The 57,671-nt window shown below is 46.9% G+C and carries 52 protein-coding genes and 5 pseudogenes (1 of these 57 cut by a window edge); 34 read left to right on the top strand and 23 right to left on the bottom strand.

Annotated features, from left to right (window positions below; all coding sequences use genetic code 11):
* The 3 genes from ACMZ6R_RS03815 to ACMZ6R_RS03805 form a co-directional block, all read right to left on the bottom strand.
* On the bottom strand, positions 1-223 hold the beginning of the coding sequence (locus ACMZ6R_RS03815; protein ID WP_416109557.1) for a DUF4238 domain-containing protein. 959 nt of this gene lie to the left of the window's left edge; only the first 223 of its 1,182 coding nucleotides appear in the window; the start codon lies at positions 221-223; the stop codon falls past the left edge of the window.
* A 262-nt stretch (positions 224-485) separates the two neighbouring features.
* Positions 486-1,766 (bottom strand): hypothetical protein, encoded by a 1,281-nt coding sequence (locus ACMZ6R_RS03810; RefSeq protein ID WP_416109556.1) that lies wholly within the window; start codon positions 1,764-1,766, stop codon positions 486-488.
* A gap of 200 nt (positions 1,767-1,966) precedes the next feature.
* Positions 1,967-2,290: an ArsR family transcriptional regulator gene (locus ACMZ6R_RS03805; protein ID WP_416109555.1), complete on the bottom strand. Its 324-nt coding sequence runs from the start codon at positions 2,288-2,290 to the stop codon at positions 1,967-1,969.
* A 1,084-nt stretch (positions 2,291-3,374) separates the two neighbouring features.
* Here ACMZ6R_RS03805 and ACMZ6R_RS03800 point away from each other — a divergent pair.
* The 3 genes from ACMZ6R_RS03800 to ACMZ6R_RS03790 are packed head-to-tail and all read left to right on the top strand — an operon-like array spanning position 3,375 to position 7,386.
* Positions 3,375-4,769 (top strand): protein kinase domain-containing protein, encoded by a 1,395-nt coding sequence (locus tag ACMZ6R_RS03800; RefSeq protein ID WP_416109554.1) that lies wholly within the window; start codon positions 3,375-3,377, stop codon positions 4,767-4,769.
* Between the two features lie 18 nt (positions 4,770-4,787).
* A complete protein-coding gene (locus ACMZ6R_RS03795; RefSeq protein ID WP_416109553.1) occupies positions 4,788-5,945 on the top strand; it encodes an ATP-binding domain-containing protein in 1,158 nt (385 codons plus the stop codon).
* Between the two features lies 1 nt (position 5,946).
* Positions 5,947-7,386 carry a hypothetical protein gene (locus tag ACMZ6R_RS03790; protein ID WP_416109552.1) on the top strand — a complete coding sequence of 480 codons (1,440 nt, stop codon included), beginning with the start codon at positions 5,947-5,949 and terminating at the stop codon, positions 7,384-7,386.
* A gap of 159 nt (positions 7,387-7,545) precedes the next feature.
* On the opposite strand, the gene ACMZ6R_RS03785 is transcribed toward ACMZ6R_RS03790, so the two are convergent.
* From ACMZ6R_RS03785 to istA, 4 genes are all read right to left on the bottom strand, one after another.
* Positions 7,546-7,866 (bottom strand): ArsR family transcriptional regulator, encoded by a 321-nt coding sequence (locus tag ACMZ6R_RS03785; protein ID WP_416109551.1) that lies wholly within the window; start codon positions 7,864-7,866, stop codon positions 7,546-7,548.
* Positions 7,867-8,024: 158 nt separating this feature from the next.
* Positions 8,025-8,444 (bottom strand): hypothetical protein, encoded by a 420-nt coding sequence (locus ACMZ6R_RS03780; protein ID WP_416109550.1) that lies wholly within the window; start codon positions 8,442-8,444, stop codon positions 8,025-8,027.
* A 201-nt stretch (positions 8,445-8,645) separates the two neighbouring features.
* Positions 8,646-9,485, bottom strand: a complete 840-nt coding sequence (gene istB / locus ACMZ6R_RS03775) for an IS21-like element helper ATPase IstB (RefSeq protein ID WP_416109549.1) — start codon at positions 9,483-9,485, stop codon at positions 8,646-8,648.
* Entirely contained in the window at positions 9,482-10,948 is a 1,467-nt protein-coding gene (gene istA / locus ACMZ6R_RS03770) for an IS21 family transposase (protein ID WP_416109548.1), read from the bottom strand. The genes istB (ACMZ6R_RS03775) and istA overlap by 4 nt, the downstream gene beginning before the upstream one ends.
* 477 nt (positions 10,949-11,425) lie before the next feature.
* Between istA and ACMZ6R_RS03765 the strand changes: the two genes are divergently transcribed.
* A complete protein-coding gene (locus tag ACMZ6R_RS03765) occupies positions 11,426-11,653 on the top strand; it encodes a hypothetical protein (RefSeq protein WP_416109547.1) in 228 nt (75 codons plus the stop codon).
* Complete coding sequence (locus ACMZ6R_RS03760; RefSeq protein ID WP_416109546.1) at positions 11,640-12,029, top strand: DUF6573 family protein; 390 nt, start codon at positions 11,640-11,642, stop codon at positions 12,027-12,029. Before ACMZ6R_RS03765 ends, ACMZ6R_RS03760 begins: the two co-directional genes overlap by 14 nt.
* A 23-nt stretch (positions 12,030-12,052) precedes the next feature.
* Here ACMZ6R_RS03760 and ACMZ6R_RS03755 read toward each other — a convergent pair whose 3' ends face one another.
* A complete protein-coding gene (locus tag ACMZ6R_RS03755; protein ID WP_043638945.1) occupies positions 12,053-12,379 on the bottom strand; it encodes a helix-turn-helix domain-containing protein in 327 nt (108 codons plus the stop codon).
* Between the two features lie 214 nt (positions 12,380-12,593).
* Here ACMZ6R_RS03755 and ACMZ6R_RS03750 point away from each other — a divergent pair.
* The 13 genes and pseudogenes from ACMZ6R_RS03750 to ACMZ6R_RS03690 all read left to right on the top strand — a co-directional run.
* Positions 12,594-13,122 (top strand): annotated as a pseudogene (locus tag ACMZ6R_RS03750) (flagellin); the annotation flags it as partial.
* A 1,229-nt stretch (positions 13,123-14,351) separates the two neighbouring features.
* Positions 14,352-14,651: pseudogene (locus ACMZ6R_RS03745) on the top strand (flagellin); the annotation flags it as partial.
* Between the two features lie 51 nt (positions 14,652-14,702).
* Positions 14,703-14,942, top strand: a complete 240-nt coding sequence (locus tag ACMZ6R_RS03740; protein WP_416109545.1) for a hypothetical protein — start codon at positions 14,703-14,705, stop codon at positions 14,940-14,942.
* A gap of 684 nt (positions 14,943-15,626) precedes the next feature.
* Entirely contained in the window at positions 15,627-16,580 is a 954-nt protein-coding gene (locus ACMZ6R_RS03735; protein ID WP_416109544.1) for a hypothetical protein, read from the top strand.
* A 161-nt stretch (positions 16,581-16,741) separates the two neighbouring features.
* Entirely contained in the window at positions 16,742-17,932 is a 1,191-nt protein-coding gene (locus tag ACMZ6R_RS03730) for a hypothetical protein (protein ID WP_416109543.1), read from the top strand.
* A 63-nt stretch (positions 17,933-17,995) separates the two neighbouring features.
* A complete protein-coding gene (locus ACMZ6R_RS03725; RefSeq protein ID WP_416109542.1) occupies positions 17,996-18,910 on the top strand; it encodes a hypothetical protein in 915 nt (304 codons plus the stop codon).
* A 563-nt stretch (positions 18,911-19,473) separates the two neighbouring features.
* Entirely contained in the window at positions 19,474-19,764 is a 291-nt protein-coding gene (locus ACMZ6R_RS03720; protein WP_416109541.1) for a hypothetical protein, read from the top strand.
* 46 nt (positions 19,765-19,810) lie between these two features.
* Positions 19,811-21,706, top strand: a complete 1,896-nt coding sequence (locus ACMZ6R_RS03715) for a DUF927 domain-containing protein (RefSeq protein WP_416109540.1) — start codon at positions 19,811-19,813, stop codon at positions 21,704-21,706.
* Between the two features lie 276 nt (positions 21,707-21,982).
* On the top strand, positions 21,983-22,408 hold the full coding sequence (locus ACMZ6R_RS03710; RefSeq protein WP_416109539.1) for a hypothetical protein: 426 nt from the start codon (positions 21,983-21,985) through the stop codon (positions 22,406-22,408).
* 1,013 nt (positions 22,409-23,421) lie between these two features.
* Positions 23,422-23,670 carry a hypothetical protein gene (locus ACMZ6R_RS03705; RefSeq protein ID WP_416109538.1) on the top strand — a complete coding sequence of 83 codons (249 nt, stop codon included), beginning with the start codon at positions 23,422-23,424 and terminating at the stop codon, positions 23,668-23,670.
* 333 nt (positions 23,671-24,003) lie between these two features.
* Complete coding sequence (locus tag ACMZ6R_RS03700; protein WP_416109537.1) at positions 24,004-24,558, top strand: tyrosine-type recombinase/integrase; 555 nt, start codon at positions 24,004-24,006, stop codon at positions 24,556-24,558.
* 115 nt (positions 24,559-24,673) lie between these two features.
* Complete coding sequence (locus ACMZ6R_RS03695; RefSeq protein ID WP_416109536.1) at positions 24,674-25,798, top strand: tyrosine-type recombinase/integrase; 1,125 nt, start codon at positions 24,674-24,676, stop codon at positions 25,796-25,798.
* Positions 25,799-26,209: 411 nt separating this feature from the next.
* Positions 26,210-26,449: a hypothetical protein gene (locus tag ACMZ6R_RS03690; RefSeq protein WP_416109535.1), complete on the top strand. Its 240-nt coding sequence runs from the start codon at positions 26,210-26,212 to the stop codon at positions 26,447-26,449.
* A 140-nt stretch (positions 26,450-26,589) separates the two neighbouring features.
* Here the strand turns inward: ACMZ6R_RS03690 and ACMZ6R_RS03685 are convergent, their stop codons facing one another.
* Positions 26,590-27,621, bottom strand: a complete 1,032-nt coding sequence (locus tag ACMZ6R_RS03685) for an IS5 family transposase (protein ID WP_416109534.1) — start codon at positions 27,619-27,621, stop codon at positions 26,590-26,592.
* Between the two features lie 888 nt (positions 27,622-28,509).
* Here ACMZ6R_RS03685 and ACMZ6R_RS03680 point away from each other — a divergent pair.
* On the top strand, positions 28,510-28,959 hold the full coding sequence (locus tag ACMZ6R_RS03680; protein WP_416109533.1) for a hypothetical protein: 450 nt from the start codon (positions 28,510-28,512) through the stop codon (positions 28,957-28,959).
* An 84-nt stretch (positions 28,960-29,043) separates the two neighbouring features.
* Here ACMZ6R_RS03680 and ACMZ6R_RS03675 read toward each other — a convergent pair whose 3' ends face one another.
* Entirely contained in the window at positions 29,044-30,360 is a 1,317-nt protein-coding gene (locus ACMZ6R_RS03675; RefSeq protein WP_416109532.1) for a hemolysin family protein, read from the bottom strand.
* A 476-nt stretch (positions 30,361-30,836) separates the two neighbouring features.
* Here ACMZ6R_RS03675 and ACMZ6R_RS03670 point away from each other — a divergent pair, with 476 nt between their 5' ends.
* The 8 genes from ACMZ6R_RS03670 to ACMZ6R_RS03635 all read left to right on the top strand — a co-directional run bounded on the left by ACMZ6R_RS03670 (position 30,837) and on the right by ACMZ6R_RS03635 (position 39,458).
* Positions 30,837-31,865 carry a Tim44 domain-containing protein gene (locus ACMZ6R_RS03670; RefSeq protein ID WP_416109531.1) on the top strand — a complete coding sequence of 343 codons (1,029 nt, stop codon included), beginning with the start codon at positions 30,837-30,839 and terminating at the stop codon, positions 31,863-31,865.
* A 74-nt stretch (positions 31,866-31,939) separates the two neighbouring features.
* Positions 31,940-32,806 (top strand): zinc metalloprotease HtpX, encoded by an 867-nt coding sequence (locus tag ACMZ6R_RS03665; protein WP_416109530.1) that lies wholly within the window; start codon positions 31,940-31,942, stop codon positions 32,804-32,806.
* 109 nt (positions 32,807-32,915) lie between these two features.
* Complete coding sequence (locus ACMZ6R_RS03660) at positions 32,916-33,944, top strand: TerC family protein (protein ID WP_416109529.1); 1,029 nt, start codon at positions 32,916-32,918, stop codon at positions 33,942-33,944.
* A gap of 71 nt (positions 33,945-34,015) precedes the next feature.
* Entirely contained in the window at positions 34,016-35,224 is a 1,209-nt protein-coding gene (locus ACMZ6R_RS03655) for an AI-2E family transporter (RefSeq protein ID WP_416109528.1), read from the top strand.
* A 1,051-nt stretch (positions 35,225-36,275) separates the two neighbouring features.
* Positions 36,276-36,608 carry a His-Xaa-Ser system protein HxsD gene (gene hxsD, locus ACMZ6R_RS03650; RefSeq protein WP_416109527.1) on the top strand — a complete coding sequence of 111 codons (333 nt, stop codon included), beginning with the start codon at positions 36,276-36,278 and terminating at the stop codon, positions 36,606-36,608.
* 1 nt (position 36,609) lies between these two features.
* The gene (hxsB, locus tag ACMZ6R_RS03645; RefSeq protein ID WP_416109526.1) at positions 36,610-38,052 is read left to right on the top strand and encodes a His-Xaa-Ser system radical SAM maturase HxsB; all 1,443 of its coding nucleotides are present in this window, start codon (positions 36,610-36,612) and stop codon (positions 38,050-38,052) included.
* Positions 38,045-39,166, top strand: a complete 1,122-nt coding sequence (gene hxsC, locus ACMZ6R_RS03640; protein ID WP_416109525.1) for a His-Xaa-Ser system radical SAM maturase HxsC — start codon at positions 38,045-38,047, stop codon at positions 39,164-39,166. Before hxsB ends, hxsC begins: the two co-directional genes overlap by 8 nt.
* A 19-nt stretch (positions 39,167-39,185) precedes the next feature.
* Positions 39,186-39,458, top strand: a complete 273-nt coding sequence (locus tag ACMZ6R_RS03635; RefSeq protein ID WP_416109524.1) for a hypothetical protein — start codon at positions 39,186-39,188, stop codon at positions 39,456-39,458.
* 128 nt (positions 39,459-39,586) lie between these two features.
* Here the strand turns inward: ACMZ6R_RS03635 and ACMZ6R_RS03630 are convergent.
* The 3 genes and pseudogenes from ACMZ6R_RS03630 to ACMZ6R_RS03620 form a co-directional block, all read right to left on the bottom strand.
* Positions 39,587-39,664 (bottom strand): annotated as a pseudogene (locus ACMZ6R_RS03630) (ArsR family transcriptional regulator); the annotation flags it as partial.
* 41 nt (positions 39,665-39,705) lie between these two features.
* A complete protein-coding gene (locus ACMZ6R_RS03625; protein ID WP_416109523.1) occupies positions 39,706-40,488 on the bottom strand; it encodes a hypothetical protein in 783 nt (260 codons plus the stop codon).
* 282 nt (positions 40,489-40,770) lie between these two features.
* Positions 40,771-41,028, bottom strand: coding sequence for a hypothetical protein (locus ACMZ6R_RS03620; RefSeq protein ID WP_416109522.1), 258 nt, complete (start codon positions 41,026-41,028; stop codon positions 40,771-40,773).
* Positions 41,029-41,371: 343 nt separating this feature from the next.
* Between ACMZ6R_RS03620 and istB (ACMZ6R_RS03615) the strand changes: the two genes are divergently transcribed.
* Positions 41,372-42,154: an IS21-like element helper ATPase IstB gene (gene istB, locus ACMZ6R_RS03615; RefSeq protein WP_416109521.1), complete on the top strand. Its 783-nt coding sequence runs from the start codon at positions 41,372-41,374 to the stop codon at positions 42,152-42,154.
* Positions 42,155-42,228: 74 nt separating this feature from the next.
* Here the strand turns inward: istB (ACMZ6R_RS03615) and ACMZ6R_RS03610 are convergent, their stop codons facing one another.
* Both ACMZ6R_RS03610 and ACMZ6R_RS03605 read right to left on the bottom strand, forming a co-directional pair.
* Positions 42,229-42,366 (bottom strand): hypothetical protein, encoded by a 138-nt coding sequence (locus tag ACMZ6R_RS03610; RefSeq protein ID WP_416109520.1) that lies wholly within the window; start codon positions 42,364-42,366, stop codon positions 42,229-42,231.
* Positions 42,367-42,504: 138 nt separating this feature from the next.
* Positions 42,505-43,704, bottom strand: a complete 1,200-nt coding sequence (locus ACMZ6R_RS03605) for a putative sensor domain DACNV-containing protein (RefSeq protein ID WP_416109519.1) — start codon at positions 43,702-43,704, stop codon at positions 42,505-42,507.
* A 606-nt stretch (positions 43,705-44,310) separates the two neighbouring features.
* On the opposite strand from ACMZ6R_RS03605, the gene ACMZ6R_RS03600 reads away from it, so the two are divergent.
* Positions 44,311-44,529, top strand: coding sequence for a hypothetical protein (locus tag ACMZ6R_RS03600; RefSeq protein ID WP_416109518.1), 219 nt, complete (start codon positions 44,311-44,313; stop codon positions 44,527-44,529).
* Positions 44,516-44,806 carry a transposase gene (locus ACMZ6R_RS03595; RefSeq protein ID WP_416109517.1) on the top strand — a complete coding sequence of 97 codons (291 nt, stop codon included), beginning with the start codon at positions 44,516-44,518 and terminating at the stop codon, positions 44,804-44,806. The genes ACMZ6R_RS03600 and ACMZ6R_RS03595 overlap by 14 nt, the downstream gene beginning before the upstream one ends.
* Before the next feature lie 28 nt (positions 44,807-44,834).
* On the opposite strand, the gene ACMZ6R_RS03590 is transcribed toward ACMZ6R_RS03595, so the two are convergent.
* The 8 genes and pseudogenes from ACMZ6R_RS03590 to ACMZ6R_RS03555 form a co-directional block, all read right to left on the bottom strand.
* On the bottom strand, positions 44,835-45,320 hold the full coding sequence (locus tag ACMZ6R_RS03590; RefSeq protein ID WP_416109516.1) for a MarR family winged helix-turn-helix transcriptional regulator: 486 nt from the start codon (positions 45,318-45,320) through the stop codon (positions 44,835-44,837).
* Positions 45,320-48,388 (bottom strand): efflux RND transporter permease subunit, encoded by a 3,069-nt coding sequence (locus ACMZ6R_RS03585; protein ID WP_416109515.1) that lies wholly within the window; start codon positions 48,386-48,388, stop codon positions 45,320-45,322. Before ACMZ6R_RS03585 ends, ACMZ6R_RS03590 begins: the two co-directional genes overlap by 1 nt.
* Positions 48,385-49,512: an efflux RND transporter periplasmic adaptor subunit gene (locus ACMZ6R_RS03580; RefSeq protein ID WP_416109514.1), complete on the bottom strand. Its 1,128-nt coding sequence runs from the start codon at positions 49,510-49,512 to the stop codon at positions 48,385-48,387. Before ACMZ6R_RS03580 ends, ACMZ6R_RS03585 begins: the two co-directional genes overlap by 4 nt.
* A 35-nt stretch (positions 49,513-49,547) precedes the next feature.
* Positions 49,548-50,024: a CerR family C-terminal domain-containing protein gene (locus ACMZ6R_RS03575; protein WP_416109513.1), complete on the bottom strand. Its 477-nt coding sequence runs from the start codon at positions 50,022-50,024 to the stop codon at positions 49,548-49,550.
* The gene (locus ACMZ6R_RS03570; RefSeq protein ID WP_416109512.1) at positions 49,912-50,181 is read right to left on the bottom strand and encodes a TetR/AcrR family transcriptional regulator; all 270 of its coding nucleotides are present in this window, start codon (positions 50,179-50,181) and stop codon (positions 49,912-49,914) included. Before ACMZ6R_RS03570 ends, ACMZ6R_RS03575 begins: the two co-directional genes overlap by 113 nt.
* Positions 50,182-50,772: 591 nt before the next feature.
* Positions 50,773-51,206 (bottom strand): annotated as a pseudogene (gene tnpA / locus ACMZ6R_RS03565) (IS200/IS605 family transposase).
* Positions 51,207-51,322: 116 nt separating this feature from the next.
* The gene (locus ACMZ6R_RS03560; protein ID WP_416109511.1) at positions 51,323-51,952 is read right to left on the bottom strand and encodes a TetR/AcrR family transcriptional regulator; all 630 of its coding nucleotides are present in this window, start codon (positions 51,950-51,952) and stop codon (positions 51,323-51,325) included.
* 567 nt (positions 51,953-52,519) lie between these two features.
* Positions 52,520-52,621 (bottom strand): annotated as a pseudogene (locus ACMZ6R_RS03555) (transposase); the annotation flags it as partial.
* Positions 52,622-53,260: 639 nt separating this feature from the next.
* Here ACMZ6R_RS03555 and ACMZ6R_RS03550 point away from each other — a divergent pair.
* From ACMZ6R_RS03550 to ACMZ6R_RS03535, 4 genes are read left to right on the top strand one after another with little or no spacing between them, the layout of a single operon-like run.
* A complete protein-coding gene (locus tag ACMZ6R_RS03550; RefSeq protein ID WP_416109510.1) occupies positions 53,261-53,968 on the top strand; it encodes a recombinase family protein in 708 nt (235 codons plus the stop codon).
* Positions 53,965-55,515 carry a recombinase family protein gene (locus tag ACMZ6R_RS03545; RefSeq protein ID WP_416109509.1) on the top strand — a complete coding sequence of 517 codons (1,551 nt, stop codon included), beginning with the start codon at positions 53,965-53,967 and terminating at the stop codon, positions 55,513-55,515. Before ACMZ6R_RS03550 ends, ACMZ6R_RS03545 begins: the two co-directional genes overlap by 4 nt.
* Complete coding sequence (locus tag ACMZ6R_RS03540; RefSeq protein WP_416109508.1) at positions 55,512-56,402, top strand: ParB/RepB/Spo0J family partition protein; 891 nt, start codon at positions 55,512-55,514, stop codon at positions 56,400-56,402. The genes ACMZ6R_RS03545 and ACMZ6R_RS03540 overlap by 4 nt, the downstream gene beginning before the upstream one ends.
* Positions 56,399-57,280 carry a plasmid partitioning protein RepB C-terminal domain-containing protein gene (locus tag ACMZ6R_RS03535; protein ID WP_416109507.1) on the top strand — a complete coding sequence of 294 codons (882 nt, stop codon included), beginning with the start codon at positions 56,399-56,401 and terminating at the stop codon, positions 57,278-57,280. The genes ACMZ6R_RS03540 and ACMZ6R_RS03535 overlap by 4 nt, the downstream gene beginning before the upstream one ends.
* Positions 57,281-57,671: the final 391 nt, after the last annotated feature.

The following is a 57,671-nucleotide window of genomic DNA, read 5'->3' as shown; positions in this document are numbered from 1 at the left end:
AATCTTCGTTCTTAATATTATCTTTTAAATTTTCAACTGTTTTATACACAATAAGACCAACGCTGGCAATGACTTCGCCAAATTCTGCATACATATTTTCGTGTAAATTCGGCATTGATGGCCACGCGAGTTCCATCGCTGAAGTAAGAATATCCATCACCGTAGATTCAATTAACATATCTATTTCGGCTGGGAAAATATTCTCACTATTCGATGAGACCATAGGCGTTCCTGTTCAATACACCTTAACTATTTACAATTATTAATAAAAACAAAAAATACTCACATCACCTTCTTCACAGGACGACGTGGGTCATGATGCGCAACTATTCCCAAATAATCCAGTTAGCTACTTTTCTCCAAACACAATCTTCCCCTCTTCCAAGCAGGAGACCTTGAACTCAAAACGCCTTGGTTGAAGCTGAAGATTTTCTATAACTATTACATCTATCAAACATTGTTAACAGACTAGCTCCCCAAAAAAGTCAAGGTTTAATCACAGAAATTTCCAATTTCCCCGTACGCCAGTCATCAAATTCCGAACAAAAAATATCTATGCCCAAAGAATGTACACCTTCAACCGCCGAAGGCTTTGCCATTAAATAAAAGACATCCTTATCAATCACAACATCGTGTTTATGCAATATTTTATCAGCCCAAAAAACTATTTTTGGAGATTTGTCCGACAAAAAGCATGCTGATGTTCTATTATATGCCGAGTGAATATCAATGAGGTCAGCAATAGGTTGCGGTGAAAGCATTGCATTAAATGCCCCACTGTATAGCGCTGCACCTTGAATAAGACTAGCTGGCTGCGGTGGTTCAGGAACAGGCATCTGTGGTTTATTTAGCGCATCCTTTAAGGATTTAAGCTTTTCTAATGCAAATATCCAATCGGGAAGCGTAACTTCAATTCTCACATCACTTGCTGTTGCTATCCCAATATTTGACACTAATAATGTTACTTGAGCAGGCCTATACTTATACTCTGTAGCTAAATAATTGTAATACGAACTTTCGCAATCGATTTTAGCAATAAACTGTTTTGCCTTTTCAATATAGTTATCAACTTTTTTACCCCACGAACGATCTATCCGCCCATCAATTTTTTGAACATTCTCAATTGCTTTTTCCATCTCCTCTTTGAGTTCGTTACTCGTCGGCATTTTTAAAATAGTTAAAACAAACCCATCAGACCCCTCGTTGACAGCTGGAGATTTCCATTTTACCTCAAGATCGGGAAGCTTTTCCGGGCCAGTGTTTTTTCCGCACTTGATTAAATCGTGAAGACTACTTTTAAAAGCTGCTACTAAATTATTTCTTACTTCAGACTTGATTCCATCCTGGGCAAGGCTATAATTCATTCTTCGGTGTTGCCGAATATCAAAAGGCAAATCATCTCCATCACCATAGTTTTCATTGAAAAACAATACTATCCTTTCCCAACCCAAAATAGCAATTGCATATCCAAGCTCTAAAAGAACATTTGGATTTGGCGATAAACGCTTAGACTCTTCTTTATCACCAGTCACAATAGAAATATCTGCAACGAAAGCATCGCTTGACTGTATCTTTTTTAAAATTTCTTGACTTATATTAGGAGCACCGGGGCTACCTTGAGTATCTCTGTCAAGCGTCAAATACAATTCATATTCTTCATTCTTATTGACATGCTCGATAGCTTTCTTTATTACAGACTCAATGAAACCACGGTTTGTATTATTTGGAAGATCAGATTGCCATGAATAAAAAATGGTATATTTCACTACAAATCCTAAAGACAAGCAATAATCCTGCCGTGATAGACAACACCATTGGATGCTTTATTAAACTAATAAAACATCGAAACATCCTGACAAAATTTCAAAAAAATTTATACCACCACTCCCCCAACAAATAAAGACCCACGCCAACCAATTTTCCTGGACGACGTGGGCCTCGAAGCACAACCATCCGAAAATTCGAGCTAATTCTTCTTCTCCAGAACAATCTTCCCTTCTTCCAGGCATGAGATTTTAAATACGTCACCTTGGCTGAACCCGTAGTTGGTAAGCAGGGCTGCGCTCAAGTGGATTCCGTTCTTCCCGAACTTCGAAGCACCACCGACAGCGCGCTCCTCCATGCCGGCAATCTTATAAAACTGCTCATCCAGCTGGATCAGCTTGGCCAAGTAGGTTTTCAGCTGCGGTTTCTTCACTCCAAAAGCGTCCATGATCTGCTGGGCATTTTTGCCTTCTTTGATCAGGTCACGAAGCTTCACCGCATCGAATTTGGATTCTCCACGAGCCATAGTTCAATCTCCTTCGTTTTCGGTGTCTGTTTGTTCATCTCAAATCGTATCTCAAAAACGAAGGATGTCAACAGAAGTAGCTCGAAAGCTGATTAATCCTTTTTAACGGCAAAATGTGCTTAAAAGCTAATGTCCAACAATACGCATAAGTCAAAAACGAAAGAAAAATCGTATTTGAAAAATCACGGTATTAGAAATGGATAACTTACCAGCACTGCTCTACCCTCCTCCAGGACCAGTGATGGGGCTGGTTCAACCATATTGGCACGGATCGGGACTGAAAAATCGCAGGACTCTGCGAGTGAGCACCCTATTTGTGCGTTGATTCCAGCAAAACCTAGCTATCTCGCTGATATTCAAAAGAAAAGACCAAACTGACTTTTGTGTCGCTGATCCTCCTCCGAGGAAAGTATGTCACTGCCCAATCAGCTGAAAAACGGGAAATGCAGGAAGCTGCATTTCTAAACTAGCTAAAATAGCAACAGTTTCTCCGAGTAAGCAGCCGAAGCCCACCCCGGGGAAAAATCGGGGTTTGGGCTTTACCCTCGTACCACCCCTTATTTCGCATCAGACTGTCCCCTCCTGGACTGTTTTGTGCTCGCCAAGTGGTTTTGGGGATTTTTTCATGCAGGGAGGAGAAATGGATTGACGGGGATGGCAGAAGATGAATAGTAAATAGGTTAAGTATCTTAGCAAAAACAACCACGGTTTACGAGGTAATAGCCGCGTCAACTTACACTAATTCTAATAATTTCCGGTGGGTATGAGACGCACCATCAGCGAATTTGGATGTTGTTATCCTAACTAACCAGTGATATAGGTTGAACTAAATACGGCCATGCATAGGTGTAGCTGCAACACCAAACAATTTAACTGTCTTAGCGAAACCAAAATTAGCAGATACAAGAATAATCATTTTATCGCGACGGAATAGATTGACTTAGACAATCTATTGGCCCTGCAAGGCAAAAAGTAATTATCTGATTCAAAGAAATAAGCTTGCTCTATTTAATCCAGAAATTCATACTATTTAATGTCGAGTCTAAAAAAATTGACAAGATACACTTGATTGGAGTCAATCAATATGGACAATATTCGCGCTAAAAGAATTTCGTCAGAATTATTGGGGAAAAATATTGATGGATGGGAATTGGAGCGTTACATAAATTGTGGTAAATCAGCATTGGTATTTCAAGCAAAGAAAGACGACACAACTTCAGCATTAAAAATATTTGACCCTGAGCTTGTGGAAAAATACGGGAAAGAAACACAAATTTCTAGGATTGAAAGAGAAAAAGAACTTATTGAGAATGGCCATCAAAATATAGTAAAAATTTTTGGCGGTGGAGAATGTAAAGATACAAATTATTTATATGTAGCGATGGAATTTTTACCATACAATAATTTACACCAACAGATTGCGTACATATCAAATGACAAGATTAAAGGAATTATCACGCAACTTGCGAATGCAGCAAAGCATCTTGAAGATTTAGGACTCGCCCACCGAGACATAAAACCTGAAAATATTTGCATAACAGATGACTTTAATGAAATAAAACTATTAGATCTTGGGGTACTAAAACCAATCAGTGACTCAGACATGACAGATGACGGTGGGCATAAGTTTTTTATAGGCACATTGCGGTATAGCCCCAAAGAATATCTATACAGAGTAGAGTCCGACGACATTGAAGGTTGGCGAGCCATAACATTTTATCAGATTGGCGCAGTTCTGCATGATTTGATAATGAAAAAACAATTATTTTCTGAATATGAAGAGCCCTTCGCTCTACTAGTTGACGCCGTAAAAGAAGTAACTCCTAAAATTGATTCAATTACAGCCGTCCCAGAACTATCAACAATATGCAGGCGCTGTCTTGTTAAAGATCCAACAGTAAGATTGTCACTTGTCAAATGGGAAGATTTTGAGTTTAAAGAAGAAGACAACAGTATTGATCTCATCAAGGCTCAGATACTAAAAAATAGGTTGCTAGTCCAAAGTCAGTCTAAGCCTAAACGCACATCAGAACAAGAGAATTTCAAACGGGAAATATTTTTAAAAGAAATTTCCGAACTAATAAAAGCAGATATTATTGAAACTTGCTGCACTCCAATGGATATTTTCCCTCGAAGGACAATTGTAACTAGATTTAATTCTTCAAAAACAATCCTAACCATTAAACTCTCATTTGAGAAATCACTGAAAAACGGATTATTTTTTAACCCAAGCATTCTTTTTACGATAGAAGCGATAGACGTAGTCGATAAAATATTCAAAATACAATACGCTGCAATTGGAACTAAAGATGCTCCCAAAATAGAGCTTTTTGATTCTTGCCCCCCTCAAACACTATATACTGGCCATCGTGATGATTCAGATTTTAAGCAAACGATAATGCTCTTGTTATATAATCTAATAAAAATCGCGCAAGAAACTGAACTTGGCAATGAAGCATCAACAGCAATAAAGCTCTAGAACGCAGGTCAAACAACAATGGACAACACCTGGTGGGTTAAACAAGAAGATCTAGACGCGGATCAACAAAAAGTCATCCAATTACCTCTTGATGGAAGTTTTGCGATATTTGGCCCTCCAGGGTCAGGGAAAACTAATTTACTGCTTCTTCGGGCTAATTATTTAACACTAGCAAACAGGCCAAATGTTTTAATTTTATCGTTTACGCGTTCTTTACGAGAATTTATAACAAGCGGTGCGCACAGATATTCATTTTCTACGGAGAAAGTTAAAACATATCATCGGTGGGCTATTGATTTTTTAAGAGAAAATGGAATTTTATTTTCCTTTTCAGGTGACTTCGCTCAAACGAGAGCCGAGTTGCAGCTTGCGCTGCAAGATATTATTGCAAGTGAAAAAATTTCAGATGTTTATGACGCCATCTTATTGGATGAAGCGCAAGACTACACTGGAGAAGAAATAAATATTTTGAACACACTAGCTAAAGATATTTATGCGGTTGGGGATCTTCGACAACGAATTTTCCAACCAAACAGTTCAATACAAATGCTAGAAGCTTTAACTGATGACCAAATCGAGCTGACATATCACTACAGGAATGGCTTAAAAATTTGTAAATTTGCTGACGGACTAGACAAATCACCCGGCAAATATATATCACTCGAGCAAACTTCAAATTATAACGAAACAGACCTTCCCTCGTCGGTCACTAGGCACAAATGTCTATCCTTAGAAGAGCAATTCGCAAAAATCGAAGAAAAAATTATTGACCAAGCCATGGCATACCCAGAAGAACTGATTGGTATAGTTTGCCCACGCCGCGATGAATTAAACAAAATTGCCGATCTGCTTAGACATGCACCCTTTGCGAACAAATGCACTATTCAAAGCACTGATGGATACATTTCCCCGACCGATGATACAAATATTTGTTTACTTACGATACATAGCGCCAAGGGACTAGAGTTTAGAGCACTCCATATTGCAGCTTGTGATACATTGAAGCGCTTCCCTTTAAACAGAAATATGCTATTCACGGCAGCGACAAGAGCAAAAACATCTCTTGATCTTTATCACGAAAATGATATATCCGGATATATTGAGTCGGCCCTTGTTCCGTTTGAGCCGATAAAACACTTGCCCACGGTAAAAGATGCGTTTGGAATGGTGAAGTAATATGTGGTTTTGTAAAACAGAAAAAAAACATTTAATTGATGCGCTTTCGGGGCGTTTCAATGTGCTTGAGTACTCGGTATCTTCAAATGAAAAATATTATTCGAATTTATACGACGATCAAATAGCCCTTTGCTGGGGTGATGACCCCAAAAAAAATCACAATCGACCTTTTACAATCATCATCCCCAATGGCAATTCGACAGATTTTTTGGCTTGGACGCAAACATATTTGCAAGATTATCGGCCAATAACAACCTTCCATCGAGTCATTGAGGAAGATATTTTTTTTAATTATTTTTTAAACAACAATATAGACATCAATCAAGATCTATCAAATTCAGCAATTGCAATCATAATTTCTGAAGCTTATACATTGGCATCAAATCTACCAAAAATTGATTTGCTTTCAATGGTTGCTTGCAAAAGCACTTTATCTTACTGTCTGAGTCAAGCTTTTTTCTCTTTTCAGGATACCGGTCTTTATTATGAGCTTGCGCAGAGATGGGTTAACATCAGGTCAAAAAATGGACAGAAATCTTTCTCTTCGAGCATAGATATTTTAGTACTTATTTTTGAAATACTGCACTCATTAAAAAATAACACACTAAGCAAACATACTAGCTACAATATGAACTTTTCTTCATTTACAACCACAACAAAAAATGAAGCCCATAGATCCATCCTATTCAAAGCTGCGCTCAATCTACATCAGAGCTTTAACGGGGTTATTGACGATGATATTTTATATGACATATCTTCTGGCAACAAAACAATAGCCAATATAAATTTCCTCACTAAAGAAACAAGAGAAGCTCGAATTCGGTTTACAAGAACTTTTTTTAGTGAAAACCATTTAGATGATTGTGCCAATGACATATTTGCTTCTTTTTTAGGTGGATATGTATTATACCTGATAGCGCCTGGATCAATTTCATTTTACGACGTTGCGTCAGAAGCTCAAGCAAAATACAAATTTATTTTTTTATTTTACGGAATGTTCGCTGGTTTATACAAAAAAAATGAAATACTTTCTGGCTATAATTCTTTAGGCAGGTATATATATCGTTGTTGTCGAGACCAAGGATCTGTGACTGATTTCCCTCAAGCTGATATTTCGTTTGACGAATACATGCTAATTTCAAACAACACATCCTTAGAAAACCTTAGAAGAGGAAGCGCAACATTCGCATCAGTCGAAATTTTTCCAACGGTCACGGCTCTTGTGGGGATAAAAACAAATCCAAATGAAGCCAACTTGACTAAATCCAGTGACAATTTCAGTGCGGAAAAATTGATATTTATTAATCAAAACATCAATCGAATACACGCTTTATTGTACGAGATGCAATCTGCTCTTACCCCAAACGACCTTCTTCATTCGAAAACTTCTTCTCCCAAAAAAAATAAAAAAAATACTTCGACGTCTTCTTTAAAGAAATAACCCCAAAATATTTTATTGGCAATCAACAATAACAAACACTAGATCTAAAATTCATCATTCATTACTTAAACCAAGTTTAAAATAAAGACCAACGTCCCCTCTCTTCACAGGACGACGTGGGCCATGACGCGCAACTATTTCCAAACAATCCAGCTAACTTTACTTTTTCTCCAGCACAATCTTGCCCTCTTCCATGCACGAGATTTTAAATTCGTCGCCCACGGTGAACCCGTAATTCTTCAACATCGTTGGGCTCAAACGAACCCCAGCAGCGGCATACTTGACGTTCCCTGATACTGCCCGGTCCCCCATCCCTTCGATGGAGTAAAACTTCTCATCCATCTGCATCAACTTCAAGAGATGGGCTTTCAAAGTAGTTTTGTTGATTCCAAACGTATCGATGATTTGCTGGGCAGTCTTCCCTTCGGTGATCATGGTGCGAAGTTTCACAGCTTCGAATTTCGATTCTTTTCCAGGCATGGGGATAGCTCCTTATGAGGTAAATGATGACAAGATTTGACAGAGAATAGCTTTATGACAATCAATGTCAACTTGTTTCTACAGGAAGCGCAGCCCTAGAATATTTACGGCAAAAAGCGATAGACCTTCAACAAAAATAAATTTCATAATTCTCAGCCTTAAGCTGCTAATAGTGCACGGGTTATAATATCTCTTGATTTGTTAATAAATTCCAGCATTGCCTGTGCTGCCTTATCTCCATCCGCCCCAGCGAAGGCATGCTCTATCCTGAGGGATGGCCATTTTTTATTAGAACGCGCCACAGCATAGTCCAATGCAAATCCCTGAATAGTTTTTACTTTTGTCGCCACTTCGTTCAATACATTTCCTAACCACACCAAATTTTTATTTTCAATATGCAACTCATCGAACAGCACACCATCTTTTCTATCTAATCTAAATTCATAATGCAACTGTGTTGGCCACCTATCGACTAAAATTTTTACGTACAAATCTTTTTCAACGGGAGTTAAGCTGCAACCCTGCGGACAAATTCTGTCAAAACAATTTGTGGCTTGAAACAATAGAGGATGAGTCATAACGATCTCCTTTAACTGGGACCAAGTTATTTCAGGCTTTTCTGATGGTGCAAAGGCTTAAAAATCGCAGGACTCTGCCATCGGACACCATCCTTTCTGGTCCGAAACTTCCCCCACAACTATTATCGCCAAATCTGATCCAACTGCCTAACTTGATATCATATCTGCTCAGCGTCAATTACCCCTGGGCACTGACGACAACTATTCTTGTGCACGCACCTCGGCTTCAGCCAAGCGATCTTCGGGTATGAGTTCAGCGCCGCGTCCGTGGTCATTGCCGCGAAGCTGAATGTCCGCATTCCGCTTTTGCGCTTCCTGGTTCCGGTAACTCTGGCCGGTCAGCTCCAGGATGACGCAATGGTGGACCATCCGGTCGATGGCCGCCGCCGTTGTCATGGAATCTTTAAAGATTTTGTCCCATTGCGAGAATACGAGGTTGCTGCTGATCAGTACGCTGCCGCGCTCGTAGCGCTCAGCCAGGAAGGTGAAAAGCACTTCCATCTCCTCGCGGTCCTGCTGTACGTAGCCGATATCATCGAGGATCACCGCCTCAAACCGGTCCAGCTTTTTGAGTTCCTTTTCCAGGATCAAATCACGTTTGGCCACGAGCAGCTTCTGGACCAGCCGGTAGGCCGGGATGAACAGCACCTGATGACCACGCCGGACAAGCTCATGGCCGATGGCGCACAGCAGGTGCGTCTTTCCCCGTCCCGGGAGGCCAAAGGCCACGATGTTCTCCGCTCGTCCCAGGAAGTGTCCCTCGCACAGGGAGGGCAGCATCTTCTTCACGCGTTCCGGCAGAACGGTCATGTCCAGACTCGCCAGCGTTTTGTCCCTTGGCAGGCCAGACGCTTTCAGGAGACGCTCGATCCGGTCCTGTCGCCTGTCTTCCAATTCAATTTCGGCCAGATGCTGTAAATATTGCTGATGGCTCCAGCCCTGGCTCTCGGCTGTGCCCGACATTTCCTGGAAGCAAGCGGCAAATGACGACAAGTGCAAGGCCTTGAGACAGATCGCGAGACCGCCGGATTCAGGAATCATACGCAACCTTCCTGGCGATGGAGCAGGTTGTCGTAAATCAAGAGATCGACCACTGGCGCGTCCATGACCATGGCCGCGAGCTTGTCGCCGTCGGTGACCATCGCCTTGACCCCCTCGGCACTAATCGGCGTCTTGGTCTCTAGAAGAAGTTCCAGGGCCGCTTCAACATCGGACTCCATCGTTGATGCCGCCAGATGGAGGATGCGCACGTACTCCTTGTCGGCCTTGTTCTCCTCAAGTTTGGTCCGCAACGCGTCATAAGCACGTCGAAAAACCAGTGAAGGAAAGAGATCCTCTCGGTAACGGTAGAGGCGAAACGCGCCGGGCTTTTTCACAAGAGACCAGATGACGTGACGATAGTTGATCCTGTGTCCACCCCGGCCCAGGAGCCGAGGAGTGCTGAGTTGCATCTTGCCGCCGTAATAGACGTCGATCCTGCCTTCATAGACTCTGACCCGGAGTTTCTCGCCAATCAGCCTGGAGGGCACGGAATACACGTTCTTCTTGATGGAGAGGGTGCTCCAGGAACTGACCCGGGTATCCACTTCAATGAATTCGGGAAGTCGGGCCATGGTCACCGGCCGCATCACGGCAAGTTCCTCGCCAAGCTTCGTTTTCCGTGGCCGATTCGTCTTGGCCAGCATCTGCCACAGCCACCTTTCGTAGGCTGCGGCGCTTTCAAAGTCGCTGCTGCCGCGCATGATAAGGTATTGCTTGAGCCGGTTTTTCAGTCCCCGATGTATGGCCTCGACATCGCCGTTCTGCTCCTTCGCACCGACGGCAATTGTCCTGGGAATCATGCCGAAATGACGGATCATATCCATGTATTCCACATTGAAGTCTCGCTTGCCGCTGGTCAGATCGTGGGTGGCCGCCGTGGAATTGTCTGTTTGATGGAACAGTGGCGCGTGGCCCAACCGAAATAACGCTTCCTGGACGCCTCGCTTCAGCGCCGCCAGCGATTCGGAGTGGCAGACCGTGACCCATTCCCAGTTGGAGTATGGCAGCACCGGATGGCACAGCATATGCGGAAAGGCCTCGCCCTGGATGGTCACGCCGAGTTTGCTGGCCCAGGTGAAATCGGTCTGCATGGCCTCGCCGGCCCGATGGGCCTGGGGGAAGAAGACTTCTTTGTCCGGTCCTGCAAGTCCTCGCCACTGCCTGATCCGGCGCTGTAAGGTCCGAAGCTGGCCTGGTTCATACTCGTCTGGGAAGCGGTCCAGTAAATTCTCAAAAATCGTAATGGCTTCAAGCGCTGGGTCCGCCGTAAGACGCGCTTCTATTTCCGCCCAATGATTCAGGAAGGGGTCAGGCCGTGTTCGCCAGTCCCGTACCTCCTTCATTTCAGAGGGGAGTCTGCCTTCCTTGAGATACTTTGCCGCCGTATTGCGGCTCATGCCGGCCTTGAGCCCGGCTATTCCGGTCAGCCCTGTTTTGGTCTTCTCTCGCATCAGCTTTCTCACCTGCGCATCCTTTATCATTTCAGCTGGCTACCCTCTTTCCTCGGGGGAGACAGCCGCCAGCCTCCAAGGGGAGGAGGATGCACAATTCTAATTGTCGCTGATGCTCAGGAGTAATTGTCGCCGATCACATATCTGCTGAAAATCAAAAAGTGCAGCTTCCTGCATCGCATAACATCCTGGGATATCGCTAGTTTCTCTTAGAACTCTTCCCAGCCCCGGCTCCCCTGCCCTGGGCCAGCCCATCCCCTCGGACACCCCTCCCCAACCCTCTCTACCGGCCCCGTCCTGGGGTTTTCCCAGCTGGACCTTCCCCTTTGCCCCGGCTCCCACGAAACCTCAGGGAATCCCAGCCTCGGCCCAAAGTCCGATTTCCATAGGGCTATTCCCAAAATCCCCCAAGCTCCCGTGACCGCCTCCCCTCCTCCAGGGTATCCTTCCCCAAAACTACCTCTGTAGTGCAGCCCCAGAAGGACACATATGGAACCACAAGACCTCGAAAATCTGGACCTAAAATCAGCAATCATCAGCGCGTTCCGACCAATTGAGCAACTCTTCAAGATCATGGACACCACCGCCATCGAAGTCGATGGAGCGATACTCCGTAGCTATGCCGAAATTGGACTCGAACTTACAGGGAACTTTCGCAAGAAACTTGAAAACTTGCTGAACTCAAACCAGGATGGTCCTGAAAATGCCGACCGATAAATCTTTTGGAAACGTCATCTACTCCTACTCCAGGGAACAGGCGATTGCTGACGGAGTCCTCGTCGACATCACCGAGCAAGCGAAAGCCACCGGCTTCAAGTTGCCCACCGTGGTCACCGACAACCTGTATCATCATTATATAGAACCGCCAGCGGGGCTGGCTGGCGAGGGGCAGTCCGTGACGGGCAGGCTCCATGATCTCCTGACGCTGGCACTGTTCGCAGCCAAGAGGGCGGTCAACTCAGACAGGGTCTATTTCAAAGTGAGCTTCCTGATGTCCCCAGGACGATCAGAATCCGTCGAGGTCATCGCCCATATCGGCCCTGGCGACAGCGCGGAACCGGTCCTGACGATCATGCTCCCTGAGGACGATTGAGCGGTGACGCGGGAAAACCCAGGTCATTTCTGGATCAGCACCCGGGCCATGGTCAGGATCGCTCGCACTTGCTCTTCACTGGCCCCGGCCAGCAACTCCAGAAGTTCTTTCTGCACCTGCTCCCGCGTCATGCCGACATCCCCGAGGTCAAAGAGGGATGCCAAATCTTCCTCGAGTGCGGCGGATAACCTTTCGATATTCACCAAGGTCGGATTCCCCCTGCCCCGTTCGATCTCCCCAACGCTTTGGAGGGACAGCCCCGCCCGCTCCGCAAGCTGCTCCTGGGTCATGTCCTTTGCCCGGCGCAATGCCCGGACACGTTTCCCGAAAACCTTAAGAATCTCGCCCATGGAACCGTCCTTTTCGGACAGTCTAGGGCTAGCACGTCGTTCTTATAAGAAAGTTAGGTATGTAATTTGCTAGATATTAACAAGTAAACTTTATTTTATGACAATTTTTCCGCCTGAGCCTTGATTTCTGGCGGTTCAGGCCCCGGGCCACCGGAAAATAATTCCGGTGATTTGCCGGGAAATGCCCGCTGAACAAGGAAGGAGATGCCGCCCCATGGCATTGATCATAAACCACAACCTCATGGCGATGAACTCCGCCAGAAATTTGTCAAACCACTATGGGGCGCTGAGCACGTCGACCCAGCGGTTGTCGTCTGGGCTGCGGATCAATTCCTCTGCCGACGACGCTGCCGGACTCGCTGTCCGGGAGTTGATGCGATCTGATGTCGCCACCATGAACCAGGGGATCAGGAACGCTAACGATGCCATCTCCATGATCCAGACAGCGGATGGGGCATTACAAGTAGTCGATGAAAAGTTGATTCGGATGAAGGAACTGGCTGAACAAGCTGCCACAGGAACTTACACTGACGATCAAAGGCTGATTATTGATTCTGAATACCAAGCCATGGCGAGAGAAATACAACGGATATCAGAAAGTACTGACTTCAATGGTATTCATCTTCTCAATGGAAACTTATCTGGAGTGCATGACGGCAGCAACCTCGAATCTACCGGGGCAGCTAAGATTCACTTCGGAACAGGCAATGACAGTGCCGAGGATTACTACTATTTGAATATCGATAGCTCGAAAATTGAAAGCATATTTGATCCAGGCGACACCGCAGTCGGCGCATACGAGCCAGACGAAAACCTGTTTCTGAATAGAACATCCGGGGATGTCCTGGTCAACACGACCACGGTGGACAATCAGCGCGATTCCAGCCTCGCTTCACTAGAGGACGGCAACATCGTGGTAGTTTGGAACTCGGATAACCAGGACGGCTCTGGCTGGGGAGTGTATGGCCAGATCATGAGCCAGAACGGGGAGAAGGTGGGTAGCGAGTTCCAGATTAATAGCGAAACGAGCAACGACCAAAATGAACCTTCAGTAGCCCCGCTCAACGACGGTGGTTTTGTCGTCACCTGGACATCGAGCGGTCAGGACGGTTCCGGCACTGGCATTTACTCCAAGATATACAACGCAGACGCCAGCGTTCGCACCGGGGAATCACAGGTCAACACGACTACGACGAACAATCAGTACCAATCCAATGTCACGACGACATCATCTGGATATTTCGTCACGTGGACTTCGAACAGCCAGGATGGCTCGGGCGATGGCATCTACGGTAAATTTTATGACAAGAGTGGCAACGTGCTGGTGGATGAATTCCAGGTCAATACGACAACAGCAAATGACCAGCGATATTCACGTGCTTCGCAACTTGACAATGGCAATATTGCTGTCGCTTGGTTTGCACAGGATAGCGACGGATGGGGAGTCTTCACACAAGTAGTTGACCCGCAAGGCAATCTTATCGGTTCTGAAACTCAAGTGAACACAACTGAGGTTGACTCCCAAAACTACATAGATATCGCAGCGATTGACGGGAATCGATTCGTTGTCACTTGGAACAACTTCAACGGTGACGGCACCAACAGCGCACGTGCGAGAATCGTCAACTCAGATGCGACGTTCTTTGACGACGAGTTCCAGGTAAACGAAGAGAATTTTCCGCCACAGACTTGGCCGAAGGTAACCAGGCTGGAGGGTGGAGGTTTTTTAGTCGCATTTCGTGATCCTGGCGGGAGTGATGGCAACGGCTGGGCATCGGTCGGGCAACTCTATACTTCTGATGGTCATGCGGTAGATGGAAACTTCATCATCAACCAGACCACATCGGGCAACCAAATTCTGGATGATGTCACAGGACTCCGTGGAGGGGGCTTTTTCGCCAGCTACTTCACCGATGATGGCTTGGACCCTTCATCCAACGGTATCGGAGCCAGCATCTACCAGCCAGTGATAAGCGTCGCGACACAGGCTCGGGCGCAGGCAAGTCTGGAGGCCATAGACAAAGCAATCGTTTCCAAAGACAAAATCCGTGCTAATCTTGGAGCGCTACAAAACCGCCTTGAGAATACAATTTCAAACTTACAAATTCAAGCTGAGAATCTTCAAGCTGCTGAATCACAAATATCAGACACTGACGTCGCCCAGGAAATGACCTCATTTGTGAAAGAACAGATATTATCACAAGCATCTATTGCTATGCTTGCCCAAGCAAACTCCCTGCCGAAGATGGCGTTGCAAATAATCACAGGTTAATAGCGATCAAACATTATCTGGTCAACACTCAAAACAACCAGGAGCAGAATCATGAATCCTAATGCGCTTGAACCTCAAGCTATCGCAATCACCGCAATAAGACCCATTCTTTCAAATGACATTTCGAAGAACAAAATTGATAGGATCATGATGGCGCTTCGCGGGAACGATCCTGACAGGACATCCATTGACCTAACAGAAATCAGACCTTTGCTTCTTGAAGACTTTTCTGACGGCGACATCAACAGGATCATGATGGCGTTGAAGCTCTCCCAGGCGAACCCCAATTAGCCGAGCCAGTGGAGTTCATCGCGGCACGGCATTTGGTCTCCTGCCCGGTGACATCTTGCCTGATCCCAGCCCCAGGATAGACGCTGTCGCTGGCCGAGGGTGATGCGGCGGGTCGGGAATTTACCCTGGCCCGCTTGTCACCTTGGGTGATCCTGTGTCACTGGCCCGCCGCTGGCGCTGGTTACGCCTCCATCTCCCTTTATTGCTGACTTTATTCGCCCCGATGGCTGGCCCATGCGCCGTCTGGTTTCGATTTGCCACGCACTGATTCTATACGAAATCACGATGAAATTGCTGCTTTTCATCTCGAACCAAAGTGGTGACACCTTGAGAACAGGAGGCGACATAAGGGGACAAGGTGGGAAACTGAAAAGTCAGAAGCCGCGTTTTTGAGCACTCGATGTTGGGAAATGGCGGTGAAGTGGGAAATAGCCAACCTCCGCATGACCACTATCTGAAGCGCAGACTCCTGCGTTTGAAGTTACCGTGCCCCTGCCCTGGCACATTCGCTGCCCCAGGAGACGCATTAGGCACACACTCAGTACGCTTACCTGATTTTAAAATTGACGACAGCCCGCCATAAGTCCATAATAAATACCGGCACTTACCAAACCATTTTGGGGTATTACGGAAACGCACCCCAACTCGAAGAGTGCTTTCATATGATTCCCACGGAGTTCCCTCATGGCGAAGAGCATCACCAAGCTACCCAAGGACAATGTGGATCGGCTGATGAATGTCGCCTTTTGGTATTGGGAATATATGCGTCGGAATCAGCATTACATCAGATATTGCAACGTTATCGAGCATTACAAAAGCTACTTTCAAGACATTGGCGAGTTTGAATATCTTGACTCAAAAGAAGGAATGGAAGAACTATTTTCATATTTTTACGACACAGAAAACGATTATGATGTAAAAAACAACCCATACAAGACTCGACTTGAAGAGCTTCACGGGAAAGATGCTGGAATAAAATTTATAAAATTTTCCTTTCTATCTGAAAAATATCGGAGTAGATTTAACAGAATATACAAACACTATTCTCTTGGAATCGACACAGACGAAGAACTGCTAAAACTTTTGAACGAGGAAGATATTTTATTTGAGACGCGAGACACTACTGATATCGCCGCGCTCCTTCGAATGCACAACGACTGGACCATAAAAATAGACGACGACACTCCAACGCATTACATTTACAGCCTTGAAGAATCTGGCCCAATTACTATTGACCCTAAAAGCATTTTAAATACCCCGGCACAGATAGGACTAGAAGCACATGCAATTAATCTAATCAACAAATCAATCAGAAGTCTCATCAAAAAGCAGTTTGTCGAACTAGAAACATTTGAAGCAGTTTACAGAATAAGTTTGGCTGGCAGACACATCAATAGTTCAGATGAAATGCGCCTCGCTATCCTCTGGTTATGGGACAAAGCCCATGAAGAGGACGATGGAAACCCAGCCCCCTTTGACGCAGTCTACCCCCTCCTCAAGGACAAGCTCGAAAGCGCCAACGTAAGCGGTGGGGTCTGGGAACAGATCCTTTACCGGAAGTCGAGAATCCTCGGCTACTACAAAATGCTCACCCAGAGCATATCGCAACTCACCGTACTTCCACTTCAATCCAAATAATCCCCGCTTTTTATCCTTCTGCCAAATTTTGATTCCAAAGTTTGGCAAGAGAGATTTTCGCCCTTCGCCCAGGGTGTCCTCAAGAACAACGCGCAACGGATCATCGTCACGGTGACGAACCCCGAAGCGCCAATCCCCTCAACGGGGTCTTGGAGGATACCATGGCTGACAACAATTACGACGACCCGTCTCACCTGAACGATCGCGGAAAAACGGGTGGCACCGGCGGTGCTGGCGCTGCTGGCAATGAGAAGAAGACGCAAGCGGAGCAGATAGACGGTCAGGGAACTCTGAGCACGGACGATTCTTCGGACATGAAGCGACTGCTGGACGAAGGCTTGAACGTCGACAAGTTCTCCTTCGACATGATGCTGCGCGAGTTCCATGGTTGTACGGGTGGGCTGGGTGGCATTCCCGAGTCCTTTGAGGAAGCGAAGAAAACCACGCCTCCGGGTAAGATGAAAAAGGCCATGAAGGAGGACCTCTCTAAAAAGTCCGAGGAAGCATTGCTTGACGAGTTTGGTAAGCAGAATGCCAAACTCAATGAGTTCCTTGGCAAAGCGAATGCGGGTGGTGGTATTCTGGCGATTCGAAATGGAATGATCATCAATCAGCTGAAGTCTCGTCACGCCGTTGCGGATGACTGGGGACCTTGGTCCAAAAAAAACATCATCGATGTGTATGATGTGAGCAAGCGAACACTGGAGAAGTACAGCAACATCGAAATGATCCCGTGCGTTGAGTTGCACACTCAGCTTGGTATCGACCTTTTGGCCGATTTCGGTTCCATCTACAAGAGATCGGAACCGGAAGTTAAGCAGCGGATGGGCGATGATCCGATCAAGCATTTCATCAAAGAGCTTGAAGCTGATGCGCCGGCTGCGGACAGAAAAGCGCACATGGAAGCTGTGATCGAGGTTCTCAAGCTGGAGAAATATAAGGTCAATATCGAGTTGGAACTCATGAAGCGCTTCCTTGACGTTGATGGCAAGCTTTCCAAGGAGCGCCGAAAGTTCCTGGCCATCGGCGAGGAGAAGAAACAGAAGTTCGCCTACGACTTCCTCAAGCGTGTCATCAAGCACAATGGCAATTGGGCGAAGGCGCAAGAAGAGATCGCTCCCAAGTCCACGAAGGAATCCTCAACCGACTCGCAGGGAAACACCAAGCCTGTGACGGCCAAGGAAGACATCCCGAATATCGTCGAGCAGGCCATCTCGCTCCGTCAGACGATCAAGGCGATGCTGCAATCCGGGCAGATTGCCAAGGATGTGAGTGCTGAGATGTTGGACGATCTCCTGGAAGATATCAACACCCTCAGAAACCGAATCGCTTCGACGGACCCCGCTGCCTAGCTATAACCACGACAGGCTCCCCTGGTGGCTAACCGGGGGAGCCACAAAATTTAGGAGGAAATCATGAAAATATACCTTTCTTCACTGCCGATAAAGGTGCTTGATATGATTAGTGAAAGAATGCCTCATAGAAAGCCCAATGTTCTGGTTACTTACTATGGGCTGAAGGACCCTGCTGCCTACACCATTGAGAACAGGGAAAAGATCGAAAGTTTAATCCTTGATTGTGGAGCATTCAGTCTCTTTAACAAAGGGTTGCGCGGAGAAGAACTTGACTTTGCCGCTGACAAGCTCTTCCGTGGGTTCAAGGCTCACCTTACATTCGCAAGCCATTTATACGATTTCATATTCAGTATGGATGACGAATTTGGCCCCGATAGCTTCGAACACAACTTAGACCGCTTGCACATTTTGGAGGATGCTGGTTTATGTGTTGTTCCGGTTGTTCACAATCTAACAAACCAGGAAATTAATTACTATGTATCCAACGCCTACCCATGCATTGCCATAGGACAATGTCAAGGCGTGAATAGGGAAGACCTAGAAGTCATAAGCCCTGTCGTTGACCCGCTTTACTGGAATCATCGTGTAAAAGTACATATGTTTGGCATGACGACACCGAATGTTACGCTCCACATCCCGGCATATTCTTGCGATTCGAAAACATGGCTTGACTATGCCTTTCGAGGTTGCGTGCTGTACTGGAACCACGAGAACAACAATCTCGACAAAACGGACACCATCTACCTCTCAAACTCAAACACGATAAAGGATAAAAATCTTGGCGTCGACTACAGGGAATACACCCACCTGGACAATTTCAAACAGCATATTTTTAACAACTACGGGATCACGTGGAGCGACATCATGGGCAACAAGCGCCAAATCTACAGGATGTTGGTGAACTGTCTTTATTTCCTTGAGCTGGAGGAAACGATCAACACTCACCACAAGGCTATGGACATTGTTTTTCCATAACTAACATTCGAATAACTGAGACAAAGGACCGGTTAATGCCGGTCTTTTGTTTTTTCAAAACATGGAGTCCTCTCAATGTCTACTCATGCGCCTGAAAACATTGGGCTAAGGGGCACTGGCATTCTAAGCGCAGAAGTCTGCGCTTTAGATATCAAAGACTTCCTGTGCAAATTTTCATTTCACCTAGACTCATTTTATACAATTGCGAAACAAAAAAAACTTCCACAATCAGAACTGAGGCGTCCAGCAGCAAATAAAGAACAAGCGAGTCGAATGAAATGATTGACGACAGAACCTATAAAAATTCTCATACCAGTACCTAACAGAACAAAACAAAGGTCCGCAATCACCATCATCACTTCGCCTTCACCCGCCTTCCATCTCCAAGATCAATCTCATCACTTCTAAGACTTTCTTTCTCACGAGACATTCCATGAGAATAAAAGAAATACAGATATACGATGTTCATAAATAATTTTTAAAACAATCACTTGACACATTTCGCGCCTCAACAACTGAAGCAAACACGAAACAATCCACCAAAAGAAACGAAGGAGCTAAGCATGGACAAAGACAAATTCGGCCAATTGTCAGGAGTTCAACAAAACGCTTACCTTAAACGTCAATGGACAAAATCTCGAATTGAAGAAGCAATTTCTTATCTCAAAGAAAACAACCTGCCTGTGACAGCCATGGCAATTGTAAACGCAACTGGACTTTCTAAAGCCACCGTCTACAGATACCGGGAACTTATTGGAAATGAGAATATTCGAAACTACACAAAGTTTCAAAATAATTTTGCACCACAAAGCGAATTACTAGACACAACAAGCACGATACAAATTAGCTCATAGCTCATTCGCACAAACACTATCTCGACTGGCCATCAAGATTAACTTGGTGGCCAAAAAAAATTCAAAAGAGACTGAAATGTTAAAAAACTTCATCAAACAATCACTGACTGAAAACGTCCCATCACCAACACCAGAAGCGCCGGCACCTTTTCTCATTAAACAGCGCATCGCCGATGCTCCAGTAGCTACGGATGCAGTACTTCCATGGCATTATCTATTAACTAAAGAGTGGAGCATCATCAAACAAAGCGAATCAGGAGGCAAACTCATATCACGATTCCCTCTTTTCATTTCCGAACTGTCCCAGAACAGAAGCACCGGGCTGCACTATGTCACCCTGTCATGGAAAGCCGACGGGAGATGGCACAACTGGCAAGTTGAACGCTGTATGATCGCAACAAAATCAAATATCGTAGCCTTGTCTAATTACAATATTCCAGTCACAAGTTTGAATGCGAATTATCTCATTGAATATCTCCAGGAATACGAACAGGTAAATACCAGAAATATTCCCAGAGCATTTGTCGAAAATCGATTAGGCTGGACTGATGACATGTCGGGTTTTCTATGGGGGCATTCGTACTTAACTGGTCCTTCTGTGCAGCAATCATCCAGTCAACCCTCCGTCGTGCGTTTTAAAGGGGCCGACCAGGGAGATGAGCAGTTTGCGGATGGATTTAAACGAAAGGGTGATTTTCCTACATGGATTTTACTTGCCAACGAACTCCTCAATTATCCTGACGTTGCATTTTCCATGTACACTTCGCTATCGGCACCACTCCTTCCAATCCTGGGAGTTGATAATTTCACCCTGGAATTGAGCGCTCCTAGTTCTTCTGGTAAAACGTCTACGTTGAAGTTTGCAGCTTCTGCCTGGGGAAATCCATCGTTTTCTTCTGGATCATTTGTCAATACCTGGAATGGAACAGACAATCGTATTGGACGAATTGCAGGCCTACTGAATGGTCTGCCACTCTTCTTAGACGAAACTAAATTTGCTGAAAAGTACAAAAATAAGAATAAATACGGGAGCTACCTTGTCACAGACACCATCTATATGATCGCATCTGGGCAGGACAAAGGTCGGGCGACAATCCATGGCTCTGATCGGTTGCAATCGTTCAGAACTATCCTCTTTTCTACTGGAGAAACCCCCAGCTTGGACCTGAGCAATGATGGCGGCTCACGGGGCAGGATTATTGATCTTTGTGGAATACCTTTCCTGAAACAGGACTCAGAAAGCAATGAAGTTGTGAACAAGATAAAGCACACCATCGATGATCATTATGGTCATGCTGGACCTTGCCTAGTTCAATTCATCCTGAATCATCGAGATCAATGGCCATTATGGAAAAGTGCTTACAAAGAAACAAGACAGATGTTGACTCAATTTCAAAAGATGTCTCCAATTGAAATGAGACTGACAGAATACTTTGCCGCAGTGGCAATTGCTATTCCGATTGTCCATGCTGCAATTCCAGGACTTAGAAGAGATAAACCTGTCGTTGAATTATTTAGACAGGTTTGGGAACGTGCTAAGTATGAAGCATCTTCAGCTGACATTGGACTCAAAGCTATTCAATGCGTTGACGACTGGATCAAGATCAATCCAGACAAAATATATTCTCCAGATCATGTTCGTAAAAATATACTTTGGTCAGGAGATAGATTCGGCGCTTATTGGGATAATCAAGGTGACGGCAACTGGACTTTCATTGGATTAACCAAGCCTTGCTTAGATGATCTTCTCCGAAAGAATAATCTTAAAACCAATGAAATCGTCAGACTCTGGAAAAACAAAGGATGGCTCTGGACTGATGGATCTTCAAAAGGATATCAACGACAAGTGGCAATTCCAGGGTCTTTGAACGGGACTAGCACAATGAAACTGAACCTCTACTGTATCAGTAAACAGAATTTAGTAAGTGCAGTGAAGAACTAGGTACTTATTTTTAGTGCTGACTAAATTTTTTCGTCTCCGTCTTCTGGTCCTTTGCTAGCTAAAGATAAACATGAACCTGTGACTCTTATTATACTTACTAAATTTATTAAAAAATTTTATTTATATATTATTATAATAATGAATCATAGATAATATATAAAAGGGGAGGTGGTGGGTCAAAAAAAATTTAGTAATTTAGTCAGACGAAGGTCCAGGCTGTTCCTGGATCAGCGTGGATGTGATGATTATCTAGAAACAGACGAAGGAGCTAGCGACATGGTCTTCGTTGACTTCCTAAAAAGTTTTGACCTTGATCCAGCAGTATTCTGTCCATTCGACATTGCAGGTCAAAATGATGATTCTGATTCTGTCATTTCTGAAACAAGTAATGAGTCAATAAATATTGATCCAGAGATGATCAAGACAAATGGTTCTGTTAGTTCATCAACCACTTGGCCTTCATCTTCTGAAACTGCCTCCAAGGAAATCAATTCCAGTCCTGCTGAAACAGAGGCTTGCCAAACTGGGTCAAAAAACATCAAATGTACTCAATGTGATTTCTGTGAGCCACTAGAAGACCTCGAGAATGGATCAGATAGTTTTATTTGTTCTGCCAGTCACAGAGCCATCGCTGACATTTACACCAGCGCCTCAGGTTGCACCAGCTATTATTCTTCTGAACAGATTTCTTTTGATGAGTAGTTTAGTTTTGTCATTGGTCATGTGATTTGACTTCGGGAGTCCTGCAACCTTTGAAACCAAAATGAGTCATGCGAGATAATAGGAACTTTGATGTCAGCGGTTAAAATACCACTGAACATCAACACCAACTAACCATTGTCCAGTCGTCAGCCAATGTTTGCAAATGACATTGGGCTGCAATTTGTAATATTTTCAACACAAAATAATTTTATAGTTTCTGTTCGTATATCTGTTTACTCTTGAAACTTTCATCATGTCAAAGTCAATGTTATTTTAAAAGTTACAGATAGATATTGATCATCACTGTACGGTGTCTGAGCAAGGCCCTTGGCTTTTCGGAGCTGAGGGCTTTGTTCTTTATGAGATGCAAAGCTGAAACTCAATCAGCAGAGGAGGATGAACTATGGTTTTTAGAGTCATCATATTTCTCATAGGCTCGAAAATGGCTCGGGAGATACTTAAGCAAGCACTAATCGTTGTCGTAAAGAGATCCATTTGAACCTGTTAACACCGGGGGAGAATTGTCTTCCCCGTCTTCTTGCGATTTTGTTTGTCGAAAGCGAGTCTCCTGGAATAGATCCTCAGTCCTGTGCTTGCCAGCAGTCCCGATGTCCTGGGGGATTTACTGGCTTGCCCTCCCCCTGAAAACACCCCTTCAAATCTCCCGTCTCCTGCGCTTTCCGGGGCTTTCCTATAGTTGACCCTGCCTCGGACCTGAAAACCCCAGGAACTCGACCCTAGGGCCAATCAACGATTTTGGCATGAGCCTCTTTAAGTTATCATCTTCAGGATCAGCACTTAACAGCGCATTATGTTCTTATTCTTCGATGATATAGATATTGTAATGGTATCCTGAACTTAAAACCCAAGGAGTCACCATGTCATCCAAGAAGGATCAGTCTACAGAATTGCCTTCTACGGATATCGCTGACAAGAAAAAGCGTCCCGAATCCAGATACAATGCTTCGGTTCTCCGGGAGTGCATTAAGGAAGGTCTCGATGCGAAGGCGATCATGGAAAGAATGAATATCACGCATAAGCCCACGCTTAAGCACTTCATTCTCAAGCTCACCAGTGACGATAGGAAATTCTACGACGTCAAGGGACTTTATCAGAAAAGCTCAAGTCGTCCCTACGTCAACAAGAAGGGTGTCGTCTGCTTCAACATCCACAAGGTGGACCTGGGCGATCTGGAGGTCAAGGAAGGTGATGAGTTCGTCGTCACTGCCGAAGATGGCAAGATCATCCTAACGGTGATCTAACTGCAACGTGTAACCAATGCCACGCCTTAAGGAGGTGGCATTTTATTGTTTCACGAAAAAGCTTTCTAGCTCCTGCGACAGCAATAGCTGGATTCGCAGCTTGAAAATTACGAACTCCTGATCCGGGCATTTGAATCAATTCATACAGATATGGAATAACTATCGGAAAGAACGGTAATAGGTAGAATCGTACATTGGAGTGATTTTCAATGGAAAGCTGTTGAACTTCAACGAGTTACAGCCAGCCCCCAAAAGGCTGTCCCGCCACACTAGCTTTTGAAAGCACGATTTCAACCTCCTGGAACTAGAAACTCTCATTCAAAGGAGTTGATCATGAAAGTGGAGCCGATCATCAACATGAAAGACATCAAGAGCATTAAGAAACTTTTGGTGGATCGTCCGAGGGACAGGCTACTATTCGTGCTAGGCATTAATTCTGGATTGCGAGTACAGGACATTTTGTCCTTGAAAGTCTCTGACGTTAGGACCTGTAGCATTGGCGACAGGGTTAGTATCAAAGAAAAGAAGACTGGCAAAGAAAATGTTTTGATCCTGAACAAGGAGATCAAAACAGCTCTGGATGAGTACTTGCGATGTGCTAAACGTCAAGATGACCACTACCTTTTCAAAAGCCGAAAAGGCCAGAACTATCCATTAACCACCTATGCCGTAACTATGATGGTTCAAAGGTGGTGCGATGAGATCAATCTCAAGATCAATGCGGGTGCGCACACTTTACGCAAGACGTGGTGCTACCAACAACGGCAAATGGGTTCATCGTGGGAACTACTTGCGAAGCGGTTGAACCACAGCACACCTTCAATAACAAGGAGATACCTTGGTGTGCAGGAGGAAGAAGTCGAAGAAATTTTGATGAAATCCATTTAACACTTTTACAAAGGAGCGCAAAGCTCCTTTCTTTAGTTCCTCTTGCTACACAAGTTTTCCAATCGATTCCATTCTTCTCATTGATCCTAACATAAATTTGCACTTGGAGGTGCTTATGGGCGTTTACCAGCGAAGTGAACGATGGATGGTCTATTATCATGTGAATGGCAAGCGACACGACAAGTCATTTGGACGCGGCGAACTCGCACAGGCCAAAGCTGAAGTTTTCGACAAAGCTGTCCGGGAAGCCCTCGAGCATGGGCAACCGATTCCTGATCCGGCATTAGTGACAGCCCCAGTCCAGGTGGTGAAAACCGTCAGCCTGACGAATGAGCCAAGTAGCCAGGTCCTGGGCCAGCAACCTTCAGGGATGGCGTTATCCGATCTTGGAGCCAGATACCTGGATCACATGCGAGCATCAGGACGTACGGATAACCACATCCGCAACATTGAGCGCCTGCTGGCAAACAAGTTCGTTCCGGTCCTTGGAGACAAACCGGTGAACTCGATGACCTACCAGGGGGACATGGTCCCGTTTATCCTACATTTCCAGGGGATAAGCGACAAAACCAAGAAGGAACGGTCCCAGGTAACGATCAATAAGTACTGCGATTACTTGAACTTCATTTTCCACTTCGGGATTGCTAATGACTTCACCAAGGTCAACCCCTTGAAGAACTGGAAGAAAGCAAAAACGCAACCCAGGGAAATGAAGCTGAACCTGGATGACGCCAAGAAGATCATGGCCTGCGCTGAACCCCATCTCAAATGGGCCATGGAGGTCTGCTTCAACATCGGTGCACGTCCAGGGGAATCGGAACTCCTGGCGCTCAAATGGGAGCATGTCGACTTCGGAGCAGGAACGGTCCGCATCTATGCGACGAAAACCAAGACCTATCGGATTGTTCCCATTAATCCGATTTTCCTGAAGCGCATGGAGCAAGTCCGTGCGACTTCACAGTCTGGGTTCATTATTGAGTACAACGGGAAGCCTGTCTCTCGGGTTGTCAAATCCTTTAGAAACGCTTGCACTCGTGCTGGAATTAGCTACCCAACTCGAATGTACGATCTGCGTCATTTGTTCGCTACAACTCTGCTTAGAAAAGGTGCTGACCTTGCGGCTGTGTCGAAAATGATGGGTCACAGCACGGTCAAGCTCACAGCGGACACTTATTACCACTACATGGAGGGAGAAAAGGAAAGAGCAGTTCGATTATTACCGGAGTTGATGGCAAGTTAGCGTTTGGTGGTGGGGTATCTTGGAAGAGGTATCCCACCCTCTATTTTGTGAATCAGTCCCAAGACACCCGCTACCATAAGAATAGGAATGACAATGGACGACACATACAGTGCCTACAATAGCAAGTCACGCCGAAAGAGCGGCATGTGGAAAACAATGAACGGAGGATATCCTGGGAAATATTGTCCCGTAGTAGCGAAGGGCCGCCCCTACAGCGAGCTTTGCGTAGCCATTGATCTTATTGAGTCACTGAATCTTCGACTTCTCAACGAACACAAAAGCTAACAGTGCAAATAACCATTCGCAAAGTTGACGATCAACATTTAGCGCAACACTTTTGAAGAAGGCGAGTCTTCTGCCGAGTACCCGCCTTCTTCGATAGATTGTTAAAGAACTGCAAGGAGATGAAACATGTTTCCAGTTAACTGTGTCATTTGCGGCAAGCCCTGCTCCAGAAAGAAAGGTCACCATTGGTATCTTTGCAAGGACTGCAACGCCAAATACTGGGCAGCAAACAAGGACAGCTACACTTTCTCTTCATTCTTAGACAATATCGGATATTTTAAAGATACTTACGAAAACGAACAAGACAACTTCTGGAAAGAGCTTGGACTTGATAATTCTAAAACCGATCCAACGTCGACGAAATGAGACCGTTGCACAATTTCCTTCGGCAGGTGCGTTGACCTTTTTTCAAGCTCAAAAACGGGTTTTTCGCCATCAATTGGGCGCACACAGTGACGCTTTCTCGCCCGAAGGCGGCTGACACCGCCTTTCAGGCGCACCTGTCCTTAGCTTCCCGCCATGAGGACTGCTTTTTTCAGGTTGAAGGCCATGGCATTGAGCAGAAATTCCAACTCGACCTTGGGGATTCCCAGGTAGCGCGTCCTGAAGAATCCATATCCCCGTTTGAGCGTGCCGAAGGCACGTTCCACCTTTGCCCGGACACTGCTGATGAGGCGATTTGCCGCTTTCTCGACGGCGCTGAGCGCTCGGTTGCGGGCGGCCTTGTACATGATGCCGTCCGCAAGCCCTCGGGCCTGGAGCACATGCCGGTTCAACTGGCTGCTGTACCCCTTGTCCGCATAGATGCAGCCTCCTGGCACAGGGTCGATTTCGTCTAGAAGGTCTATAAATTCCTGCGTGTCGGAGCGATTGGCCGGGGTGACGTGCCCGCCAAGGAGAAAGCCGTCCCGGCTGTCCGTGGCCGCGTGGATCTTGTAGCCGTAATACGCTCGATTCCCCTTGCGCAGCCAGGCCGCGTCGGCATCGTCGGAGTAGCTGACGGTCACTTCCGAGGCCTCGGCGTCATCCTCTTCCCGGTCTTCGGGAAGAATGTCGATCACCTTGGAAGGACGGCGCGAGGACGAAACAACACTGGCATCGACAATGGCTCCCTCACGGACCAGCAATCCACGTCGCTCCAGTTGATGGTTGAGTTTGTCCAGGAGGCGCTTGAGCACATTTTTCTCGAGCAGGCTTTGCCGAAACCGGCAAATGGTCGAGGAATCGGGGACTTCGTCGTGATCGAGGGAAAGGCCCACAAAACGGACAAAGGACAGGCGGTCGTACAAAGATTCTTCCGCAGCCACGTCACTGAGGTTGTACCAGCGCTGCAGCAGGAGAATTTTAAACATGGGCAGGGGCGGGTACGCAGGATTGCCAACGGCGTTGACAACCCGTTGGAGCTTCTTGCGAAGCAATTTTTCAAGCGGCTTCCAGTCGATGAGACGATCAATCTCGTCCAAAAAGCAATCCTTGTGCTTGCGACGGGCCACCACGTAGTCGGCGATACCAGGATTCTTGGAAGTGCGCTCGCTCATGCTCTCCTCCATCTTTTTGATGGAAAAAATCTAGCATAACTACATAATTTTACAATATATTTGTGGTAATTTTCCGTGCATCGGTCTCGAAATAGATTACAGCACACTGAACGCAACCAACAACCAGCAAGAAATCATTATGAAACAAAATAACTTTTTAATCTTCAGAAGTCCTGGCGGTAGTTCTTGCGCGATTAAACGTGACGCCTATGAGCAATACATATTGCCATTTGCAAAGATGCTAGAATCTTATTCGAAATTCCAGCAAGAACTCAAAGCGAAACAATTAAACTCAAAAGAATACGACAACTATTGGCACAAACGTGGCCTTTAGAATTCTGGGTTAATTCGTGTTGCAGCGAGGTGGACTTCCCTGACCCGGAGGTCCACCTTGTTTTTAACAGGTGGCGAAGGACAAGCCCCATGGGCCAGGGGCAGCCGAAAAGTTGGTCTACAGCTGGGACTGATTCTAGCAAATCAGTGGCTGGCGACAACCAAAATCAAAAACGCAGGAACCTGCGCTGGCGGAAATGGTTGAGATGACGAGGGAATTTGATTGTTTAGCCCAGCCCCAGGAACCTTGCATCATCTCCGAGAGGACCGAACCCGAGCTTTTGGAACCAAGGTGAAGCGTGGCTTGCGGAAGCACTTGGATTCGATACTCACGTGACATTGATTCATTTGAGAACAAATAAATATGGAATGCTATTCAAATCAGGCAGTTACTGAATACCCCCCCCGGCAGGATGGCACTCATACCTGCCAATGTCGCTCTTTTCTTTTCGGATGGATTCAGCTATAATAAAAGTGGTGCACCTCCAGCATACGGTGAAATCAACTTGTTTTCAGTATTTTTATTTTAAACATCAACAAACCGCATGGTGTCTCATGTTTGTCTTTTCCATATGGGTTTTTCTGCTTTTTGTCGTGGAAACCTTCGTTGCAAGTGAACATTGTCGAGCATCTAGTCTTCAGGAATGTGCAACCTACGCCCTTTCGCTTGAGGCAAGCGTACTAGCAAATTCTAAAAAAATCCATCTAGATGACATTGTCATTGGCTCAGTTGCAAAGATCTCTCAGCCCGTCGAGGGACGCGTTGAGGCACAAATATGCATCGAAAAATACTACCAAAAGCACATTGAGCGAGGGACAATCGCCTATGTTCACGATGGGAAAATAAGCATCTATAACGTCTGGGCTTCAGGTGAAAGACTTCCTGAACATAGCACTATTCAAAGTTTTTCCAGCAGGCTTGATCTCTATTTGTACGAAGTAAAATCCATCGCGTTTCTTTTATTGCGCTATTTTGGCTGGGGACCAAGTCAAACAAAATCGTAAAAAGCAAGCCAACTCCAGACGATTGAATGAAAAGCGCAATTTTCAAGATATTTTTTAACATAAATGTACCTCAAGGGGCGAGAACTAACCATTTGGAATGGTTTTTCTTTCAACGAGTATGCGGTCTATGCGTCTACCGTCCATATCCACAATCTCAATATGAACATCGCGCCAGACAAATCGATCACCAATAGATGGTATATTTCCAAGTGATTTCAAGCAGAACCCAGCGATAGTCTTGAAATCACCTTCAGCAAAACCCGTTCCCTCGTGTGACAGTTCTAGCAGTCGCAGCACTTCGTCGAATGGCGTCATAGCGTCAATGAGCCATGATCCATCAGCACGTTGGACAATCGCCTTTTCCTGTGGCTCTTCAGTAGTCGGCAAATCGCCGATGAGTGCCTCAAGAACATCGTTTAATGTAACGATCCCCAGAATATCCCCGAATTCGTCTATGACAAAGGCAAAATGCATCCGAGACCGGGTTTTAAAAAGCTCAAGAAGCTTCAGAGCTCGCATTGACTCTGGAACATAAAGAGGTTCATGGAGCATACTCCGAAGGTCATCGGCCTGAAACTCCTGGGGTCGATCAAACAAATTCTTAATCTTAAGAACCCCGAGCAAGTTTTCCAAGCCCCCCTGGGCGACAGGAAACCGCGAAAATGTACTCTCCTTGATTTTCTTAACGTTGAACTCCCACGGGTCATCCAAATCCAGCCAAACAATTTGCGAGCGATGCGTCATAAGGGCTGCTACGTGGCGGTCCCCGAGCCGAATAACGCGGTCCATCATATCTCGCTCAGCCGTTTCAAGGATGCCTGACTGCGCACCCTCTGCGATAACGGAACGAATTTCCTCCTCAGTGACCTCCTGGCCCCCAGATGCGCGTAGGCGCAACAGTCGCAAAACAAACCCCGTCGACGCACTGAGAAAACGAACAGCAGGCAACGACACATACATCAACGCCAACATCGTCGGCGCTGCAAATTTAGCCAGTTGAATCGGGTAGGCGAAGGCGAGTCGCTTCGGTACAAGTTCACCGATGATCAGCGTCAGATAGGTGATTGGCACGACGACACAGATTAGGCCTAAAGTATCCGCGTAGGATTCGAGCGCAGGGAAGACGGCAAGCTCGGCTGCGATGGTCTCAGCCAGAGTAGCTCCACCGTAGGCACCGGTAAAAATGCCCACGAGAGTGATGCCAATTTGGACCGTTGAGAAAAATCGATCAGGTTGCTGCTGGAGTCGGTAAGCGGATTGGGCCATGGAATCACCGCCCTTGGCCAAGTTCTTCAGGTGAACGGCTTTGGACGAAACGATCGCCATCTCGGCCATAGAGAAAAAGCCGTTAATGACGATCAGGACGAGAATGATTCCGATTTCAAGCCAGATGGTAGCCATTTGTTCTGCTCCAAATGATGCCAATCTCACGCTGCTGATATTGATTTCCCGAAGAAATGAGGACAACCCAAACGATCAAGGGGGCGGCCCATCCGGACATGATCGCTCGGACGCAAGCCACTAAAACGATTTAGCACCCCAGGGGGTAGGGCAGCAAGCACGCCAGCTGCTCCACCTTAGAGCCTAAGAGCTTGCGATTTAATGTTATAACCAACTGCCGTCTTTCTAACTTCACCGAAATACACTGGCATTCACCTCTGCCACTGTTGACATCGCCGAAGAGATGTATAAGTTTCAAACCAACTGAAGGGGAGTAGCTCTTTCGGGCAAGGTCAACAGTACTGGCGCTTATACCCGGCGCTTGGCCTTGCCGTCGGTCCCCACCGATGAGCGAGACCTTCAGCATGAGTAATCATGCTGGATGTCTCGTTTTCTTATTCGGGACCTCCAGCCTAACCTGGCAACCTGGAGGCCCCATGAAAAAAAGTCTGCCCCTTTTCACGTATCTGCCGATGGCTGGCTGTTCCCACGCCAAAGCACTCACCCTCAATGCTCCTGATCCGGCAACTGTCATGCGCTGGCTCAGCCTGCCGCTGCTTGCTCTGGCCTTAATCCTTCTGTCTATTGATCTCGCTGAAGCCAAGCGGCTCGGCGGAAACAAGTCCTTTGGCAGCAAGGATTCCTATTCCAAGAGCTACGATAAGCCCACTCCCCCGAATACAAGCGCATCGAACATGCAGTCAACGCCACCCCAGGCGAAGGCTCCTGGCGGGTTTCTCTCAAAATTTGGCGGAATGGGGGGAATGGTCGGTGGTCTACTCATGGGTGGCCTGTTAGGGTCACTCTTTTTTGGCGGTGGCTTTGGCGGATTTGGAATCCTTGAAATGTTGCTCCTCGGCGTCGGCGGCTTCCTGCTCTTCCGATTCATCCGTGCCCGGCGTGGAGCACAGGCGGGGGGAACCACCCGCATGGAGCAGCCCGCTCCCGGCGTACATGATCGCTTGGCCTATGCCGATGGACCTGCTGGGGATGTCGCCCCGAATCAGGAGACACGTTCCTGGGGCACTCTGCGAACCACCGCAGCCTCCTCTGGTGGCGCAAACGATACCATAGCCCCTGTTGTCATGCCTGCTGGCTTGGACGAGGCCGAGTTCCTCTCCGGAGCCAAGGCTCTCTACAACCGCTTACAGACCTCCTGGGATCGTCGTGACCTCACCGACATCCGTGGGTTCACCAGCCCCGAAGTCTATGCCGAAATCGCCCACCAAGCGAGTGAAGACCCTACCCCCGGCAAAACCGACATACTCATGATCGAAGCTCGTGTCATCGAGGCCGGCACAGAAGGAACACAGACTGTGATCTCGGTACTTTATGATGTCCTGCTGCGCGAAAACCAAGCCAACGATCAGCCCTCTCAGATTCGTGAAGTCTGGCACATCAGTCGTGACCAGTCTGCCTCAAAGCCAGAATGGATTCTTGAAGGCATCCAACAGTTGGAGAGGTAGTCTTAGCGAACCGCCCGGGGCTACGGCCCCGGGCTTGGCACAATGAAACCGCCGCGAGAGTTAAAGGTGGAAAGATGACAAGCCAAATCAAAACTGTTCTTTTGCTCGGCTTACTCACCAGCCTCATGTTGCTCATGGGGCGAGCTTTGGGTGGGCAAACGGGCCTTCTCATAGCTATTGTGTTCGCCCTCGTCATGAACGTGGGAAGCTACTGGTTTTCCGACAGGATTGTCCTGAAAATGTACCATGCCCAAGAGGTCTCTCCTCATGACGCCCCAGCCCTACACCACATGGTCGAGGAGCTTTCAGCCAAGGCAGGCATTCCCAAACCACGGATATATGTTATCCCCGAGGAAGCACCCAACGCGTTTGCCACGGGGAGAAACCCAAAGCATGGCGTGGTTGCCGTGACCGAAGGCATCATGCGCCTGCTTTCCCCCGCAGAGCTTCGTGGTGTCATCGCGCATGAAATTGGTCACATCAAAAACAGAGACATCCTGGTACAAAGTATTGCTGGGGTCATTGGCGGGGTCATTGTCTCGGTGGCCAACATGCTCCAATGGGGAGCTATCTTCGGTCTGGGCGGAGGCAGAGATGAGGAAGAAAGCGGCGGTGGCGGCGGTCTTGCCAGTTCGCTGCTCATGGCCTTCCTTGCTCCTATCGCGGCCATGCTTGTTCAGATGGCCATATCCCGCTCACGTGAGTACCTCGCCGACGACACGGGTGCCCAATTGGCTGGCGATCCCAAGGCTCTGGCCAGGGCCTTGGAAAAACTTGGAATGTGGTCAGGCCGAATTCCCATGCATTCTGGCAATCAGGCCACGGCACACATGTTTATCATAACCCCTTTTAGCGGTTCCACATTTGCCTCACTTTTTAGTACGCATCCGCCGCTGGAAGAACGCATCGCACGTCTGGAGGCCATGCCCTCCAACGCATGACCAAGTGGTTGGACCGGAACCCAGGCCAGTCCAGCCCCTACCTTGACGGCAGTGGCGTAAATGACGAAACGAGAGAGAATGGTCACCGGTTACAGGCGGGAGGGAATTCATGGAAAGTGCATGGATGTGGATTGGTTTTAATGTGCTGGTTCTGGCCTTACTGGCTTTGGACCTTGGCGTCCTGCACCGCCATGGACGAGAGATCGGCGTACGCGAAGCGTTGTTGCTGAGCCTAGGCTATGTCATTTTGGCTTTGTCTTTCGGCGCCGGCATCCATTACTTCCTTGGCCCCCAAGCTGCGACAGAGTACCTGACAGGCTATCTGATCGAAAAAAGTCTCTCAATCGACAACATCTTCGTCTTCGTTCTCGTCTTCATGCACTTTTCCGTTCCCAAGGACTGCCAGCACAAGGTTCTCTTCTGGGGTATTCTTGGCGCGTTGATCATGCGCGCCGCGCTTATCCTGGCCGGGGCAGCGATTATTGAATCCTTCCACGGAATCATCTACGTCTTTGGGGCGTTCCTCGTCTTCACAGGAATAAAGATGCTGGTTACGGTTGGACAAGAACCAAACCTGGACGAGAACCACATCAATCGCTTTATGCGTCGCCACTTCCGGGTGACCGAAAACTTCGAAGGCAAAAAATTCTTCGTTCGACGCAATGGCGCACTCTTCATTACGCCACTCTTCATCGTCCTGGTACTTATCGAAGTCACAGACGTAATATTCGCCTTGGATTCCATTCCGGCCATTTTCGCCATCACCACCGATCCCTTCATCGTTTATACGTCAAACGTCTTCGCCATCCTCGGCCTCAGGGCGCTCTACTTTGCTCTCGTGGGTATCATTCACCGGTTCCATTATCTCAAATATGGTCTGTCTCTTGTACTCGTGGTCGTAGGCGCTAAAATGATCGTTAACGCTTGGTTCGGCGAAAAAATTGTATCCACAGAACTGGCTTTGTTTATCACGACAGTGATCATCGGTAGCTCTATGTTGTTTTCGTTGCTGCGAACGCGGAAAATGCCCACTGAAGAAGCTCTCAAAGATGCGACCCATTGGTGGGTGCCGGGCAGCCCTCCAAAAGTTGAAGCGGATAAGCAGCCCCGGAGCGACAACAAGAATAGGAAGTCTTGACGCTAAGCAGGAACACAGTGGGGATAGCAGTCGTCGACACAGCATGATGCCCCAAACCAGGAAAGTGAACCATGTCCGAACAAGACGATACTATTTCCCAGGAAACGACAAACGCATCAAAAACACCAGTGGCGCAAAGCGTGCTCGATACCGAGGTGGCCTTAGAAGCCCGCAATGATGGTGGGGATGATGTCGGTCCTTTACACGCCAGATTTTATCACCCTTTTTTGCTCCTCGTATTCATTGCGTCTGTGGCCATTCTTGGATCACTTCTGTGGCCGTTTCGCCATGCTGTCATCTTAGCCGCCATACTCGCGCTGCTGCTGACCCCTCTGCATAAACGGAGCGTGCACATTTTAAGGGGCGCACGCCTAGCCTCGGCCGCTTTGCTGACAATCGCCACCTTTGTCTTCATTGTCATGCCTGCCGCTATTCTGGCAGTAATCCTAGCCAACGAAGCGGGTTCTGTCATCGAGGCTGGGGTACAGTGGTTCAATGACGGTGGCATGCAGACCCTACTTAGCTGGCTCCAATCTCTCGACTTACCTGATTGGCTCCAGAGATTTGTAGAAATGATTCCTATTGATCCTCAGAGCCTCAAAGCCAGCTTGCTAGGAGCTGCCGGCACAATCGGGAAAACACTTTTGTCCATCGGCAGAGGATTTGCTGGGCAAATGGCCAATTTCTTGGCCCAGATTATCCTGCTCATCTTATTCCTTTTCTACTTTCTGGCCGAAGGGGAACGGGTGGTGCAGGGCTTGCGTCGTCTTTCTCCGTTGCGTCGAAGACAAGAGCAAGCGTTGGCGGAAAGGCTCAAAACAGTGACGCGCTCCATCCTTGTTGGCGGCGTCGCAGCCGGGTTATCTCAGGGTCTTGCCACCACACTCGGACTGTGGCTGGTCGGCATTGATCCATTTTTCTGGGGCATGGTAGCCATGGTGGCGTCTCTGGTTCCCGTCATTGGTCTTGCACTTATCCATATACCATTGATTCTCTATCTCATCGCCGCAGGATCGACAGGCAAAGCAATTTTCCTTCTTTTCTGGTGGCTGCTTGTGGTGAGTACGGTGGACAATATTGTACGCCCATTTTTCATTAGCGGCAGTGCGCAGTTGCCTCTATTAATGATCTTTGTAGCCATCGTTGGAGGTGTGCTGCTTTTCGGTCCACTGGGAATCATTTATGGCCCTGTGGCCATGAGCCTGTGCCTCGTCGTATTTCAGTTATTTATTGAAGCACAAGTAAAAGTATCTCGCGCTGCAAACACACCCAGAGGGTGAAATATCTCTACACTGTTTAAGATGCATCGGAAGTATTCGTATTGAGCAAACACGTGATGTCCAATGGCAGGACTCTGCCATTGCGCCCTTTGGAGAACCCCAAAAACGAAGGAAACCACGTTTTTGACCAGCTGGAAATGGGATGGACCAGGAGAATCGGAACGGATCAGGAGAAACAGAGGGATAGGTGAAACCGAGTTGGCTGGACCGCCACAGGCCGACCACTGTTGCGCCAACGAGGTCGAAAGTAGACCTAATAAAAACAAAAAATCCCGTTGGCAACTCGCCAACGAGATCACTTTTTCACAGGGGCTTTTGTAATGATTTTAGGGGTTTAAATCCTGCTTGTGGTGTGTCAAGCAAGCGCTCTCCCCCTGAGCTAAGGTCCTATAAACAGAATCAGGGATCAAGCTAAATGCCCCAAACTCGTCTCGAAGTCAACCCCAAATCTTTCGTTCCCAAGAAAAAGTTGGGGGCCAAAACCGTTGGCTTCGTTGGCGCGTCGTTGGCTCGGGGTAAGTACGTATTTGGTACGGGGAGGTCAAGGGGTTTTTGCTATAGGGAGGAGGAAAAAGGACGTTGGGGAAGATGCGACGGCAATAATAGTTAATTATTTCAGTATGTTAAGTAACTATGTATAATTTCAAGTGTCTTATCCAGCTTAAAATATTAACAAAACCCAAAAGATTTCCTCTCCCAATATTCGATTTGGACATTTGGACATTTGACGCGCAGGTTAAAATATACCCGATGATGGAAACCAGAACCACCGGCAGCGGTAGCGGACCCTGGGACAGAAAAATCCCAACAGTCCGGGTAGGGAAGAAGCACGCGCTGTACATGGCCAGTATTGATGGGCACTATCTGGTTATTCAGTTTGCTGGTGCATCTTTTCTAAAGAATAATCAACTGGATATATTGAATTTTTTTAAATTTTACCCTACTCCATTGTATAGAATTGGCGTTTACAATACAGGAAATTGCTTGACCTGAACTGCCAAACCCAATTAAGCTGTTACTATCGAAACGTTAAAAGGAATTGAGGCACATAATGGAAGGCATAAAAATCTTAACTAACAATAATTCCATCCAAATACATTTGCATAAAACTTTTTATGAACCCGGAGCAATAAAGAATGCGGCATTTGGTTTTGCTAATTCGTGCTATATATTCATAAGACCTTACGATATGGATGAAAATTTAGTACGATTTGAGCCCAAAGAAGGGGTTGAGGTAGATCTCGAATTTATTGCTAAAGAATTTTGCAATGCTGTCCTCGACCATCAGATCAGGCTTGATTTGGAAAAAATGAATCATAAAATAAGAAATCTTATTGTTAAACAAGCATTTTACCCTATAGAAAAACTAGTCGTTGGTGATTAAAATGGGCGGTAATTATCTAATCCTTCCCCATTCATTTAGACGACTAAAAAATGACACAACTTTATTGGTAAACTCTGGCGGAGATTTCCTTTTTTTAAGAGATGCAAACTTCAAAAATTTTATCAATCATAACCTCGATCCAGATGACGTTGTCACCTTGGATTTGGAAAGCAAAGGTTTTTTAAGCTTTGCAGACCATGACCTAGCTGTAAATCTTGCCTCTGTGAAATACAGAACAAGAAAAGGCTTTTTGAAAAATTTTACATCTCTTCACATGATGGTAGTGACAGTTCGATGTAACCAAAAATGTGAATATTGTCAAGTTTCATGTGAAGGAGAAGACGCTCTGCAATATGATATGGACATAGACACATCAAGAAAAATTGTTGATTTTATATTTAATTCACCAAATGAAAATATAAAAATTGAATTTCAAGGCGGAGAGCCTCTTTTGAATTGGGATGTCATCCAAGCTGTAGTTGAATATGCTAATGAAAAAAATATAATTTCAAAAAAAAATCTTTCATTTGTAATTTGTACAAATCTAACGCTCATGACATCTGAAAAATTATCTTACATAAAATCAAAGAATATTCAAATATCAACATCCCTGGATGGACCTGCGTCAATTCATGATCATAATAGAAAACTTCGGACACTGAAGAGTTCTCATGAAGCGGTGGTTGAAAAATTAAAAAAATGTTTCGAACTAGGCGTACCCATATCAGCGCTAATGACAACAACAAGGAAAAGTCTACATGATTTCCCTCGGATAGTTGATGAATACATATCGAGGGGATTTGAAGGCATCTTCTTTAGACCACTCAATCCATACGGTTTTGCGCATGAAAAAATTAAAGAAATCGGATACAGTCCAGATGAATTCGTTGAGGCCTACCGGGCTGGGCTAGATTATATCATAGAACAAAACAAGGCTGGTCGGTATTTTGTTGAGTATTATGCTCAACTATTATTAACAAGAATTTTGACGTCTTATCCAACTGGGTTTGTCGACCTTCAATCACCTGCCGGGACAGGGATCAGTGGTGTAATTTACGACTATAATGGAGACATCTATCCGTCAGATGAAGGGCGCATGCTATCTAGAATGGGAAACAACTACTTTAGGCTGGGAAATGTCTGTCAAGATAAATACACCGACGTATTTAATGGAGAAAAACTCAAGCATATCGTTACAGACTCCTGTATCGAAACAACGCCAAGTTGTGGATGGTGCGCGTATCAAATATATTGTGGAGTAGATCCAGTTAGAAATTATTTAGAAACAGGTAATGTTGTCGGGTTAAGGCCTGGAAGTTTTTTTTGCGAAATGCATCTCGCATTATTCGATATGCTTTTCGACATGTTATCTAAGGCTGAGCCAAGTAACTTAGATGTGTTTTGGTCTTGGGTGATCCCTCAGAAGGTGACCAAAAATGCTTAAGACTTTTGGCAAAGCAAAAAATATTCGATCTCCTTTGATAGGAGTGGCGACCCGATCAGAAATCCCTTTTTTTGATCGTCAGTCATATATTTCTATCGACAAAAATCACGGATTTGGCTACTTAGCTCATATCAGAGATGCTTCGTCAAGCGTTCCATTTCTGTCGCCGTCTATTTTATTGGACAATAAAAATAGCATTAACACCATACAAGATGGCGACATCTTACGGTTGAGAAAAGATGGAGTGATTGAGTTTTTATGGAAGAAGGGAAGCGCAAGCAATTGCCTTTTTGTTACTTCCAGATGTAATTGCGAATGTTTAATGTGTCCACAACCGCCCACTAATGATTCTGAAGATTTTGATGCCGTGATCACACGAGTGCTTTCTTTGCTTGATAAGGATGGCGAAGAGTCGGTATGCATAACTGGTGGGGAACCAACCTTACCAAGGGAACGGTTCCTCAAGTATTTATCTATGTTGCGACTCGATCATAATAATCGCCGAGTAGACGTTTTAACTAACGGTCAAACATTTTCAGACTTAGACTTTACATCGCATGTGGCTTCTGAATGTCCTGACAAGACAACCTTCTGCACATCTCTCCATGCTGACACGGCTTCTATCCATAATCACATAGTTTCTTCAAGTGTCGCGTTTAGAAAGACGGTCTATGGCATTCAAAATTTGGCGAGATTCGGACTTCCTATTGAGATTCGATTCGTTTTGACGAGGCACAACGCTCGCAGAATGGTCCCATTTGCTGAGTTTGTTGTTAAAAACTTCCCTTTCGTTTTTCATGTCGCACTGATGAGCCTTGAAATTGTTGGCCTTGCTGCTGATAATTTTGAGGATGTTTGGATAGACCCTGTCGAGTGCAATGACAACTTCTCTGAAGCCATTAAGGTGCTCAGCAGAGCAGGCATATCCGCTTCAATATATAACACACCGCTGTGCTTGCTTGACGAATCTCTTTGGAAGTATTGCAGGCAGTCCATATCCGATTGGAAAAATTCTTTTATTGAACTTTGTACTCCGTGCAAGTTGCGCGATCGATGTTGTGGTATCTTCTCAACATCAACACGCTTAAGTCAAAATTTGCGTCCTAAACTTTAACCTACGTAATGGAGGCGCCATGAAAGGTTTTACAAAAAAAGTTGTCTTTTTCTTGAGTATTGTTGTGACTTCTTTTGGTTTTGCCCCGATGTCTTCCTCTGCCAATAATAGTAACGTTGTGACCAGCCCCAGCGTTTCAGCTGCTGGAAGCGTTAAGGAAATTAAGCCCCTCCAGTTGGACAAGGCGGTTGAAGATTCGAAGTCTGGATCTTTTTTACAGCTTGCTGGGCATTACTCACATTCTTCCCATGCGTCGCATTCTTCTCATTCTTCGCATAGATCGGGGTATTAAGATCGAGGGGCTGAATGGTGGTACATCATTTCGGCCCCTCTGTTATTTCAACAAATAAAGACCCACGTCACCCTCTTTTCAGGACGACGTGGGCCATAATGCGCAACTATCCAAAAAAATACAGCTAGCTACTTCTTTTCCAGAAAAATCTTCCCCTCCTCCAGGCAGGAGACCTTGAACTCGTCGCCCTGCTTGAAGCCGTAGTTCTAAAGAAAAACTCTGGAAATTCCAGCAGCTATCATCACCCTCAGCCACCTAAATTTTGCAACAAGGTTTGTGCACATTCGATACATCGATTATCAATCTTATTATTAAATTCTTCTTCTAATTCAGCTCGCGAGGGGAGATTATAATCTGATGATCTCTCCCAAACCTCTTTTGATAAATCCTCAGCTGCCTTAATGATGGGATGCGGTGGGATTCGGACTTTTATAATAGAACCACTTTGTGCCGCTAATGCTGTTAAAACCCCGGCCGCTTTAATAGTTAAAGAAAGAGAAAATCTTCCAGCCTTTCGGATGCCACGCCAAGAATCTTCTTCTAGGGTACGCAGTTCTGCATCATGCCACTCAATAATATTTGTACACTTAGGGAAAAATTCTTGTTTATACAATTCTGGCAAAATATTCTCTCTAGCATCACGGGGAGAAATGATAAATATGCGAAGGAGATGTTTAGACGCAGTGATAAAATCATTGCGCAATGCGCATATATAGGCTAGTCCATGATTAGCTCTAGCCATTAAATATTTATTTGTCACATCGCCAGTCTTAAGACTTGGGTCTAACGATGTATTTTTCAATAAATTATCTTCAGCGAACCGCAACCTCACTTCTTTTGTCTCATTATTCTGGGCTGTAATGGCGTCGCCTATAGCCTCAAAAGCGGCTCCCATCTCTCGAAGTATAAGTTGATCAAGTGATTTTTTAATGTGCTTTATTTCGTTTATTTGTTGTGTCTTTCTCTTCAAGTCAACGACAATCTTAGCGACCTTGAGTAAAGAAAGAGCCGTTTCAAGTTCGATGCTCATACGTTCCCCTTCCTATTGTTCAGTCTCCCCTACTATACCATTTTATCTCATGTTTTGACCACGCTGAACATAATTTTTCAATAACCCAACACAGGCTCAAGCATTATTAGAAATAGACTAAAACGTCAATCAAAAACGATACGTCACTGTTATGGAATAAACTATTTGCCAAGATATCTCTTGGCGAGAATTTATCTCGTCGGCTAATTAACAAGTTATATTAGTATATTAATCTCGAATTTTTTATAAAATAAATTATGCCACCCGCAACACCAGCCACTGCTACACCACCAAGAAATACTGGGTGATGGCAGTTACAGCAGCAAAGCCGCTTCCAATTAACCCTAAAGCACCTGATGTGCCAAAAGCTTCAGACACAGCACCAGTACCAGTTACAATGGCTCCACTGATTTCAGCACTGGTTTCAGTTGCTATAATGTCAGTGGCTACACCTGTAGCAACACCACCTCCAACTTCTTCTGAGAATTCCTTACCTAGCTCACAAGTTGCATGCAGAATATGATGCACTAAATGGCTCATTATGTCTCCCAAAAGGAAGTTCAATAATCAGTTCCATCACTGGGCAAATGGCATCAAAGCTCCACAACAGAAAACAAGCTAGCAAGAGACCGTTATCGCTTTTACACGTCAACAACTACCCAAGGCACCTTATCCATACAAGATAGCATTATATTTTTAGGACTTACCTGTTTTTATTGATCACTAAAACTATATACCATACTCCTGAAAATAAAAACAAGCCCCAACGAGGAGTTTTCAGTATCGCGGGATCAAGCCTGGAAGTTCCTCTGCCCTACCCATACCCAGGAATTCTATATCCTGATCGGCGACAATTATTCTTGAGCATCAGCGACAATTAGAATTGTGCAGCCATCTTCAAGAAACGACAGCCATGGCCGAAAACCAGGGTTGGAGTCACCAACGGTTTTTGCAGTATCTGGCCGAACTTGAACTGGAGGAGAGACGGCAAAGTCGCATCGAGCGTCTTCGCAAAACCTCCGGACTCCCAAGCGATAAAACCTTGGCGAGCTTGGATACGGGTGTGCTGCCGGAACGGGTGAAGAAGATCCTTCCCTCCCTGTGCGAGGGGCACTTTCTTGGACGGTCGGAAAACATCGTGGCCTTCGGCCTGCCGGGGCGGGGAAAAACACATTTGCTGTGCGCTATTGGGCATGAGCTTGTCCGGCGCGATCACTCGGTGCTGTTCATCCCGGCCTACCGCTTGGTGCAGAAGCTGCTCATCGCCAAACGGGATTTGAACCTGGAAAAGGCCCTCAGAAAGCTGGACCGTTTCGAGGCGGTGATCATCGACGACATCGGCTACGTCCAGCAGGACCGGGAGGAGATGGAGGTGCTCTTCACCTTTTTGGCGGAACGTTACGAGCGTGGCAGCGTGCTGATCAGCAGCAACCTCGTCTTCTCTCAATGGGACAAAATCTTCAAGGATTCCATGACGACAGCTGCGGCTATCGACCGGATGGTCCACCATTGCGTCATCTTGGAACTGACCGGCCAGAGCTACCGAAACCAGGAGGCTCAAAAGCGGAATGCAGTCGCAACGTCCCGCGTCCATGACGACGGACGCGGCCTTGACCCCAAACCCGAAGATCACATGGCTGAGGCCGAGGTCGATGCACAAAAATAGTTGTCGTCAGTGCACAAGAGTAATTGACGCCGAGCAGTCATGACGCTCATGTTACCCGAGGATGACTGAAGCCCTTATCGAAAGATGACCTGGGCCATGCTGAAAAATATCCGCAACCGATCTTCATCCGCTGAATCAATCTGCCGGATCAGGATCGTCCGAAGCTCCTCCAGGGACAACCGGAACCCCTCGAGACTGAATAGCTCGGCCATGGGAATGTCCAGGGCCTTGGAGCGTTGCTCGATGCTGGTCAGGGATGGACATTTCCAGAAATGGGCAGTTCTACATATTAGAAATGCGAGCGAGAAATTGAAGATGACTTTACTGGAAATTTGACACGTAACAATCAGCTATACTGTTCTGTATTCCCAAATAAAATGTTCTAGATTTTGGACAACGGCCACACACTGCATTCGCTCGGACCAAGAAAACAGTGACAAACGGCCGTCCTGCGAAACCACAAACACCTCCGTAGCACGGTTGCCATGTACGAAACGCGCAGCCGATTGGTGCCGCATCCCGCCCAGATCCTCCAAGGAAATTTGCTCGCGCAGTTCGCCAGTGACCGCGTTCAGCGAGGTCACCAAGAAGTCCTCAGGCCCGAACAGCAGGATGGCTCCAAACCCGAGCAAGCACAGATCAAGGTCCATAACCACGGCCCCGTCGATGAGACTCAAGTCCCCGACCCGTCGCAGGAGAGACTGGTTCAAGGTGCGCAGGAAGTTCAACGCCTCATACCGCTCGCGCAGGGCGATGATCGAAGCGGTATTGCGTCCCGCGACCAAGTCGTCATAGTTTCGTACGGCTTCATAAGTACCGACTTCAAAATCGTGGACGCTGACCTGTAAGAGCTTGGCGCTGTCTTCATCGAAACTGAACCGAAAGCGCACCGATCGCCTCCACGACTGATTTTTCGGCGGCACGAGCACAAGCGTCCCCCCGTGACCATGTCGAATCATTGTGGTACCAACACGGATGAGTTTGTCAGGAACGATAATTTTGTCAGAAACATGGGGGCGAAATTTCTGAAAATTATCTTTTCCCAAGGCGTTGGCTATCAGATGTTCCAGAGAAGCCTCATCTGCTGCAACAGGAATGGACACAGTTCCTTTATGCAATAGTGCCAGCACCCTGCTCGAGCGTGAAACCAAAAGTGTTCCGTTGCCCGCAATACGTAATCGAAGCAAGCCGTCGGGCTCGACATCAAGCACCCCCCAGATGGCTGGGCCCTCCGAACCGACATGCACGGCCAATGGGGTTCGCGGGGAGGCTGTAAGCAAAGCCACAAGATTCGGTATGGTAACCGGTACGGAATTGGTAAAGGCTTTCGCTAACAGCGTTGAAGCTGGCGAACAGAGGCTGAGGGTCCCGCGCACCTCCCGTCGCTCCTCCATCTCCAGGCTGGCCCAGAAGCAAGCCGTGCACAACATGGTAAGCTGGTCAGCATCGCGCAGGAGATCCGTAGCCCCATTGTTTGCGTCCATGGCGCTGGCATCCATATTGTCTGAAGCTTGTATGGCAGCTACGAACTGCGAGATTACGTTATTCATAGTGGATATGCCATTTTCGTCACTTGTATTGACTTTAATGAGTCTTGGGTCTCTCCGATAACCACATGAAGAGCATGCAATTCCACTGACTGAAATCTTTCATTTGACAATTTTCCACGCATCACAACTTCCTGTCGTAGATTTTCGTTGCGACTGTGCGAGCCGAGTGGTGTTTGATCCGTCAACTCAGGCATCTACTTGTCTTTTTTTTAGCATTTGCCAACAAGAACAAGCTTTTTGCGTCTCAATACCCCAATATCCAAATGAAGCTACTTCAAAAATATTTTTATCTGACCGTCAGAATATCTTTACTCCTTTCCATTTTCATTCAATATTTTCGCATACACCTAACAATTATCATTAAAAATGTATCATGCCTTTATTTAAACTAGCTTAAATCTAATATTAAACTAGTTATGCTGCAAATATTTCAATAATTATCATTTTTATAATACTTATTATTATGGTATTATGGTAAATCTAGTATGATATACAATTATACTATCCACAATATAAAACATTCCATTAATTCACCCAGAATTATCTAAACAGATAGTCTGTTGCCATACACCATTTTTGCTTGAAGAAGATATATATGAACGGTGTATGATCGATCTTCGAGATTCATTCATTAGCGAAACATTCGATTTCTCGAAAAATTTGCGCCGCTGTGGAAAAAATCAAGCAGAGACTGCTGCACAATTGGCCAAAATCATGATGGGATTCCAAAGGGCAAAGCCCTTTGGCCGCCGGAGGCAGCCTTTCCTGACCGATTTCGCAGTGGTCTCAAGCAGGGAAAGGCAGCAAGCTCATGGCGGTGAATGAAATCTCGGCTCGACTGATCGGAGATAAAGCTTACGGCAGCGATGGACTTGATCAGCGGTTGCAAGACGATTGGGACCTCGAGATGATCGCGCCGCACCGAGGTGGCCGTACGCGACTGAAGAGCCAAGATGGAAGACCGCTCAGGCGCTATCGGAGACGATGGAAGACCGAACGCCTCTTTGCCTGGTTGCAAAACTTCAGACGCTTGGTGGTGCGATACGAGTATCATTTTGAAAATTTTCTCGCCTGCTTTAACACGGGTGTGCCGTCATCCTGATGAGACATTTTTGGAATGGCTTTTAACCTCATGATTTTACCTTCGAAAGGAGCAGAAACAACGAGTGGAGTTCTTCTTCAGCCAGACCAGACATTGCATCCGACTGGTTCTCAAAAAAAATAGGAGCTATTTTGTTTATTGCGCCGCGACCTTCTTGCGTAAGTTCGACCCAATCAATACGCATGTCTTTAGGTTCAGGGGTCTGTCTTATGAGTCCGTCGCATTCCATAGATGCGAGGACATCGGAAATTGTATCAGGTCCCACGCCGGCCATCTCAGCCAGGCTGCCGACAGGGACCTCTGTGCACTTGCTGGCAAGAATGACCAATATGATGAAATGACCATATGATAGATTTTCCTTGTCCAGTTCTCGCTCGATGCGACGCTGGAGAATTGCACTAGCATGCACAATCTGTATCCAAGTCACGCATGCCTTAACATCCATGTCTGGATAGCATTCTGAGATTTTTAAAAGTATTTCAAAGCTGGGGAGTTCCTTGGGGAACATAGTCATTACACCTCTTGCTTCTCATCTCTTTCAATTCGAAAAATCATTGCATAGAGCGCCGGTGTAAAAAGCAATGTTAAAATGGTCGCAATAAGCAACCCTCCCATGATGGCCACTGCCATCGGACCCCAGAACATGTTCCGAGACAAAGGGATCATGGCCAGCATGGCGGCCATGGCCGTCAGCACGACAGGCCGTGTCCTACGGATGGTGGCTTCGATGACGGCCTCCCATGCGGAGAGCCCTGCCGCTATGTCCTGGGCGATCTGATCGACAAGGATGACACTGTTGCGCATGATCATCCCCGCGAGTGACAGGACCCCAAGCATCGCGACAAATCCGAACGGCTGACCGAAGGCCAGTAGGGCTCCAACCGCGCCGATCAGGCTCAGGGGGGCGGTGGCCACCACGAGGAACAGGCCCTTAAAGCTCTGCAGTTGGAACATGAGGAGCAGGATCATAATGCCGGCCGCCATGGGCAGCAGGACTACGATGGAATGATTGGCCTTTTCGCTCTCCTCCGTAGCCCCGCCCACCTCGATCCGGTATTCCGGGGGCAGCGTCTTCTCTATCGCCCTGACACCGGACAGAAGTTCCCGCGTGACGTCAGGCGCTTGCACCTCCTTGATCACCTCTGATCGAACCGTGATCATCAGGTCCCTGCTCTGTCGCCACAGGATGGGGTCCTCGGAGACGTACTCGATCTTGGCCACCTGGGAGAGCGGGATGGGATGCCCGTTGCGCACGCTGATCGTCAGGTCGGGCAATCGCTCGGGGCGCAGCCGCTCCTCGGGCACGGCCCGGGCCACGACATCGACCAGCTCGATGCCGTCCCGGACCTGGGTGATCGTCACCCCGGAGAGCAGCGACTGGAGCGTTTCGGAGATTTCCTGGGGGGTGAGCCCGAGAACCCTGGCCCGATCCTGGTCCACGACCAGCCGCACGGCCTTGGCTTGCTCGTTCCAGTCGAGGTTGACGCCAACGGTCTTCGGGTTCTCGCGCATGATGTTACGGACCTTGTACGCTACCTCGCGCAGTTGCATGGGATCGGGGCCGATGACCCGAAACTGCACGGGGAAGCCCACTGGCGGCCCCAGAAACAGTGTCGTCACGCGCACCCTGGCCTGGGGGAGCCCCCCCTGCGCGACAAAAGATTCGATCCGCTCCCGCACGCGGTCCCGTGCCGCGGCATCGGCCGTATTGAGCACGGTGACTGCGAAGCTCATGTTGGGCAGATCGGGGGCCATGGGCAAAAACCAACGCGGAGCGCCCGAGCCGATATAACTCGTGTAGATCTTGACCTCTGGGTCGTTTTTCAAGAACGCCTCCATGGTCTCAACGGCCTGCGCGGTGGCCTCGAACGAAGAGCCCCCAGGCATGCGCACCTCGACCAGGAGCTCGGGACGCGTGGAAGCCGGGAAGAACTGCCGGGATACGTATCTGGAGCCGACGATGGCCACGGCAAGAAGCAAGATCGTCACGCCGACGACCAGCTTGCGCTGCTCCACGCACCAGGTGACCAGCCTGCGCAGCCAGCGATAGATGGGGGTTTCGTAGAGGGCATCGGAATTCCCGTGCTTGCCCGCATGGGATTCCGGGAGCAGCTTGAAGCCGAGGTATGGCGTGAACACGAGCGCGACGAACCACGAAGCGACCAAGGCAATGGTCACGACCCAGAAGATGCCGCCCGCGTACTCGCCGGAACCGGACCTGGCAAAGCCAACGGGGAGGAAGCCGGCGCAGGTGACCAACGTCCCGGTGAGCAGGGGTTTGGCCGTGGCGGTCCAGGCGAAGGTGGCCGCCGTGACCCGATCGACTCCCTGCTCCATTTTCACCAGCATCATCTCCACCGAAATGATGGCGGCGTCCACCAGGAGCCCCAGGGCGATGATGAGGGAGCCCAGGGAGATGCGCTCCAGGCTCATGCCGAGCATGCTCATGACCATGGCCACCATGGCCAGCGTGAGCGGCACCGCCAGGCCCACCACCAATCCCGTGCGCCAGCCGAGCGCCAGAAAGCTCACGGCCATCACGATGGCCAGGGCCTCGACGAAAGACTGGATGAACTCATGCACCGACTCGTTGACCACGTGGGACTGGTCCGACACCTTGTCGAGTTCGAGCCCCAGAGGCAGGTTCTCCTTGATGCGTCGCAACGCGTCTTCCAACTGGTGCCCCACTTCCAGGATGTTCGCCCCCTTGGTCATGACCACGCCCAAGGCGATGGCGGGCTTGCCGCGGTGGCGGACGGCGAAGGTGGGTGGGTCCACAGGGCCGCGCCGTAGCGTTGCGATGTCGCCCAAGCGGAACAGCTTGCCGCCGCCCTGGACAGGCACCGCCGCCAGGGCCGCGACGCCCTTGAGGGCACCGTCCACCCGCAGGAAGATCTTTTCCGTGGTCGTCTCCAGGTTCCCGGCGGCGGTCACCGCGTTCTGCTTGGCTATGGAGTCGGCCACCAGATGGGGATCAAGGCCCAAGGTCGCCAGCTTGGTGTGGCTCAGCTCCACGTAGATGCACTCGGTCTGCTCGCCGTAGAAGCGCACCTTGGTTACGCTCGGAACGCGCAGCAGCGCCTGGCGTATGGCTTCGGCCTGGTCCTTGAGTTCGCGCATGGTGTAGCCCTCGCCTGTAAGCAGGTACAGGAAGGAATCCACGTCGCCGAATTCGTCGTTAAAAAACGGGCCGATCACGCCTTGAGGAAGACTCTGCCGGATGTCGCCCACGCGCTTGCGGGCCTGGTACCAGCATTCCCGGACCTGGGACGCCGGCGTCGAATCGAGGAGGTGGAGCTCCAAGACCGCGTTGCCCGGTCGGGAGTACGTCTTCACCTTGTCGAAGTAGGGCACTTCCTGCAGCTTTTTCTCGATGGGGTCGGCCACCAGGCGCTGCACCTCGTCCGCCGTAGCCCCGGGCCACTCGGCAGCCACAATCATGACTTTGATCGTGAACTCAGGGTCCTCGGCCCTGCCCAGGTGCGTGTACGACCACGTGCCGTAGAGGGACACGAGCAGGATGAGAAACAGGGTCAAGGCGCGGTGGCTGACGGCCCACGCGGAGAGATTGAGTCCTTTCATCTTGCCGCCTGCTGTGATGTGGAGGCCAGCCGAACGGTTATGCCCTCATCGAGTTTCTGGACACCGGAAGTGACGATGATATCGCCGTCGGCAAGCTGGCCATGCACGTAGGCGTCCTGCTCCGTGTAACGGTCCACCCTGACCGGCCGAAAGGTCAGTTGCCCGGTTGGCACATTCACGAGCCAGACGCCTGGGCCATTCCCCTGGTCCAGGAGAGCGCTGGTCGGGATGCGGACGCTCGGCGTGTCGGCGGTCTCGGAGAGATGGAGGATGGCTGTCATACCCAAGCGCACGGCGGCGTCAGCGTCGGGCAGCGAATACCGCACGGGATAGGTTCTGGTGGCCGGATCGGCCGACGGGGATGTTTCACGCAACACGGCCTGGTAACGGGCGTCGCGGTTCGCCCAGAGCGACATTTCCGCCTTGATTTGCTTGATGTCCTGGAGGCGTCTTTCGGGAATGTCGGCCAGGACCTCCAAGGCTCCTTTTTGGGCCACAGTGACGACGCTCTGGCCCTGGGAGACGACCTGACCGGCCTCGGCGCTCGTCTTGGTGACCACGCCGTCGGTACTGGAAAGCAGTTTGGCGTACTCGAGCTGGCTTATGGCCAGCTTGAGAGCGCGATCGGCCCGCTCCGCACGCGCCCTGGCTTCATCGGCCGCCAAGTGCTTCAGGTCGTATTCTGACTGGCTTACGACTTGTTTGGAGAGCAAAATGGCATAGCGTTTTTCGTCGCTGGTGCCCTGCTCTCTGTTGGAATGCGCGGCTTTGAGTTCCGCCTGAGTACTTTCCATGGAGAGGCGGAGGTCTTTTTCGTCCAGGGTCGCCAGCACTTGGCCTTCCCGGACATGATCCCCCACATCCACCAGGCGTTTCTCTATCCGCCCTCCAACCCGGAAGGATTCCTGCACTTCGTGCCGGGCCACGATGACACCGGAGTACTGCCGTTGTTGCGACTCCGTGTCCAAGCCGATCCTCATGGTTTTAACAACAGGATGGAATTGTTGCTGATGCGCCTCACGCTGACACCCGGCTACAAATAAAAATGATAAGCTGACAAGCAGCACGGCAAGGGGCAGCATATGCCGAGCGATACCATTCAAACGATCGAGTTGACATGTCATGGCTCTTATCATTTGTATCATATTTTTTATCCAATCTATTTGCCTATGATGGACAGTACAGCTTTAAGACCAGCGATGGAGAAGCTGTAAATGTGTTCAGCCAGGCGTCCCACGTCTCGAGGCAAATACTTTTTGCCTGTATAAAGCTGTGTAATAAAAAATTTGTTCTGTGCGTGAAAAAACTGCTGTCCAACAATGGATTCGATGCACAGCTGAACAGTTTCCGCATCTGCCTGGCCAAGAATCTCCTGGATGATGGACTCCAGGATGTCCTTGATCGGACGGATAAAACGTTCTATCGGAACCGTAATGGCGGGACTCGCGTTCCCAAGTCCCAGCCAGATAAGCTCGCTTCGACGAGCGTATTCGGGATCTTCCGGGAAGAGCAGCCGGAACAAGTTACGGATAAATCGGCGCAATCGTTCCTCTGGGAAAGAGGCTTCGTCGAGACCCTTGGCTATAAGGGTAGCGCTTATCGAAGGATGACGTGATGCGTTCGAGCGCGGCTGCATATAAGGAATCCTTGGAACCAAAGTGGTAGTTTACGGCCGCCAAGTTGGCCTCAGCTCGGGCACAGATGCCTCGGATTGTAGCCGTAGCGTAGCCTTTTTCCAAAAAGACCTCGATGGCGGCCTCTACGATACGAGTCTTGGTGTCATTGTGATCCATGGCAGCTTCGCATTCAAACCATATTTAAAACGTTGTTTTAATCTTGGTTTGAAATCTGTCAAGGATTTTTCAGGGGACGAGGTCGTGTTTTCGGCAGGGAGAGGGCTTCACTCTTTCGAAATAGACAACAGAAATGGCAATATACTAAAATTGCTAACTAAAAGCAGATTCAAACTTGGTGACAAAAACAAAAGTCCGTATCAGGGGTACCAAGACATGGATGGAAAAGCTAAAAAAGGGCGCGGCAACGGTCGCGGCAGGGGCCAACCTTTCGGGTGGCCCCCCGCACAGCTCCCCGCGAGTGGAACCATCGCACGGGCCTCCTCCCTCGGGTGTTTGGCGTAAAAGCGCTGGTTGGATGAGGATGCATGACTTCGAACGGGAAGGGGAATCCAGGCCTTGACGATCGGACTGGAGGTCTGCCCGTTGCTGCGACGTTTCTGGCCCCGGCGACGAATCGCTCCACCCAAGCCGTCGCATAACGCCGTAACCACGTTTTTCAGGTTCGAGTCAGCTACCCCCGGCAAAGCCGGGGGCTTGTAATGTGTGAGCCGCTCAAAGCGGCTTAATATAGGGGCCGCCTAAAGGCGGCTATTCCGTTACCAGCTTTAGCTGCTCAAGCCGCTGTTCTTCCTGCTCCTGCCGGCGGATGTATTCTCGGATCACCTTTTCGTCACGACCAACGGTCGAAACAAAATAACCGCGCGCCCAAAAGTTTTGTCCAGAGAAATTGCGCGCCCTTCCCTGAACTTCACGGGCAATATGAATCGCACTTTTCCCTTTTATGAACCCGACCACTTGGGCAACTGCATATTTGGGAGGAAAGCAATATACATATGAACATGGTCTTTGCACAAATGTCCTTCCAAAATGCTGCTCTCACGCTGCCGAGCCAAAACGTGAAACATTTCGCCCAAGCACCCACGAATTTTACCAAATAGCACTTTTCGACGACACTTCGGTATCCACACAATGTGATACTTGCAGTCCCACGTTGTATGGCATAGACTTGATGTACACTTCATCGAAAGCCTCTCCATCGCTCGCTTTGAGCTGCTCACGGATGGAGAGGCTTTCTTCTACTCCCGCATAAGTCAAACTTTTGAGGTCCCCCGGCAAAGCCGGGGGGTTTCCCATTGGACTAATTAGCGCATTTGCGCACGGCTTCGAGGCCAGCTAGAGAGAAAATATAGACATGCGCAGCGAGTCGCGCAACATCAGTGGGCGTATACATCTTATCAGGATACAGATGAGTAATCAAAGCTCTGTTCTGAGCGTGAAATAGTTGCTGTCCAAAGATGGACTCGACACACAACCGGAGAGCTTCCGCGTCTACGGGGCCAAGAATCTCCTGGATGATGGACTCCAGGATGTCCTTGATCGGACGGATAAAACGTTCTATCGGAACCGTAATGGCGGGACTCGCGTTCCCAAGTCCCAGCCAGATAAGCTCGCTTCGACGAGCGTATTCGGGATCTTCCGGGAAGAGCAGCCGGAACAAGTTACGGATAAATCGGCGCAATCGCTCTTCTGGGGAAGAGGCTTCGGCGAGCCCCTCAGCTATAGGGTAGCTCGCATCGCAGGATGCCATGATGCGTTCGAGCGCGGCTGCGTATAAGGAATCCTTGGAACCAAAGTGGTAGTTTACGGCCGCCAAGTTGGCCTCAGCTTGGGCACAGATGCCTCGGATTGTAGCCGTAGCGTAGCCTTTTTCCAAAAAGACCTTGATGGCGGCTTCTATGATACGGGTCCTGGTGTCGTTGTAGTCCATTGTAATCTCGTTTAAATTTCTATTTCAAACGTTGTTTAAATAATAATCTAAAATATGTCAAGGGAATAACAAGGCAAAGGGAGTACAGTAACCCATTCCCATCGAATGCCTCGGACCTGCCCCCCCCCCTGGGCTGTCGCGTTGGCAGTCGCGCCACAGCCGCTTTGGCTGTCCTTTGGCAGTATGTTGGCTGATGCGCCACAGCTCTAGTGGTCACTGTTAGCAGGCGCCAACAGAAGCTGTGTGGCTCCCCGCCACGGTTTCTAAAAAGTTTAATAATTTCAATATGGTTTTGGCATGGCATTCATGCGTGCTGACGACTATTCAATAATCATATCAGATGCTTGAAAAACCATCTTTTCGGACACTTGATACTCTATTCAAGCGGTCCTTCGGCGCCCCCCGACCTCTTGACAGAAATTCCAACGATCCCCTTTCCTTTTTTTGGGGAGCTGTCAGGACGCGGCGTCTCGAAGGTCCGAAATCCGGTTGCCTACCGCTGCCCTGGCTCCATTAGCTGAGCACCCAGTGGACTCATTGGGGCGGTCGCCAACACCCCGTGACAGCAATAGCGGCTTTGAGACCTTCATGGGCATCGGAGACGATAAGTTTCACGCCGGTGAGCTCTCGACGAAGAAGGCCTTTGAGGAAAAAAGACCAGAACGGTTCCTGGATTACTCCAGTCCGCGCAACACTCGGTTCCGGCTGTCAGCACACTTGGCCGGACGGGCTTGAGTACCCGTAGGGTTCCAAAGAAGGTTTCAGCATTCCATACATTCTCCTTCTCCAGGCTTTGCCTGGCGCACCAGGAAGCAGCATCGTTTTGAGCAGCAGTAAGCACGACGCCGTTTAATGCGTTACAAAGAGCTAATTATCTTAGCGTGTTACGACATCAGGATCAAAAAGTAAAACCTTTTTTACCTAATAGCCTGACATTATGGACAAAATTTGTTAAAATGTAACATTGACTTATCGTTTTTTTTTACCAATAGCTTGTGGAGTGGTCTGACGATATCTGGATTTGATTCACACAGAGCCAATCCAAGTTCGAGAAGTACTCGGATGATATCTGACTCTGTTGTTTTTCCTCTGCTAGCGACACATCGTAATCGATCTTTGGTCAGCGCACTAACTTTACAATTCACCAAATCATTTAGCATAGATACCCCCATAAACAACATGAAGCTAAACCACCCCACAAACTCTATTGATACCACTAACGCAATAACCCCAATTAGCGCGATACTATTTATACCCTCGAAAAACGTGTCTAAGATTAATTCATATACAAAGAGACTAATCGACATTATGAGTGTCCACGACATTCCCAATACAAAACCAATTATTACGAGTAACAATACATGTTTTGACATTTCATCAATAAATCAGTTCAAGATATTAATTTTTGGATGGGGAGCTGAAGGGAAACCTCCATGGAGAAAAATACTAGGAAAATTATCTTTTGCTTCAATAAATCATTTTTTTGGGTTTGATCTTAATGAAAAAACAGTACTTGGCGATAGCTATTTTTTAATATCACCAGAACTTGCAAGAACATATTGGGGGAAAAAAGTTCAACGTGGACAACAAATACTATATGCAGATGGATATTACCTTCGCTGCACAGCACCCTATGGACTAGAAAAAGAACAAATAGTTTCGCCACAAGACAAAAAATCTCGCAGAAAATTAGTCCCTGGAGATTTAGAAAAAGTCGAAATTGTAAGACTCATATTTAATCTGTATGTAAATCATGACTACACAGTTGCTAAAATTTGCAATCTGCTATCATCACAACAAGTAGAATCTCCAGGAACTTCGAAACATTGGACATGGTCTAATGTGAAGAAATTACTAGAAAACTATGCATACATTGGCGCAAATCAATTTTTACAAAACATTCAACTTGATGCCTTTCAAGGTATTGTTGATAAATTTACTTTTTTCTCAGCCCAGGCCAAGCTGCATCAAGAATACCCGCACAGACACTTATACTTAAAAGATAATTATAAATGAGCAACAATACAAAATCAAACAGTAGCGGCAAGCTAAAAGCTGCCCAATACGTCAGGATGTCAACAGAGCATCAACAGTACTCTACAGAAAATCAAAGAGATACAATCCGTGACTACGCGCTTGCAAACGGAATGGATATAATTTGTACATATTCTGATGAAGGCAAAAGTGGCCTAACCATTGAAAGCAGAGATGGACTCAAGCGTTTAATACGTGATGTTCAAAGTAAAATGGCCAAGTTCTCTGTTATACTTGTATATGATATTAGCCGATGGGGTAGATTTCAAAATCCTGACCAAGCCGCCTTTTTAGAGTACAGTTGCAAGCAAGAAGGGATAACCGTACATTATTGTGCTGAAATATTCCAAAATGATGGGAGCATGTTTTCTTCCATCGTAAAAACTGTCAAACGAGCGATGGCGGGTGAATACAGTCGAGAGTTATCCGCAAAAGTTTTTAAAGGCCAGTGCAAATTAATTGAACTCGGCTTTCGACAAGGCGGTCCTGCTGGATATGGTTTACAGCGCATGAGAATTGACCAAAATGGAAATCACATAGACATTTTAAGAAACGGAGAATATAAAAGCTTACAAACCGACAGAGTCATACTTGTACCTGGCCCAGAACAAGAAGTGCTAGTTGTAAACAAAATCTACTCTATGTTTGTCTATGAAAATAAAAATGAAAATGAAATTTCAGAAATATTAAATACAGCCAACGTAGATTCAGAAAAAGAACGTCCGTGGACAAAAGGAGCCGTTCATCAAATTCTTACAAATGAAAAATACATTGGGAACAATGTATTTAACAGAACCTCATTTAAATTAAAGCAAAAACGAGTAAAAAATCCACCAGACACTTGGATTCGCAACAATAAAGCGTTTACTCCGATTGTTACTGAAGAATTATTCAGCGCAGCCCAAACTATCATTTTAAATCGAAGTAAAAAGCTTACTAATGACGAAATTTTAGACATGTTAAGAACTCTTTTCAACACTCATGGAAAGATTTCTGGGATACTAATTGACGAAACAGACTCTATGCCCTCAAGTTCTGTTTATAGAACAAGATTCGGCAGTCTATTGCGAGCATATAAATTAATTGGCTACACCCCAGAAAGAAACTACAAGTTCATTGAAGACAACAAAATAATCAGGACGATACATAGAGATTTATATGAAAAAATTATTTTACGCATACACAATTTTAATGTCGAAACAGAATCAAACAACGATGACCAAATCATAGTAAACAGTGAGATTTGTCTTTGCATTATTCTTGCCAGATGCAGAGTCCTCACGTCTGGAACTCTTCGCTGGCTTATCAAGTTCGAGCACAATAACAATTCAGATATTATACTTTGCGCTCGGCTCGATGAAACAAATTCTTCAATTCTTGACTATTATATTTTCCCGACTTTAGACTTAACAACACCAAATTTAAAGCTATCAATCGACAACCAATTCAGCCTTGATGTTTATAGACATGCATCAATAGAATACTTGTTGAGCATGTTCAAACGATCAAAAATATTGAGCACCGCATGAACACATCTTCGGCCTCTACTGTTGAAATCATACCCATAGATAACATTCATATTTTAAATTCAAGAATACGCGATAGAAAAAAATTCTCTGAGATTACAAGCAATATAGCTTCTCTTGGCCTCAAAAAACCGATTACAGTTCGAAAACTAAGCCACGCAAATAGTAAATTTAAATATGACTTAGTGTGCGGACAGGGAAGGCTAGAGGCTTATCTTGCTTTAGGACAAACTGAAATCCCTGCTATTATAATCGATGCGACAAAAGAAGATTGCTTTTTAATGAGTCTCATCGAGAACTTGGCGCGCAGACACCAAACATCATTAGAACTTGTTCACGAAATAAAAATACTCGAAGAACGAGGCTACACTTCGACCGAAATAGCTGCCAAAATCGATATGCACGTTGAGTATGTCAAAGGAATATTACGCCTTTTAAACAAAGGCGAGGAAAAATTAATAGATGCTGTCGAGAAAGAAAAAATTCCTATTAGTGTGGCCGTCCAAATAGCTGTTTCTACTGAAAAAGATGTTCAATCCTATTTGCTCGAAGCATATGAAGACAAATCGTTAAGAGGAAAAGCACTAATCACCGCTCGAAAGATTATCGAGAACAGGCGTTTAAACGGAAAATCACTATACAGCCCATCAAAAAATGACCTAACAAAGAAGAAAGATAGCAATACTATAATGAAGGCATATCACCAGGAGGCTGAGAAACAAAAAACGCTCATAAAAAAAGCAAAAATATGCGAAATGAAACTACTGTTCATTGTTTCATCTTTAAAAAAGCTTTTCCTAGAGAACAACTTCGCGACTATACTACACGAGGAGGGGCTGGACACTATCCCCCAAAACTTATTAACTATTCTCGACCTTGAGGACTCATGAAAACTGTCAAAATGGCCTTTCTTAAAGCTGGCAAAGTACTCCCCATACAGGACATTTATTCTTTACGACAAATCAAGGCAGGATTAAAAAAATCAAGGAAATATCACCGAATACTGGCTTCAATTAAAGAAGTTGGAGTGATTGAACCTTTAATCGTTTATCCAGACAAAAACTGCGATGACAAATACTATCTTCTAGATGGTCATATGCGATTAGAAGCTCTAAAAGACACAGGGGCAACAGAAGTTTCATGTCTTGTTTCCACAGATGACGAGGCTTTTACTTATAATCATAAAGTCAATCGGCTCTCCCCGATCCAAGAACATTTCATGATTCTAAAAGCTCTTGAAAACGGTGTATCCGAAGAAAGAATAGCTACTGCATTAAACATAGATATTGTTAAAATAAAACAAAAACGCAACCTCTTGACCGGAATCTGCCAAGAAGCTGTCGACCTCCTAAAAGACAAACAAGTTTCAAGACAATCGTTCCAAATATTAAAAAAAATGAAACCAATGCGCCAAATTGAGGTTGCAGAATTAATGAGAACAAGCAACAATTACTCTTTTAGCTATGCCCAAGTCCTTCTTATCTCTAGCCATAAAAAACAGCTTCACAATCAGTATCCATCGAAAAAGCAAAATGATATTTCAATCACAGACATAAAAAGAATAGAAAAAGAAATGGAAACAATTGAGGCAGACTTTAAAACTGTCCAAACCGCATACGGACACAATGTTTTAAATCTAACCCTATCCCGCAGTTACTTACAAAAAATTCTTAAAAACAATCACATACTTATGTATTTAAAAGAAAACCACCAGAACATCTTAGAAGGTTTCCAAGAAATAATCGAATCCACGTCTCTTGAAAACTAAAGATATTATCTTTTAACACAACGACAATAAAGACCCACATCACCACTCTTCACAGGACGACGTGGGCCATTTTGCAACTATTTCATAAAAATCCAGTTAGTTAGCTACTTCTTTTACCGCCGTCGGCCTTTTGCATCAACTCGATTAATGCCATGCTGTCCTCGGCCATCGTGGTCTCCTTTGGTTGCAGGTGCGGCTTCGCAACTTCACCTTACAGCCAATTGACCTGATGGCCACCTCGCCCATCCCGTTCAGGCTGGAGCTACCTCCCCGGCCTGGACGACTCCAGAATTTACACCACCTCCGTGGACTCTACCCTCACGGATGGAGAGGCTTTCTTCTACTCCCGCATAAGTCAAACTTTTGAGGTCCCCCGGCAAAGCCGGGGGTT

The organism is Solidesulfovibrio sp. C21 (genome assembly GCF_047785625.1).
Classification (GTDB): Bacteria; Desulfobacterota; Desulfovibrionia; order Desulfovibrionales; family Desulfovibrionaceae; genus Solidesulfovibrio.
Note: the sequence above shows the minus strand (reverse complement) of the source record. Positions and strands in the feature narration are given on the sequence as shown.

Bases quoted from the DNA above. Each gene is read 5' to 3' on its own strand.
- ACMZ6R_RS03805 (WP_416109555.1), bottom strand. From the start codon at position 2,290: ATGGCTCGTGGAGAATCCAAATTCGATGCGGTGAAGCTTCGTGACCTG.
- ACMZ6R_RS03800 (WP_416109554.1), top strand. From the start codon at position 3,375: ATGGACAATATTCGCGCTAAAAGAATTTCGTCAGAATTATTGGGGAAA.
- ACMZ6R_RS03795 (WP_416109553.1), top strand. From the start codon at position 4,788: ATGGACAACACCTGGTGGGTTAAACAAGAAGATCTAGACGCGGATCAA.
- ACMZ6R_RS03790 (WP_416109552.1), top strand. From the start codon at position 5,947: ATGTGGTTTTGTAAAACAGAAAAAAAACATTTAATTGATGCGCTTTCG.
- ACMZ6R_RS03785 (WP_416109551.1), bottom strand. From the start codon at position 7,866: ATGCCTGGAAAAGAATCGAAATTCGAAGCTGTGAAACTTCGCACCATG.
- ACMZ6R_RS03780 (WP_416109550.1), bottom strand. From the start codon at position 8,444: ATGACTCATCCTCTATTGTTTCAAGCCACAAATTGTTTTGACAGAATT.
- istB (WP_416109549.1), bottom strand. From the start codon at position 9,485: ATGATTCCTGAATCCGGCGGTCTCGCGATCTGTCTCAAGGCCTTGCAC.
- ACMZ6R_RS03765 (WP_416109547.1), top strand. From the start codon at position 11,426: ATGGAACCACAAGACCTCGAAAATCTGGACCTAAAATCAGCAATCATC.
- ACMZ6R_RS03760 (WP_416109546.1), top strand. From the start codon at position 11,640: ATGCCGACCGATAAATCTTTTGGAAACGTCATCTACTCCTACTCCAGG.
- ACMZ6R_RS03755 (WP_043638945.1), bottom strand. From the start codon at position 12,379: ATGGGCGAGATTCTTAAGGTTTTCGGGAAACGTGTCCGGGCATTGCGC.
- ACMZ6R_RS03740 (WP_416109545.1), top strand. From the start codon at position 14,703: ATGAATCCTAATGCGCTTGAACCTCAAGCTATCGCAATCACCGCAATA.
- ACMZ6R_RS03735 (WP_416109544.1), top strand. From the start codon at position 15,627: ATGGCGAAGAGCATCACCAAGCTACCCAAGGACAATGTGGATCGGCTG.
- ACMZ6R_RS03730 (WP_416109543.1), top strand. From the start codon at position 16,742: ATGGCTGACAACAATTACGACGACCCGTCTCACCTGAACGATCGCGGA.
- ACMZ6R_RS03725 (WP_416109542.1), top strand. From the start codon at position 17,996: ATGAAAATATACCTTTCTTCACTGCCGATAAAGGTGCTTGATATGATT.
- ACMZ6R_RS03720 (WP_416109541.1), top strand. From the start codon at position 19,474: ATGGACAAAGACAAATTCGGCCAATTGTCAGGAGTTCAACAAAACGCT.
- ACMZ6R_RS03710 (WP_416109539.1), top strand. From the start codon at position 21,983: ATGGTCTTCGTTGACTTCCTAAAAAGTTTTGACCTTGATCCAGCAGTA.
- ACMZ6R_RS03705 (WP_416109538.1), top strand. From the start codon at position 23,422: ATGGAAAGAATGAATATCACGCATAAGCCCACGCTTAAGCACTTCATT.
- ACMZ6R_RS03700 (WP_416109537.1), top strand. From the start codon at position 24,004: ATGAAAGTGGAGCCGATCATCAACATGAAAGACATCAAGAGCATTAAG.
- ACMZ6R_RS03695 (WP_416109536.1), top strand. From the start codon at position 24,674: ATGGGCGTTTACCAGCGAAGTGAACGATGGATGGTCTATTATCATGTG.
- ACMZ6R_RS03690 (WP_416109535.1), top strand. From the start codon at position 26,210: ATGTTTCCAGTTAACTGTGTCATTTGCGGCAAGCCCTGCTCCAGAAAG.
- ACMZ6R_RS03685 (WP_416109534.1), bottom strand. From the start codon at position 27,621: ATGAGCGAGCGCACTTCCAAGAATCCTGGTATCGCCGACTACGTGGTG.
- ACMZ6R_RS03680 (WP_416109533.1), top strand. From the start codon at position 28,510: ATGTTTGTCTTTTCCATATGGGTTTTTCTGCTTTTTGTCGTGGAAACC.
- ACMZ6R_RS03675 (WP_416109532.1), bottom strand. From the start codon at position 30,360: ATGGCTACCATCTGGCTTGAAATCGGAATCATTCTCGTCCTGATCGTC.
- ACMZ6R_RS03670 (WP_416109531.1), top strand. From the start codon at position 30,837: ATGAAAAAAAGTCTGCCCCTTTTCACGTATCTGCCGATGGCTGGCTGT.
- ACMZ6R_RS03665 (WP_416109530.1), top strand. From the start codon at position 31,940: ATGACAAGCCAAATCAAAACTGTTCTTTTGCTCGGCTTACTCACCAGC.
- ACMZ6R_RS03660 (WP_416109529.1), top strand. From the start codon at position 32,916: ATGGAAAGTGCATGGATGTGGATTGGTTTTAATGTGCTGGTTCTGGCC.
- ACMZ6R_RS03655 (WP_416109528.1), top strand. From the start codon at position 34,016: ATGTCCGAACAAGACGATACTATTTCCCAGGAAACGACAAACGCATCA.
- hxsD (WP_416109527.1), top strand. From the start codon at position 36,276: ATGGAAGGCATAAAAATCTTAACTAACAATAATTCCATCCAAATACAT.
- hxsB (WP_416109526.1), top strand. From the start codon at position 36,610: ATGGGCGGTAATTATCTAATCCTTCCCCATTCATTTAGACGACTAAAA.
- hxsC (WP_416109525.1), top strand. From the start codon at position 38,045: ATGCTTAAGACTTTTGGCAAAGCAAAAAATATTCGATCTCCTTTGATA.
- ACMZ6R_RS03635 (WP_416109524.1), top strand. From the start codon at position 39,186: ATGAAAGGTTTTACAAAAAAAGTTGTCTTTTTCTTGAGTATTGTTGTG.
- ACMZ6R_RS03625 (WP_416109523.1), bottom strand. From the start codon at position 40,488: ATGAGCATCGAACTTGAAACGGCTCTTTCTTTACTCAAGGTCGCTAAG.
- ACMZ6R_RS03620 (WP_416109522.1), bottom strand. From the start codon at position 41,028: ATGAGCCATTTAGTGCATCATATTCTGCATGCAACTTGTGAGCTAGGT.
- ACMZ6R_RS03610 (WP_416109520.1), bottom strand. From the start codon at position 42,366: ATGGCCGAGCTATTCAGTCTCGAGGGGTTCCGGTTGTCCCTGGAGGAG.
- ACMZ6R_RS03605 (WP_416109519.1), bottom strand. From the start codon at position 43,704: ATGAATAACGTAATCTCGCAGTTCGTAGCTGCCATACAAGCTTCAGAC.
- ACMZ6R_RS03600 (WP_416109518.1), top strand. From the start codon at position 44,311: ATGATCGATCTTCGAGATTCATTCATTAGCGAAACATTCGATTTCTCG.
- ACMZ6R_RS03595 (WP_416109517.1), top strand. From the start codon at position 44,516: ATGGCGGTGAATGAAATCTCGGCTCGACTGATCGGAGATAAAGCTTAC.
- ACMZ6R_RS03590 (WP_416109516.1), bottom strand. From the start codon at position 45,320: ATGACTATGTTCCCCAAGGAACTCCCCAGCTTTGAAATACTTTTAAAA.
- ACMZ6R_RS03585 (WP_416109515.1), bottom strand. From the start codon at position 48,388: ATGAAAGGACTCAATCTCTCCGCGTGGGCCGTCAGCCACCGCGCCTTG.
- ACMZ6R_RS03580 (WP_416109514.1), bottom strand. From the start codon at position 49,512: ATGACATGTCAACTCGATCGTTTGAATGGTATCGCTCGGCATATGCTG.
- ACMZ6R_RS03575 (WP_416109513.1), bottom strand. From the start codon at position 50,024: ATGCAGCCGCGCTCGAACGCATCACGTCATCCTTCGATAAGCGCTACC.
- ACMZ6R_RS03570 (WP_416109512.1), bottom strand. From the start codon at position 50,181: ATGGATCACAATGACACCAAGACTCGTATCGTAGAGGCCGCCATCGAG.
- ACMZ6R_RS03560 (WP_416109511.1), bottom strand. From the start codon at position 51,952: ATGGACTACAACGACACCAGGACCCGTATCATAGAAGCCGCCATCAAG.
- ACMZ6R_RS03550 (WP_416109510.1), top strand. From the start codon at position 53,261: ATGAGTGTCCACGACATTCCCAATACAAAACCAATTATTACGAGTAAC.
- ACMZ6R_RS03545 (WP_416109509.1), top strand. From the start codon at position 53,965: ATGAGCAACAATACAAAATCAAACAGTAGCGGCAAGCTAAAAGCTGCC.
- ACMZ6R_RS03540 (WP_416109508.1), top strand. From the start codon at position 55,512: ATGAACACATCTTCGGCCTCTACTGTTGAAATCATACCCATAGATAAC.
- ACMZ6R_RS03535 (WP_416109507.1), top strand. From the start codon at position 56,399: ATGAAAACTGTCAAAATGGCCTTTCTTAAAGCTGGCAAAGTACTCCCC.